65 protein-coding genes, 2 tRNA genes, 2 pseudogenes and 1 riboswitch (1 of these 70 only partly in view) are annotated in these 53,298 nt (G+C 68.8%); of the genes and pseudogenes, 32 read left to right on the top strand and 37 right to left on the bottom strand.

Features of this window, described 5'->3' with window-relative positions:
• Positions 1-1,030: the 5' portion of a histidine ammonia-lyase gene (gene hutH, locus VIM54_RS10620; RefSeq protein ID WP_331901173.1), read on the bottom strand. The gene continues 551 nt to the left of window position 1, outside the view; 1,030 of the gene's 1,581 nt are visible here — the first part of the coding sequence; it begins with the start codon at positions 1,028-1,030; its stop codon lies off the left edge, out of view.
• Between the two features lie 82 nt (positions 1,031-1,112).
• On the opposite strand from hutH, the gene VIM54_RS10615 reads away from it, so the two are divergent.
• The 3 genes and pseudogenes from VIM54_RS10615 to VIM54_RS10605 all read left to right on the top strand — a co-directional run bounded on the left by VIM54_RS10615 (position 1,113) and on the right by VIM54_RS10605 (position 4,275).
• A complete protein-coding gene (locus VIM54_RS10615; RefSeq protein ID WP_331901171.1) occupies positions 1,113-1,880 on the top strand; it encodes an IclR family transcriptional regulator in 768 nt (255 codons plus the stop codon).
• Positions 1,881-2,128: 248 nt separating this feature from the next.
• On the top strand, positions 2,129-3,778 hold the full coding sequence (locus VIM54_RS10610) for an FAD-binding dehydrogenase (RefSeq protein WP_331901169.1): 1,650 nt from the start codon (positions 2,129-2,131) through the stop codon (positions 3,776-3,778).
• A gap of 56 nt (positions 3,779-3,834) precedes the next feature.
• Positions 3,835-4,275: pseudogene (locus tag VIM54_RS10605) on the top strand (nitroreductase/quinone reductase family protein).
• Positions 4,276-4,360: 85 nt separating this feature from the next.
• Here VIM54_RS10605 and VIM54_RS10600 read toward each other — a convergent pair.
• Together VIM54_RS10600 and VIM54_RS10595 are read right to left on the bottom strand one after the other, a co-directional pair.
• Complete coding sequence (locus VIM54_RS10600; protein WP_331901168.1) at positions 4,361-5,017, bottom strand: NUDIX domain-containing protein; 657 nt, start codon at positions 5,015-5,017, stop codon at positions 4,361-4,363.
• Positions 5,017-5,694, bottom strand: coding sequence for a hypothetical protein (locus VIM54_RS10595; RefSeq protein WP_331901167.1), 678 nt, complete (start codon positions 5,692-5,694; stop codon positions 5,017-5,019). The genes VIM54_RS10600 and VIM54_RS10595 overlap by 1 nt, the downstream gene beginning before the upstream one ends.
• Before the next feature lie 65 nt (positions 5,695-5,759).
• Between VIM54_RS10595 and VIM54_RS10590 the strand changes: the two genes are divergently transcribed.
• Together VIM54_RS10590 and VIM54_RS10585 are read left to right on the top strand one after the other, a co-directional pair.
• Positions 5,760-6,629: an acyl-CoA thioesterase II gene (locus tag VIM54_RS10590; RefSeq protein ID WP_331901166.1), complete on the top strand. Its 870-nt coding sequence runs from the start codon at positions 5,760-5,762 to the stop codon at positions 6,627-6,629.
• A gap of 209 nt (positions 6,630-6,838) precedes the next feature.
• Positions 6,839-7,684 (top strand): aldo/keto reductase, encoded by an 846-nt coding sequence (locus VIM54_RS10585; protein WP_331901164.1) that lies wholly within the window; start codon positions 6,839-6,841, stop codon positions 7,682-7,684.
• Between the two features lie 36 nt (positions 7,685-7,720).
• Here VIM54_RS10585 and VIM54_RS10580 read toward each other — a convergent pair whose 3' ends face one another.
• Positions 7,721-8,422 (bottom strand): zf-HC2 domain-containing protein, encoded by a 702-nt coding sequence (locus tag VIM54_RS10580; RefSeq protein ID WP_331901162.1) that lies wholly within the window; start codon positions 8,420-8,422, stop codon positions 7,721-7,723.
• On the bottom strand, positions 8,419-8,925 hold the full coding sequence (locus VIM54_RS10575) for a sigma-70 family RNA polymerase sigma factor (RefSeq protein WP_331901161.1): 507 nt from the start codon (positions 8,923-8,925) through the stop codon (positions 8,419-8,421). The genes VIM54_RS10580 and VIM54_RS10575 overlap by 4 nt, the downstream gene beginning before the upstream one ends.
• 175 nt (positions 8,926-9,100) lie before the next feature.
• On the opposite strand from VIM54_RS10575, the gene VIM54_RS10570 reads away from it, so the two are divergent.
• Positions 9,101-9,631, top strand: coding sequence for a Rieske (2Fe-2S) protein (locus tag VIM54_RS10570; RefSeq protein WP_331901160.1), 531 nt, complete (start codon positions 9,101-9,103; stop codon positions 9,629-9,631).
• Complete coding sequence (locus VIM54_RS10565; RefSeq protein WP_331901158.1) at positions 9,631-10,137, top strand: hypothetical protein; 507 nt, start codon at positions 9,631-9,633, stop codon at positions 10,135-10,137. The genes VIM54_RS10570 and VIM54_RS10565 overlap by 1 nt, the downstream gene beginning before the upstream one ends.
• Positions 10,138-10,187: 50 nt before the next feature.
• On the opposite strand, the gene VIM54_RS10560 is transcribed toward VIM54_RS10565, so the two are convergent.
• The 6 genes from VIM54_RS10560 to msrA all read right to left on the bottom strand — a co-directional run bounded on the left by VIM54_RS10560 (position 10,188) and on the right by msrA (position 14,544).
• Positions 10,188-10,673, bottom strand: a complete 486-nt coding sequence (locus VIM54_RS10560) for a thioesterase family protein (RefSeq protein WP_331901156.1) — start codon at positions 10,671-10,673, stop codon at positions 10,188-10,190.
• 2 nt (positions 10,674-10,675) lie between these two features.
• Positions 10,676-12,358, bottom strand: coding sequence for an energy-dependent translational throttle protein EttA (gene ettA / locus VIM54_RS10555; protein WP_331901154.1), 1,683 nt, complete (start codon positions 12,356-12,358; stop codon positions 10,676-10,678).
• A gap of 57 nt (positions 12,359-12,415) precedes the next feature.
• Positions 12,416-12,940, bottom strand: coding sequence for a DUF6993 domain-containing protein (locus tag VIM54_RS10550; RefSeq protein WP_331901152.1), 525 nt, complete (start codon positions 12,938-12,940; stop codon positions 12,416-12,418).
• Between the two features lie 136 nt (positions 12,941-13,076).
• Positions 13,077-13,634, bottom strand: coding sequence for a single-stranded DNA-binding protein (locus tag VIM54_RS10545; protein ID WP_331901150.1), 558 nt, complete (start codon positions 13,632-13,634; stop codon positions 13,077-13,079).
• An 88-nt stretch (positions 13,635-13,722) separates the two neighbouring features.
• Complete coding sequence (locus VIM54_RS10540) at positions 13,723-13,968, bottom strand: methyltransferase (protein WP_331901148.1); 246 nt, start codon at positions 13,966-13,968, stop codon at positions 13,723-13,725.
• 48 nt (positions 13,969-14,016) lie between these two features.
• Complete coding sequence (gene msrA / locus VIM54_RS10535; RefSeq protein ID WP_331901146.1) at positions 14,017-14,544, bottom strand: peptide-methionine (S)-S-oxide reductase MsrA; 528 nt, start codon at positions 14,542-14,544, stop codon at positions 14,017-14,019.
• Between the two features lie 110 nt (positions 14,545-14,654).
• Here msrA and mgrA point away from each other — a divergent pair, with 110 nt between their 5' ends.
• From mgrA to VIM54_RS10520, 3 genes are all read left to right on the top strand, one after another.
• Complete coding sequence (gene mgrA, locus VIM54_RS10530) at positions 14,655-15,662, top strand: L-glyceraldehyde 3-phosphate reductase (protein ID WP_331901144.1); 1,008 nt, start codon at positions 14,655-14,657, stop codon at positions 15,660-15,662.
• 84 nt (positions 15,663-15,746) lie between these two features.
• The gene (locus VIM54_RS10525) at positions 15,747-15,995 is read left to right on the top strand and encodes a hypothetical protein (RefSeq protein ID WP_331901142.1); all 249 of its coding nucleotides are present in this window, start codon (positions 15,747-15,749) and stop codon (positions 15,993-15,995) included.
• A 92-nt stretch (positions 15,996-16,087) separates the two neighbouring features.
• Positions 16,088-17,257, top strand: a complete 1,170-nt coding sequence (locus VIM54_RS10520) for a hypothetical protein (RefSeq protein WP_331901140.1) — start codon at positions 16,088-16,090, stop codon at positions 17,255-17,257.
• Between the two features lie 21 nt (positions 17,258-17,278).
• On the opposite strand, the gene VIM54_RS10515 is transcribed toward VIM54_RS10520, so the two are convergent.
• The 4 genes from VIM54_RS10515 to VIM54_RS10500 all read right to left on the bottom strand — a co-directional run bounded on the left by VIM54_RS10515 (position 17,279) and on the right by VIM54_RS10500 (position 18,744).
• A complete protein-coding gene (locus tag VIM54_RS10515; RefSeq protein ID WP_331901138.1) occupies positions 17,279-17,944 on the bottom strand; it encodes a hypothetical protein in 666 nt (221 codons plus the stop codon).
• A 124-nt stretch (positions 17,945-18,068) separates the two neighbouring features.
• Positions 18,069-18,141, bottom strand: a tRNA-Arg gene (locus VIM54_RS10510).
• A gap of 28 nt (positions 18,142-18,169) precedes the next feature.
• The gene (locus tag VIM54_RS10505) at positions 18,170-18,430 is read right to left on the bottom strand and encodes a thioredoxin family protein (protein ID WP_331901136.1); all 261 of its coding nucleotides are present in this window, start codon (positions 18,428-18,430) and stop codon (positions 18,170-18,172) included.
• Between the two features lie 35 nt (positions 18,431-18,465).
• Positions 18,466-18,744, bottom strand: coding sequence for an oligoribonuclease (locus tag VIM54_RS10500; protein ID WP_331901134.1), 279 nt, complete (start codon positions 18,742-18,744; stop codon positions 18,466-18,468).
• 105 nt (positions 18,745-18,849) lie between these two features.
• Between VIM54_RS10500 and VIM54_RS10495 the strand changes: the two genes are divergently transcribed.
• The 7 genes from VIM54_RS10495 (at position 18,850) to VIM54_RS10465 (ending at position 22,567) form a co-directional block, all read left to right on the top strand.
• The gene (locus VIM54_RS10495) at positions 18,850-19,287 is read left to right on the top strand and encodes a MarR family winged helix-turn-helix transcriptional regulator (protein ID WP_331901133.1); all 438 of its coding nucleotides are present in this window, start codon (positions 18,850-18,852) and stop codon (positions 19,285-19,287) included.
• The gene (locus VIM54_RS10490) at positions 19,287-20,525 is read left to right on the top strand and encodes an MFS transporter (RefSeq protein ID WP_331901132.1); all 1,239 of its coding nucleotides are present in this window, start codon (positions 19,287-19,289) and stop codon (positions 20,523-20,525) included. Before VIM54_RS10495 ends, VIM54_RS10490 begins: the two co-directional genes overlap by 1 nt.
• Positions 20,526-20,582: 57 nt before the next feature.
• Positions 20,583-21,206: an oligoribonuclease gene (gene orn / locus VIM54_RS10485; protein ID WP_331901131.1), complete on the top strand. Its 624-nt coding sequence runs from the start codon at positions 20,583-20,585 to the stop codon at positions 21,204-21,206.
• Between the two features lie 67 nt (positions 21,207-21,273).
• Positions 21,274-21,346: transfer RNA gene (locus tag VIM54_RS10480), tRNA-His, on the top strand.
• A gap of 89 nt (positions 21,347-21,435) precedes the next feature.
• Entirely contained in the window at positions 21,436-21,741 is a 306-nt protein-coding gene (gene clpS / locus VIM54_RS10475) for an ATP-dependent Clp protease adapter ClpS (RefSeq protein WP_331901129.1), read from the top strand.
• Positions 21,738-22,217, top strand: a complete 480-nt coding sequence (locus tag VIM54_RS10470) for a DUF2017 domain-containing protein (protein WP_331901128.1) — start codon at positions 21,738-21,740, stop codon at positions 22,215-22,217. Before clpS ends, VIM54_RS10470 begins: the two co-directional genes overlap by 4 nt.
• Positions 22,217-22,567, top strand: a complete 351-nt coding sequence (locus VIM54_RS10465; RefSeq protein ID WP_331901126.1) for a metallopeptidase family protein — start codon at positions 22,217-22,219, stop codon at positions 22,565-22,567. Before VIM54_RS10470 ends, VIM54_RS10465 begins: the two co-directional genes overlap by 1 nt.
• A 1-nt stretch (position 22,568) precedes the next feature.
• Here VIM54_RS10465 and VIM54_RS10460 read toward each other — a convergent pair whose 3' ends face one another.
• From VIM54_RS10460 to VIM54_RS10440, 5 genes are read right to left on the bottom strand one after another with little or no spacing between them, the layout of a single operon-like run.
• On the bottom strand, positions 22,569-23,432 hold the full coding sequence (locus tag VIM54_RS10460; protein ID WP_331901125.1) for a sulfurtransferase: 864 nt from the start codon (positions 23,430-23,432) through the stop codon (positions 22,569-22,571).
• Positions 23,429-23,977: an ATP-binding protein gene (locus tag VIM54_RS10455; protein ID WP_331901123.1), complete on the bottom strand. Its 549-nt coding sequence runs from the start codon at positions 23,975-23,977 to the stop codon at positions 23,429-23,431. Before VIM54_RS10455 ends, VIM54_RS10460 begins: the two co-directional genes overlap by 4 nt.
• Entirely contained in the window at positions 23,974-24,756 is a 783-nt protein-coding gene (locus tag VIM54_RS10450) for an energy-coupling factor transporter transmembrane component T (RefSeq protein WP_331901122.1), read from the bottom strand. Before VIM54_RS10450 ends, VIM54_RS10455 begins: the two co-directional genes overlap by 4 nt.
• On the bottom strand, positions 24,753-26,252 hold the full coding sequence (locus tag VIM54_RS10445) for an ABC transporter ATP-binding protein (protein WP_331901121.1): 1,500 nt from the start codon (positions 26,250-26,252) through the stop codon (positions 24,753-24,755). The genes VIM54_RS10450 and VIM54_RS10445 overlap by 4 nt, the downstream gene beginning before the upstream one ends.
• The gene (locus tag VIM54_RS10440) at positions 26,249-26,947 is read right to left on the bottom strand and encodes an ECF transporter S component (RefSeq protein ID WP_331901120.1); all 699 of its coding nucleotides are present in this window, start codon (positions 26,945-26,947) and stop codon (positions 26,249-26,251) included. The genes VIM54_RS10445 and VIM54_RS10440 overlap by 4 nt, the downstream gene beginning before the upstream one ends.
• A gap of 56 nt (positions 26,948-27,003) precedes the next feature.
• Positions 27,004-27,114: riboswitch (TPP riboswitch) on the bottom strand.
• A 325-nt stretch (positions 27,115-27,439) separates the two neighbouring features.
• Between VIM54_RS10440 and VIM54_RS10435 the strand changes: the two genes are divergently transcribed.
• The 4 genes from VIM54_RS10435 (at position 27,440) to treZ (ending at position 34,586) form a co-directional block, all read left to right on the top strand.
• Entirely contained in the window at positions 27,440-28,222 is a 783-nt protein-coding gene (locus VIM54_RS10435) for a hypothetical protein (RefSeq protein WP_331901118.1), read from the top strand.
• Between the two features lie 93 nt (positions 28,223-28,315).
• A complete protein-coding gene (gene glgX / locus VIM54_RS10430) occupies positions 28,316-30,517 on the top strand; it encodes a glycogen debranching protein GlgX (protein WP_331901116.1) in 2,202 nt (733 codons plus the stop codon).
• On the top strand, positions 30,517-32,871 hold the full coding sequence (gene treY / locus VIM54_RS10425) for a malto-oligosyltrehalose synthase (RefSeq protein WP_331901114.1): 2,355 nt from the start codon (positions 30,517-30,519) through the stop codon (positions 32,869-32,871). The genes glgX and treY overlap by 1 nt, the downstream gene beginning before the upstream one ends.
• The gene (gene treZ / locus VIM54_RS10420) at positions 32,868-34,586 is read left to right on the top strand and encodes a malto-oligosyltrehalose trehalohydrolase (RefSeq protein WP_331901113.1); all 1,719 of its coding nucleotides are present in this window, start codon (positions 32,868-32,870) and stop codon (positions 34,584-34,586) included. The genes treY and treZ overlap by 4 nt, the downstream gene beginning before the upstream one ends.
• Positions 34,587-34,701: 115 nt before the next feature.
• On the opposite strand, the pseudogene VIM54_RS15955 reads toward treZ, so the two are convergent.
• The 6 genes and pseudogenes from VIM54_RS15955 to VIM54_RS10395 form a co-directional block, all read right to left on the bottom strand.
• Positions 34,702-34,968, bottom strand: a pseudogene (locus VIM54_RS15955) (MetQ/NlpA family ABC transporter substrate-binding protein); the annotation flags it as partial.
• A gap of 2 nt (positions 34,969-34,970) precedes the next feature.
• Positions 34,971-35,162, bottom strand: a complete 192-nt coding sequence (locus tag VIM54_RS10415; protein WP_331901185.1) for a hypothetical protein — start codon at positions 35,160-35,162, stop codon at positions 34,971-34,973.
• A 176-nt stretch (positions 35,163-35,338) separates the two neighbouring features.
• A complete protein-coding gene (gene dinB / locus VIM54_RS10410; protein ID WP_331901112.1) occupies positions 35,339-36,592 on the bottom strand; it encodes a DNA polymerase IV in 1,254 nt (417 codons plus the stop codon).
• A gap of 12 nt (positions 36,593-36,604) precedes the next feature.
• Positions 36,605-37,528, bottom strand: coding sequence for an oxygenase MpaB family protein (locus VIM54_RS10405; protein ID WP_331901111.1), 924 nt, complete (start codon positions 37,526-37,528; stop codon positions 36,605-36,607).
• A 94-nt stretch (positions 37,529-37,622) separates the two neighbouring features.
• Entirely contained in the window at positions 37,623-38,393 is a 771-nt protein-coding gene (locus VIM54_RS10400) for a M23 family metallopeptidase (protein ID WP_331901109.1), read from the bottom strand.
• A 278-nt stretch (positions 38,394-38,671) separates the two neighbouring features.
• Complete coding sequence (locus tag VIM54_RS10395; protein ID WP_331901107.1) at positions 38,672-39,202, bottom strand: DUF1697 domain-containing protein; 531 nt, start codon at positions 39,200-39,202, stop codon at positions 38,672-38,674.
• Positions 39,203-39,263: 61 nt separating this feature from the next.
• Here VIM54_RS10395 and VIM54_RS10390 point away from each other — a divergent pair, with 61 nt between their 5' ends.
• On the top strand, positions 39,264-40,268 hold the full coding sequence (locus VIM54_RS10390) for an aldo/keto reductase family protein (protein WP_331901105.1): 1,005 nt from the start codon (positions 39,264-39,266) through the stop codon (positions 40,266-40,268).
• Between the two features lie 108 nt (positions 40,269-40,376).
• On the top strand, positions 40,377-40,937 hold the full coding sequence (locus VIM54_RS10385; protein ID WP_331901104.1) for a YceI family protein: 561 nt from the start codon (positions 40,377-40,379) through the stop codon (positions 40,935-40,937).
• An 85-nt stretch (positions 40,938-41,022) separates the two neighbouring features.
• On the opposite strand, the gene VIM54_RS10380 is transcribed toward VIM54_RS10385, so the two are convergent.
• Complete coding sequence (locus tag VIM54_RS10380; protein WP_331901102.1) at positions 41,023-41,976, bottom strand: cation diffusion facilitator family transporter; 954 nt, start codon at positions 41,974-41,976, stop codon at positions 41,023-41,025.
• 112 nt (positions 41,977-42,088) lie between these two features.
• Between VIM54_RS10380 and VIM54_RS10375 the strand changes: the two genes are divergently transcribed.
• Positions 42,089-42,832, top strand: a complete 744-nt coding sequence (locus tag VIM54_RS10375) for an ABC transporter permease (protein WP_331901100.1) — start codon at positions 42,089-42,091, stop codon at positions 42,830-42,832.
• Here the strand turns inward: VIM54_RS10375 and VIM54_RS10370 are convergent.
• Positions 42,829-43,341 carry a PaaI family thioesterase gene (locus VIM54_RS10370; RefSeq protein WP_331901098.1) on the bottom strand — a complete coding sequence of 171 codons (513 nt, stop codon included), beginning with the start codon at positions 43,339-43,341 and terminating at the stop codon, positions 42,829-42,831. The genes VIM54_RS10375 and VIM54_RS10370 overlap by 4 nt on opposite strands.
• Positions 43,342-43,427: 86 nt before the next feature.
• Between VIM54_RS10370 and VIM54_RS10365 the strand changes: the two genes are divergently transcribed.
• The 3 genes from VIM54_RS10365 (at position 43,428) to VIM54_RS10355 (ending at position 45,526) form a co-directional block, all read left to right on the top strand.
• A complete protein-coding gene (locus tag VIM54_RS10365; RefSeq protein ID WP_331901097.1) occupies positions 43,428-43,970 on the top strand; it encodes a DUF3887 domain-containing protein in 543 nt (180 codons plus the stop codon).
• Positions 43,970-44,902: a type II CAAX endopeptidase family protein gene (locus VIM54_RS10360; RefSeq protein ID WP_331901096.1), complete on the top strand. Its 933-nt coding sequence runs from the start codon at positions 43,970-43,972 to the stop codon at positions 44,900-44,902. Before VIM54_RS10365 ends, VIM54_RS10360 begins: the two co-directional genes overlap by 1 nt.
• Before the next feature lie 63 nt (positions 44,903-44,965).
• Positions 44,966-45,526, top strand: coding sequence for a TIGR03086 family metal-binding protein (locus VIM54_RS10355; RefSeq protein WP_331901094.1), 561 nt, complete (start codon positions 44,966-44,968; stop codon positions 45,524-45,526).
• On the opposite strand, the gene VIM54_RS10350 is transcribed toward VIM54_RS10355, so the two are convergent.
• Positions 45,523-46,500, bottom strand: coding sequence for an aldo/keto reductase (locus VIM54_RS10350; protein WP_331901093.1), 978 nt, complete (start codon positions 46,498-46,500; stop codon positions 45,523-45,525). The genes VIM54_RS10355 and VIM54_RS10350 overlap by 4 nt on opposite strands.
• Before the next feature lie 59 nt (positions 46,501-46,559).
• On the opposite strand from VIM54_RS10350, the gene VIM54_RS10345 reads away from it, so the two are divergent.
• Positions 46,560-47,141, top strand: a complete 582-nt coding sequence (locus VIM54_RS10345) for a YdeI/OmpD-associated family protein (RefSeq protein ID WP_331901092.1) — start codon at positions 46,560-46,562, stop codon at positions 47,139-47,141.
• A 438-nt stretch (positions 47,142-47,579) separates the two neighbouring features.
• Here the strand turns inward: VIM54_RS10345 and VIM54_RS10340 are convergent, their stop codons facing one another.
• On the bottom strand, positions 47,580-48,074 hold the full coding sequence (locus VIM54_RS10340; protein ID WP_331901090.1) for a GNAT family N-acetyltransferase: 495 nt from the start codon (positions 48,072-48,074) through the stop codon (positions 47,580-47,582).
• A gap of 27 nt (positions 48,075-48,101) precedes the next feature.
• Complete coding sequence (locus VIM54_RS10335; RefSeq protein WP_331901089.1) at positions 48,102-48,284, bottom strand: PspC domain-containing protein; 183 nt, start codon at positions 48,282-48,284, stop codon at positions 48,102-48,104.
• An 82-nt stretch (positions 48,285-48,366) separates the two neighbouring features.
• Here VIM54_RS10335 and VIM54_RS10330 point away from each other — a divergent pair, with 82 nt between their 5' ends.
• On the top strand, positions 48,367-48,996 hold the full coding sequence (locus VIM54_RS10330; protein ID WP_331901088.1) for a DUF1345 domain-containing protein: 630 nt from the start codon (positions 48,367-48,369) through the stop codon (positions 48,994-48,996).
• A gap of 2 nt (positions 48,997-48,998) precedes the next feature.
• Here the strand turns inward: VIM54_RS10330 and VIM54_RS10325 are convergent, their stop codons facing one another.
• From VIM54_RS10325 to VIM54_RS10315, 3 genes are read right to left on the bottom strand one after another with little or no spacing between them, the layout of a single operon-like run.
• Positions 48,999-49,838 (bottom strand): DUF3097 domain-containing protein, encoded by an 840-nt coding sequence (locus tag VIM54_RS10325; RefSeq protein WP_331901086.1) that lies wholly within the window; start codon positions 49,836-49,838, stop codon positions 48,999-49,001.
• Positions 49,835-50,104, bottom strand: coding sequence for a hypothetical protein (locus VIM54_RS10320; protein ID WP_331901085.1), 270 nt, complete (start codon positions 50,102-50,104; stop codon positions 49,835-49,837). Before VIM54_RS10320 ends, VIM54_RS10325 begins: the two co-directional genes overlap by 4 nt.
• A gap of 14 nt (positions 50,105-50,118) precedes the next feature.
• The gene (locus tag VIM54_RS10315; RefSeq protein ID WP_331901084.1) at positions 50,119-50,292 is read right to left on the bottom strand and encodes a hypothetical protein; all 174 of its coding nucleotides are present in this window, start codon (positions 50,290-50,292) and stop codon (positions 50,119-50,121) included.
• Between the two features lie 86 nt (positions 50,293-50,378).
• Between VIM54_RS10315 and VIM54_RS10310 the strand changes: the two genes are divergently transcribed.
• Positions 50,379-50,672, top strand: coding sequence for a GNAT family N-acetyltransferase (locus tag VIM54_RS10310; protein ID WP_331901083.1), 294 nt, complete (start codon positions 50,379-50,381; stop codon positions 50,670-50,672).
• A 285-nt stretch (positions 50,673-50,957) separates the two neighbouring features.
• Here VIM54_RS10310 and VIM54_RS10305 read toward each other — a convergent pair whose 3' ends face one another.
• Both VIM54_RS10305 and VIM54_RS10300 read right to left on the bottom strand, forming a co-directional pair.
• Positions 50,958-51,347, bottom strand: a complete 390-nt coding sequence (locus tag VIM54_RS10305) for a VOC family protein (protein WP_331901081.1) — start codon at positions 51,345-51,347, stop codon at positions 50,958-50,960.
• A 23-nt stretch (positions 51,348-51,370) separates the two neighbouring features.
• Positions 51,371-51,772: a VOC family protein gene (locus VIM54_RS10300; RefSeq protein WP_331901080.1), complete on the bottom strand. Its 402-nt coding sequence runs from the start codon at positions 51,770-51,772 to the stop codon at positions 51,371-51,373.
• Between the two features lie 220 nt (positions 51,773-51,992).
• Between VIM54_RS10300 and VIM54_RS10295 the strand changes: the two genes are divergently transcribed.
• Both VIM54_RS10295 and VIM54_RS10290 read left to right on the top strand, forming a co-directional pair.
• Positions 51,993-52,352 carry a metalloregulator ArsR/SmtB family transcription factor gene (locus tag VIM54_RS10295; RefSeq protein ID WP_331901078.1) on the top strand — a complete coding sequence of 120 codons (360 nt, stop codon included), beginning with the start codon at positions 51,993-51,995 and terminating at the stop codon, positions 52,350-52,352.
• A gap of 2 nt (positions 52,353-52,354) precedes the next feature.
• Complete coding sequence (locus VIM54_RS10290) at positions 52,355-52,813, top strand: SRPBCC family protein (RefSeq protein WP_331901076.1); 459 nt, start codon at positions 52,355-52,357, stop codon at positions 52,811-52,813.
• Here the strand turns inward: VIM54_RS10290 and VIM54_RS10285 are convergent.
• On the bottom strand, positions 52,799-53,298 hold a 500-nt coding region (locus VIM54_RS10285), incomplete at its 5' end, for a TetR-like C-terminal domain-containing protein (protein ID WP_331901074.1). The two genes, VIM54_RS10290 and VIM54_RS10285, sit on opposite strands and share 15 nt — an antisense overlap.

The following is a 53,298-nucleotide window of genomic DNA, read 5'->3' as shown; positions in this document are numbered from 1 at the left end:
CCCCGTGGAAGTTGCCGTTCGACTCGACCCGGCCATCCGGTGTCACGACGGGGTTGTCGATCGCCGAGGCGAGCTCGCGATTCGCGACGGTGGCCGCGTGCTCGATCGTGTCGCGCACGGCCCCGTGCACCTGGGGGGCGCAGCGCAACGAGTACGCGTCCTGCACCCGGGTGAATCCCTGCGGCTTCGAGATCATGGGCGAGCCGGCGAGCACGGCACGCATGTTGGCGGCCGAGTCGCGCTGGCCGGGATGCGGACGCAGCGCCTGCAGGTCGGCCGCGAACACCGCGTCGGTGCCGGTGAGCCCCTCCACGCTCATGGCGGCGGCGAGGTCGGCGGTGGTGACCAGGGCGCGCAGGTCGGTGATCGCGAGCACGAGCATCCCGAGCATGCCGTCCGTGCCGTTGATGAGCGCGAGTCCCTCCTTCTCGCGCAGCACGAGCGGTTCGATGCCCGCCGCGTGCAGGGCCTCGGCCGCCGGAATCAGGACGCCCCGGGAATCCCGCACCTCGCCCTCGCCGAGCATCGCGAGCGCGCAGTGGGCGAGCGGGGCGAGGTCGCCTGAGCAGCCGAGGCTGCCGTATTCGGCTACCCAGGGGGTGATGCCGGCGTTGAGGGTCGCGGCGTAGGTCTCGGCGACGATCGGGCGGACCCCGGTTCGGCCGGTGGCGAGGGTCGACAAGCGCAGCAGCATGAGGGCGCGCACCACCTCCCGCTCGACCTCGGGGCCGGACCCGGCGGCGTGGCTGCGGATGAGCGACCGCTGCAGCTGGCCGCGCAGCTCCACCGGGATCTGCTTGTCGGCGAGCGCGCCGAAGCCCGTGGAGACGCCGTAGTGCGGCCGGGTGTCCGAGGCGAGCGCCTCGATCACGGCGCGGCTCTCGGCCATCGCCGCGAGGGCATCCTCGCCCAGCCGTACGGACGCGCCGCCGCGGGCCACCGCCACGACCTCGGCGAACGTCAGGCCGCGCACTCCGAGGGGCATCGTGGTCTGGTCGATCGTGGCCGCACTCGCGCTCGCTGTGTCCATGCACTCATTAGAGCCGCACCGGTGCCGCGCCCGCGCCTCTTTTCGCGATAATCTGTCTGGGATACCAGACATCGGAGGCAGGATGAGCGAGGTCCCCGCCGCTCGGCACACGCTGCGCATCATCCGGTATCTCGCCGGGCACAGCGGGCCGGTGCGCGCCTCGACGGTGAGCCGCGACCTCGGTCTTCCCCGCTCCACCGTGTACCACCTGCTCACGGTGATGCGCGACGAGGGTTTCCTGCTGCACTCCCCGGAGGACCAGGCCTACCTGCTGAGCCCGCTCGTCGCCGATATCGGCTCGTCGGTGCTGCGCACCAGTTCGCTCGGGCAGCTCGCCAGGCCCATCCTCGAGCGGCTGGTCGCCGAGACCGGCCTGCCGATCGTCGCCCACCTCGGGGTGCTGCAGCACGCGGATGTCGTCTACGCCTCCAAGGTCTCGGCCGCGCGCGCGCCGACTGTCGTCACCAGCATCGGGGTGCGGCTGCCCGCCCACCTCACGGCCACCGGTCGCGCGATGCTCGCGAGCATCCCGACCGCCCAGCTGCGGGCCAGCTACCCGCGCGGGCAGACGCTCGCGGTGCGCGCCGGCCCCGGGCCCACCACGAGCGAGCAGCTCGACGGGATCCTGCTCGAGACCCGCGAACGCGGCTGGGCGGTGGAAGACGGCGACATTACGCTCGAGTACGGTTCGGTCGCCGCCCCGGTGTTCGACCACAACCACTACCCCACCGCGGCCATCGGGCTCACCTTCCGCGGCTCCGCCTTCGATGACCGGCAGTGGAAGCTGCTCGGCCTCGCCACCCGCAACGCGGCGGAGGCCCTCAGCCAGCGCATCCGCGGCAAGAGCTGACCCGCGCTCTGCCTGCCCAACCCGCCCACACGCGTTTCTCCGGAGGTTCGCGAGGCGCGGGCGTCATTTCGGCCCGGTTAGCGCTTTCCTGCCCGAATCCTCCGGAGAAACGCGTGTCGGCGCGCATAACTCAGGATGTTTGGCCGAATCGTGGGCCAATTCACCCCGGATCGAGCCCTCGCGAGCATTAATCCGGAATTATGAACAGGACGGCCGGATGAGCGCCGCCAGGACGAAGGAGTCGCAGCATGCCAGAGCAGCCCGATGTGATCATTGTCGGCGGCGGCCTGGCCGGCCTCGTGGCCGCCGCGGAGCTCGTGGACGCGGGCCGGCGCGTGACCATTCTCGAGCAGGAGCCGGAGGCGAGCTTCGGCGGGCAGGCGTGGTGGTCGTTCGGCGGCCTCTTCCTCATCGACTCGGCCGAGCAACGGCGGATGGGCGTGAAGGACAGCCTCGAACTCGCCCGCCAGGACTGGTTCGCCTCGGCCGGATTCGACCGACCGGACGACGGCTGGCCGCGCAAGTGGGCAGAGGCCTACCTCGACTTCGCCGCCGGCGAGAAACGTGCGTGGCTCCACGCCCGGGGTGTGAAGTTCTTCCCGGTCGTCGGCTGGGCCGAGCGCGGTGGCTACACCGCGCTCGGGCACGGCAACTCCGTGCCTCGGTTCCACATCACCTGGGGCACCGGCCCCGGCATCCTCGCCCCGTTCGTGCAGCGCGTGCGTGCCGGCGTCGAGGCGGGCCTGGTGACGCTCGCGTTCCGGCACCGCGTGGACGAGCTCATCGTGGAGGGCGGGGCGGTGGTGGGCGCCCGCGGCGCGGTGCTCGCGCCGGACAACGCGGCGCGTGGTGCAGCAAGCAACCGGATCATCTCCGGAGACTTCGAACTGCGAGCCGGTGCCGTGATCGTCACGAGCGGCGGAATCGGCGGCAACCACGACCTCGTGCGCGCGCAGTGGCCCGTGAGGATGGGCACACCTCCGGAGAAGCTGTTGTCTGGGGTGCCGGCCCACGTGGACGGACGGATGCTCGGCATCACCGAGCGCGCCGGCGCCCGCCTCATCAACGGCGACCGCATGTGGCACTACGTGGAGGGGATCGAGAACTACGCGCCCGTGTGGGAGAGGCACGGCATCCGCATCCTTCCCGGTCCGTCGTCGATCTGGCTCGACGCGACCGGCAAACGGCTGCCCGTGCCCCTCTTCCCCGGGTTCGACACGCTCGGCACCCTCGAACACATCGTCGCGACCGGCTACGACCACAGCTGGTTCGTGCTCACCCAGAAGATCATCGAGAAGGAGTTCGCGCTGTCCGGCAGCGAGCAGAATCCCGACCTCACCAACAAGGACTACCGCTTGCTGGCCACACGGATCGGGCCCGGGGCACCGGGGCCGGTGGAGGCCTTCAAGGAGCGCGGTGCCGACTTCGTGGTCGCCGATACGCTGGGCGACCTGCTGGACGGCATGCAGCGCCTCACCCCCGAGGTCGCGATCGACGCGGAGCGCGTGCGACGCGAGATCGAGGCGCGGGATCGGGAACTCGCCAACCCGTTCGCGAAGGACGCGCAGATCAACGCCATCCGACAGGCCAGGAAGTACCTGGGCGACAGGCTCATCCGCGTGGCGAGCCCGCACCGCATCCTCGACCCGAAGGCGGGACCGCTCATCGCGGTGAGACTCCACATTCTCACCCGCAAGACCCTCGGCGGCATCGAGACGGACCTCCTCGGCCGCGCCCTCGGGGCCGACGGCAGCCCCGTGCCCGGGCTCTTTGCGGCCGGCGAGGCGAGCGGCTTCGGCGGCGGCGGGATGCACGGCTACCGTTCGCTCGAGGGGACGTTCCTCGGCGGCTGCCTCTTCTCGGGTCGGGTCGCCGGACGCGCCGCGGCGCGCGCCTGACCGGCACCGGCCGCACTCGCTCGAATTAGCATGGTCGTGGGGCACGGGAGCAGGAATTGAACGACTGGAACGACTGGAACGACCGCATCATCGCGGAATTTCGCGCAAACGAGGGCAGACTCGGTGGTCGGTGGTGCGGCGCCCATCTCCTGCTGCTGCACACCACGGGCCGCAAGACGGGCCAGGAGCGAGTGTCGCCGATGATGTACTTCCGCCGGGGCGACGTCGTCTACGTGATCGCCTCGAAGGCCGGCGAGGCGACTCATCCCGCGTAGTACCTCAATCTCGTCGCCGATCCGGGCGTGCGCGTCGAGCTCTCGACGACGGAAGGCGTGGAGACCTGGGGCGGGGCGGCCTGGGACGGGGTGGCCGAGCCGGTGACGGGGGCCGGGCGAGACCGGCTCTTCGCCGATTTCACGGCTGCCGCTCCCGGATTCGGCGCGTATCAGGAAGGAACGGATCGGGTCATCCCGATCGTTGCGGTGCGCCGCGCCTGAGTCGCCGACCATTCCCGTTTGTCGAGAGTGCGCGCGCTCGACGTGGCACAGTGTCGTCGAACTGCACGATCGCACAGGGCGCCAGTCACCCCGCGAACGGGCCCCGCAGCGCCGCCCACTGAAGCAGCATGATCGTCTTCGCGTCTGCGATGCGTCCGTCGTTGATCATCTCGAGCGCCTCACCGAACGGCAGCTCGAGGATGTCGATCTCCTCGCCCTCCTCGGCGACCCCGCCACCCTCGCTCGTGCGGGATACGTCGCTGTACTGCGCCGCGAAGAAGTGCACCTTCTCGGTGACCGACCCCGGGCTCATGTACACGTCGAACACGTGCTCGAGCTCGCCGACATCCACGCCGAGTTCCTCGCTGGCCTCCCGGCGGATCGCCGTCGCCGCGTCGTCGTCGTCGAGAAGACCGGCCGCGGCCTCGATGAGCATGCCGTCAGGATGCCCGTTGACGTAGGCGGGAAACCGGAACTGCCTCGAGAGCAGCACGGTTCGTCTCGCGGCGTCGTAGAGCAGGATCGTGGCGCCGTTGCCCCGGTCGTAGGTCTCGCGCCGCTGGGTGCTCACTGCGCCGTCCGCGGAGAGGTAGTCGAAGGTGGTTCGGCGAAGCACGTGCCAGCCCGATGCCACCAGTTCGACGGCGGTCACCCGCACGCGCGGATTGCCGGTGAGGTCGAGGCCGACCCTGTCCAGGCCGGTTCGACCGCGCTGGTCCGGTTGGTCCACTCCGATGGTCATCAGCGCTGCAGCGACCAGGAGCGGCGCTTGACGAGCACGTGGCCACGCTCGGTGGAGAGCCGGGTCCACGGCCCGGTCTCGTAGACGCGCACCGCATCCGGTCCGCCCAGGAACCCCAACGAAAGGGCCGCGAAGGCCGCCCCGGCCGGCACGTATTCGAGGCCCTCGATCGGGCGCCCCCACACCTCGGACCGCACGCGGCGCACGATCTGCTCGCCCGTCCCCGCCGGGATCGCGGTGGCGACCTCGTCGATTCCGGATGCCGCGACCCGCTCGAGGGTCGCCCCGCCCACCTGCTCGAGGGCCGCCCATCCGCCTCGAGGCGGGGAGATCGCCGCCCAGGTGACGGTGTTCACCTGCATGGGAAGGGTAACCGTGACGGCCGCGGTCGGGTCGGTGACCTCGCCCTGCAGCCGCGCGAGACGCTCGAGAAGGGAGCGCACCGGCACCACTGCGTCGAACGCGTCGCGCTCGGTGAGTGCGAAGGTGCGCAGCCCGAGAACCGTCGGACTCTCGTCGAGAAGGCCGGACGGATACAGCACCGCCACGTAGACGGCCAGCACCCCCGAGCCGGCAATCAGGCGCACGGAACCGTCCTCCACCCGACCGGCGCGACCGAGGAACACCTGCAGGTCGGCGAGGGAGAGGGAGTCAACAAGGGAAAATGTCTGGCTCATGTGCTCTCTAAACTATATGAGCGCGCACTCTCGCGCCGCCCGCACGCCCTTTCGACGGGAGACCCATGACCAACGCCCTCGACGGACTGCTCGCGGCACTCGACCTCACCGACACTCATGCGAGAACGAACGAGGACATCTTCACCGGCCCCAGCCAGTGGATGCCGCAGGGCCGCGTCTTCGGAGGGCAGGTTCTCGCGCAGTCCCTGGTGGCCGCGCAGCGCACCATTCCGGCGGACCGCTCCGCGCACTCGATGCACGGCTATTTCCTGCGGCCAGGCGACGTCACCCTGCCGATCACGTTCTCGGTGGACCGCATCCACGACGGCCGCTCCTTCTCCACCCGCCGCACCCAGGCCTACCAGGATGGCCTGCCCATCCTCTCGATGATCGCGTCGTTCCAGGTCGCCGACGAGGGTTTCGACCACCAGATCGAGATGCCGAGGGACCTACCGCGGCCGGAGGATCTGCCCTCGGCCGCCGAATCGCTCTCCGGCCTCGAGCACCCGGTTGCCAGGGTGTGGGCCAACGAGCGCCCGTTCGACATGCGGCACGTGCCGTCCCCGATCTATCTCTCGGTGGAGGGACCCCACGTGGCCCATCAGGCCGTGTGGCTCAAGGCCGTGGGCACCCTTCCCGACGACGAGAACCTGCACCGTGCGGCTCTCGCCTACGCGAGCGACTATTCGATCCTGGAGCCGATCTTCCGGCGGCACGGCATCGCCTGGACCACTCCGGGGCTCAAGGCGGCGAGCCTCGACCACGCGATGTGGTTCCACCGGTTCGGACGGGTGGACGAGTGGATGCTCTACGCCCAGGAGTCGCCGAACGCGACGGGCGGCCGAGGTCTGTCGCAGGGCCGGATCTACACGCGCGACGGCCTGCTGCTCGCGAGCGTGGCGCAAGAGGGCATGGTTCGCGTCCGCCGCGCCTGAATCGGCATAGCAGGGTCGTGGATTCAGCAGCGTGGATTCAGCGCAGTTGATTCAGCGCAGTGGATTCAGCGCAGTGGATTCAGCGCAGGCGATTCCGCGCTGGCGATTCCGCGCTGGCGATTCCGCACCGTTGATTCAGCGCCGGCGACGATGAATCTGTGCAATTTCAGTTGTTGGACCGCAGAGACGATACGTCCTACGTTTGAAGCATGACTAATACCATGACCAATTCGGTACCCCAGATTGCCCTGAACTCCGGGCGGACGATCCCCCAGGTGGGCTTCGGGGTGTTCCTCGTCGATCCGGCGGACACCCAGCGAGTGGTCGAAGACGCCCTGGCGGTGGGCTACCGCCACATCGACACCGCCACGGGCTACAACAACGAGACCGAGGTTGGCGCGGCGATCAGGGCGTCGGGCATTCCGCGCAACGAGATCTTCCTCACCACGAAGCTGCGCAATGACCACCACAAGGCGCGCGACGTCGAGGGCGCATTCGCCCGCAGCCTCGAGATGCTCGGGCTCGACTACCTCGACCTGTACCTGATCCACTGGCCGATGCCCGCCAACGGTTTCTTCGTGCAGACCTGGCGCACCTTCGAGACCTTCTTCGCGGACGGCCGCGCGAGGTCAATCGGGGTCAGCAATTTCCTCGTTCCGCACCTCGAGACGCTGCTCGCCGAGACCGACATCGTGCCGGCGGTGAACCAGGTGGAACTGCACCCGATCTTCCAGCAGCGCGAGCTCAGGGAGTTCCAGGCCACCCACGGTATCCACACCGAGGCGTGGGGTCCCCTCGGCCAGGGCAAGTACGACCTGTTCGGCATGGACCCGATCCAGGGTGCGGCGAAGGCCCACGCGGTGCAGCCCGCCCAGGTGGTGCTGCGCTGGCACCTGCAGACGGGCACCATCGTGATCCCGAAGTCGAACTCCCGCGACCGGATGGCGCAGAACCTCGACATTCTCGGTTTCGAGCTCGACGCGCACGAGATGGCAGCGATCGACGCCCTCGACGAGAACCGCCGCGTCGGCGGCGACCCGGCAGAGATCAACTAGCCCAGATCAACTAGCACAGATCAACTAGCCGGCGGCTCAGGGCCGTCCGGCCAGCAGCACGCGCCCGTCGGCCGAGCGAACGTCCACCGTGGCTATTTCGCTCGGCCGCAGGCTCGTCGTCCCCGACGGTTCGACGGTGCTGCCCGGGGTGGCGCTCCAGGTTGCGACCTGCGAGACGTTCCCGCTGGCATCCGTCACGAACATCTCGTACCGCCGGGCCAGACCGTAGCCGGACGTGGTCGTGGATGCCGGTGCCGAGTAGGTGCATTGCATCTCGATGCGGGTGCCCCAGCTCTCCTCCACGAGCAAGGCCTTCGCGCTCAGGGTGGTGGGGACCACCTGGCTCAGCGACACTCGTGCGCCGCTCACGGGAGGCGCCTGCACCGCCGGCGTGAACACGAGCGGGATGGCGAGGGCGACGGCGGCAGCCGCGGCCGCGGTCGCCACTATCGCTCCAGCCACGAGCCCGCGCGAGCGACGGCGACGACGAGCGGCCGACCGCACGAGCCTCGGCAGCAGGTTCGGCGGCACGGGCGAATCCTCGACCGGGGCGACCGTCTCGACGTCGGCCGCCGGCACCTTCGCGAGCAACCCCGGCATGCCCGCGAGTCCCGCGACACCGGCCGCGCACGCGTCGCAGGTCGTGAGGTGCCGCTCGAACTCGAGCCGCTCCAGCGGCGAGAGGGCGCCGAGCACGTAGGCGGCGTCCCACTCGGCGTACCGATCGACGGGGTTCACTGGGTCACTCCCCGCTCCTGGAGCGCGAGGCGCAGCGCCCGAAGCGCATAGTGCAGGCGAGACTTCACGGTGCCCTCCGGTATGCCGAGGGCGCGGGAGATCTCCGCCGTCGACTCCCCCTGGTAGTAGGCGTGCACCACGACCAGCCGATGGTCCGGGGTGAGCTGGGCGAGCGCGTCGGACACGAGCCAGGCGTCGAGCAGGGCATCCGTGCCGTCGTCGACCGGGCGCTCGGGCGGGTTGTCGGTCGAGTGCTCGTGCCTCGCATGGGCGCTGCGGCGATCATCGATCACGATGTTGCGCGCCACCGTGTACAACCAGGCGCGCGACGAGCTGCCGCCCCGTTCCAGAACCTCGGGATGACTCCACGCGCGCACGAGCGTCTCCTGCACGACGTCCTCCGCGAAATGCCGGTCCCCGGTCAACCACACCACGTAGCGCCAGAGGGCAGGGGCGTGCTCGTCGTGCAGCGCACGCAGCAACTCGGCCTGCTCATCCGGCAATGGACTACCTCCACTGGTTACAACGTAGCCGGAGCAGTCTCGGTTCATTCCCAGCAGAATTGAACCGGATGCGACGTTCGCTCGTTGGTACCAATGACATGCTTTTCAGGGTGCCAACCAATCAGGCACCCCTCGCCACAAACGCCCCTCGCCCCCAGACGCCCGGAGGATCCCCATGACCGATCGCGAACAGACCGCTCCAGACCGCCTCGCCCCCGCCGACCACCTCACCCCGATCCGCCGCACGACGTCCCGCCGGGCCGCGATCATCGCGGGCGGCGTGACCGTGATGGGCGCCGGTGCCCTCGTGCTCGCCGCGTGCAGCACGGGCGGTGCCTCCGGGGGCGCCGGTGGTTCGGGCAACACGGCGGGCGGATCGGGCGGCTCGGGAGACGGCGCAATCTCGATCCCCGCCGGCACCGCCGTGGCCAAGCTCGCGGACATCCCGGTCGGCGGCACCGCCGAGGCGACCGTCGACGGCCACGCCGTGGTCCTCTCCCAGCCCACCGCGGGCGAAGTGCTCTGCTTCAGCGCAATCTGCACCCACCAGGGCTGCGTGGTCAAGGCCGCCGCGAAGGAGTTCGACTGCCCGTGCCACGGCTCGAAGTTCGCCTCGGCCACCGGTGAGGTGCTCGGCGGACCGGCTCCGTCCCCGCTGCCCAAAATCACCGTGAAGATCTCCGGCGACTCGGTGGTCACCGCGTAGTGGACTGGCAATTCGCCGGACTGCCGCTCCACGTGCTGCTGGTCCATTTCGTGGTCATCGTCGTGCCCCTCGCGGCGCTGTGCGCGGTTCTCACCGCGGCCTGGCCGGCCGCGCGCCGGCGACTCGGAATCGTTACCCCGCTGATCGCCCTCGCGGCGCTCGTCTCGGTGCCGGTCACGACCGGGGCCGGCGAGTGGCTCCTCGCCCGCGTGGCGAATACGCCGCTCATCCAGGCTCACGCCGCGATCGGCAAGTCGCTGCTGCCGTGGGCGCTCGCGACCTTCGTGATGGCGGCCGCGCAATGGGTCTGGTTCCGCTACTTCTCGGGCGGTGACGGCCGGTACCGCCGTCTCGTGGCCCACCGGCGCCTGAGGCTCGCCATCACGATCACGCTCGCCGTGGCGGTGGTCTTCCTCGCCGTTGGATCGATCGTCACCGTGGTGCAGATCGGCGAATCCGGCGCCCGCGCGATCTGGACGGGGTCAATCACCCCGAACCCCCGCTAGGCCCGAACCCGTCTGGGGCCGAGTTCCCCGATCGCCGCGGGCGGCTCCGGTCAGTGGCGGTTGCCGAAGACCACGGGCGGTTCGAGGTACGGCTCCCACGCCGCGCGCTGCTCATCGTCGAGGCGCAACGGCTTGCCGGTCGCCACCTCCACCATCACGAGGGTCGTCGCGGCACGCACATAGAGCACCCGCGGGGTCACCCCGGTCGGAGAGTAGATCTCGTAGCAGAGCTCGAGGCTCGCGCCGCCGATCCGTCCGATCCACAGCTCTACGTCGAGCGGCTGCCGCATGTACGGGATCGGCAGGAGATACTCGATTTCCTGCCGGGCGATGAGCGCGATGGCCTTCGCCCCTGGCCGCGCATCGAGAATGGCCGTGCCGAGGGGCTCGTCTTCGCTCTCGTGGCCGTGATCGGGTCGCCAGAAGGCCTGGATGCGCGCCTCCTCGAGCAGGCGGAACATCTCGGCGTTGTTGACGTGCGCGTATGCGTCGAAGTCCGACCAGCGCAGGCCGATCGGCACGTGCAGCCGCGTCACGGTCAGCCCCTGGTCAGCTTGCGGTACGCCGACCGGTGCGGCTTGGCCGCGTCCGGGCCGAGTCGCTCGATCTTGTTCTCCTCGTAGGCCTCGAAGTTCCCCTCGAACCAGTGCCAGTATCCGGGGTTCTCCTCGGTTCCCTCGTAGGAGAGGATGTGGGTGGCGATGCGGTCGAGGAACCACCGATCGTGGGTGATGACCACCGCGCAACCGGGGAACTCGAGCAGCGCGTTCTCGAGGCTTCCGAGCGTCTCGACGTCCAGGTCGTTCGTCGGTTCGTCGAGGAGCAGGAGGTTGCCGCCCTGTTTGAGTGTGAGCGCGAGGTTCAGGCGGTTGCGCTCACCACCGGAGAGGATGCCGGCCTTCTTCTGCTGGTCCGGCCCCTTGAAGCCGAACTGCGACACGTAGCCGCGGGATGGGATCTCGGTCTTGCCGACCTGAATGTAGTCCTGGCCGTCCGACACCACCTCCCACAGGGTCTTGGTCGGGTCGATGCCTCCGCGGTCCTGGTCGACGTAGGAGATGTCGACCGTGTCGCCGATCCGGAGTTCGCCACCGTCGAGCGGCTCGATGCCGGTGATGGTCTTGAACAGCGTGGTCTTACCGACGCCGTTCGGGCCGATGACCCCGACAATGCCGTTGCGCGGCAGGGTGAAGCTCAGACCGTTGATCAGCACCCGGCCGTCGAAGCCCTTCTCGAGGCCCTTCGCGTCGATCACCTGGGCACCGAGTCGAGGGCCGACCGGAATCACGAGCTCCTCGAAATCGAGCTTGCGCGTCTTCTCGGCCTCGGTCACCATCTCCTCGTACCGCGCGAGTCTGGCCTTCGACTTGACCTGGCGCCCCTTGGCGTTGCTGCGCACCCAGTCAAGTTCGCTGGACAGCCGCTTCGCCAGCTTGGCGTCCTTCTTGCCCTGAACCTCGAGCCGTGCGCCCTTCTTCTCGAGGTAGGTGGAGTAGTTGCCCTCGTATGGGTACAGGTGGCCGCGGTCCACCTCGGCGATCCACTCGGCCACGTGGTCGAGGAAGTACCGATCGTGGGTGACGGCGAGTACGGCGCCGTGGTACTGGGCCAGATGCTGCTCGAGCCACAGCACGCTCTCGGCGTCGAGGTGGTTGGTGGGTTCGTCGAGAAGCAGCAGGTCCGGCTTCTGGAGCAGGAGCTTCGTGAGCGCCACCCGGCGCTTCTCACCACCGGACAGGTTGGCGACGGTGGCGTCCCCCGGCGGCGTGCGCAGGGCATCCATCGCCTGTTCGAGCTGGGAGTCGAGATCCCACGCGTCGGCGGCGTCGATCGCCTCCTGCAGCGTGCCCATCTCGGTCATGAGGGCGTCGAAGTCCGCATCGGGATCGGCCATGGCGAGGGAGACCTCGTTGAACCGGTCGACCTTGGCCTTGATCGGGCCGACGCCTTCCTGCACGTTTTCGAGCACGGTCTTGGTCTCGTCGAGTTCGGGCTCCTGCATGAGGATGCCGACGCTGTAGCCGGGGCTCAGCCTGGCTTCGCCGTTGCTCGGGGTGTCGAGGCCGGCCATGATCTTGAGGATTGTGGACTTGCCCGCACCGTTCGGCCCGACGACGCCGATCTTGGCGCCGGGGAAGAACGACATCGTGACGTCGTCGAGAATGAGCTTGTCGCCGACCGCTTTGCGGGCGCGGACCATCGAGTAAATGAATTCGGCCATGGCGACAAGTTTAGTTGCGCTCGCCCGAGCGACCTGACCGACCGTGGAATCCGGCGGTCACCAGTCGATGGGCCTGGTCTTGCCGACCAGGCAGCTGCCGTTCGCGAGCGCCGGCTGCACCGCGCTGCTGAAGCCGCCGGGTCCGCGCTGGCCGAGCAGACACTGGCCGCCCAGCTTCACCGAGAACAGGATCGAGTCGACGCTCCCCCCGTCGGAGGTCGTGTCCGGTGTGACCTGCATCGATGCCTTGTCGAAGCCTGCCGCCGCGAGGCTGTCGATGATCGTCCTGCCGTTCGCGGAGGCGGCCGACGCGAACAGGGTCGTGCCGACGTGGTCGAAGTATGCCCTGTTTTCGGCCGCCGAGCCACCCGCCACCATCGCCGGCGTGGACGTCGGGGCGGGGGCACTTCCGGAGGCGGGTTCGCTGGCGCCCGCGCTTGGCCCCGCGCTCGTTCCCGCGCTCGGCTCCGCACTGGGACCCGCACTGGGACCCGCAGCGGCGGAGCATCCGGCGAGCGCTGCGGCCAGCAGGAGCGCGGAGACCGCCGCTGCCGCGCTGCTGATTCGCCGAGAAGTCCCCATCGCGTGCGACCCTTTCGTCCGGCGTCGGTGTTCGTCCGGCGTCGGTGTTCGTCCGGCGTGGGTGCGGCCGGTCGGATCGAGTCTAGGGCGACGCGACCCGCGACCCGGCGGGGCGAGGCCACGGGACGCGGAGCGACTAGAACGGGACGGCCGCGCTTTCGAGCGACTCGCCGTCCGGGTCGAGGAACTGCACCGCGCCCCCCTGGTCGTCCGAATCGTCTGGGTCCGCGGCGCCGTTGATGTGCGCAGCGTTGTTCGAGTCCGCCGCGCCGTTCGAGTCAACTGCGCCGTTCGAGCCCATTGGGGGGAAGGCATCCGCCTTCTCGACCATCGTGGAGCTGATGCTCCGGCTGAAGGTGGTCGTGCCCCAGGTGAGGTCGTGGCCCACCGCATCGGCGTCGACCTCGATGTTCGTGCCCGCCTTCTCTCCGCTCGACCAGTCGCGGATGCGCAGGCGTCCCGTCACCACGACCCGGTCCCCCTTGAGCACAGACCCCGAGACGTTGATGGCGAGCTGCCTGAAGCAGGTGATCGTGTACCAGTTGGTGTCCCCGTCGACCCAACGGTCGCGGGAGCGATCGAACCGACGCTGGGTGGAGGCGAGCCGGAAGCTCGTGATCGAAAGCCCCTCGGAGGTGACGAGGTGCCGGGGAGTCGTGGCCACAAGGCCGGTGAGAGTGATCGTGTCTGTCATGCGAGCCAGTGTGCCGATTCCCGCGCAGACGAACGGCCGGCCGCCTCCCGATTGGGGAGACGGCCGACTTGGTTCCGAAGGTTACGGACTAGTGCTCGCGAAACTCCGGCCACTCGGCACCGGGGAGCAGGCTCGCGTGGAGCGCGCTCTTCGCCACCTCGAGGGTCGGGTACACGCCGCGGAAGTCCGCATCCGCAATCAGCTTGAAGGTGTAGCCACCCTCAGTGCCGTGGATCGAACCGACGGCCCCGGCAGGCCCGAAGGCCACCCAGGTCTTGCCGGTCAGCGTCCTGTCGGCGCGTGTGGTTGTCTCGTTCGTTGTTCCAGTGCTCACCGTTGAGCTCCCTTCCTTACGCTGGCAGTTGCCAGAGACTGCCCGGCCCTAGGAGGCCAGGACGTATTCCGCAAAACTCTTGCGGATCTTGTTCACCTTAGGCACGGCCACCGCCATGCAGTACCCCTGTCCGGGATTCTTCGCGAAAAAGTCCTGATGGTAGGACTCCGCCTCGTACCAGATGCCGAGCGGTTCGATCGTGGTGACGAGGCCGCCGTCCCAGTATTCGCCGGCCCGGTCGCGGGCCGTCTCGAAGGCCGTCTTCTGCTCCTCGTGCTTGTAGAACATGGCCGACCGATACTGGGTTCCCACGTCGTGGCCCTGCCGGTTGAGCTGCCGTGGGTCGTGCAACGAGAAGAACACGTCGAGAATCACGTGCGCCGGGATCACCTCGGGGTCGAAGGTCACGGCGACCGCTTCCGCGTGGCCGGTCAGGCCGGTGCACACGTCGTCGTAGCTCGGGTTCACGGTGCTGCCTCCCGTGTATCCGGAGACGACGTCGCTCACACCGCGAAGGGTGCGGTACACCGCATCGAGACACCAGAAACAGCCGCCGGCGAGAACGAATGTTTGCATGCTGAAAGCCTACTTTCTTAGGGCTGAGGGAGGCGGGTCAACCGCCAATATTCACAACCACCGTTTGGGGCCCGTCATTCCCCGTAGCGGGGCCGCCCTAGGCTTGTCTGATGACTTACGTTGCTGCGACCGACCGCTACGAATCCATCGAGTACAAGAGGGTGGGGCGGAGCGGACTCAAACTCCCCGCCGTGTCGCTCGGGCTGTGGAACAACTTCGGATTCGACCGCCCGATCGAGACGCAGCGCGCGATCCTGCGTCGCGCCTTCGACCTCGGCGTCACGCACTTCGACCTCGCGAACAACTACGGGCCGCCCGCGGGAAGCGCCGAGACGAACTTCGGCCGCATCTTCGCAGACGACTTCCGCCAGCACCGCGACGAGCTCATCATCTCTACTAAGGCCGGCTACGACATGTGGGACGGCCCATACGGCGAGTGGGGATCGCGCAAGTACATGCTCGCCTCCCTCGATCAGAGCCTCGAGCGGATGGGTCTCGACTACGTCGACATCTTCTATTCGCACCGACCGGATCCCGAGACCCCGATCGAGGAGACCATGGGCGCTCTCGCGACCGCCGTCACCTCCGGCAGGGCCCTTTACGCGGGCATCTCGAACTACAACACCGAGCAGACCATCGCCGCGCACAGGGCACTCGCCGAGCACAAGATCCCGCTGCTCATCCACCAGCCGCGATTCAACATGTTCGACCGTCACATCGAGACCGAGGGACTGCTGCCTGCACTGGACGACCTCGGCATGGGCAGTATCGCCTTCTCCCCGCTCGCCCAGGGCATGCTCACCGACCGCTACCTCACGGGGATCCCGGCCGACTCGCGTGCCGCCGAGGGGCGCTGGATCAACTCGGAGAACATCAACGAGACGTACCTCGACCGCGCCCGTGCCCTCAATGAGATCGCCGCCGGCCGCGGGCAGAGCCTCGCCCAGCTCGCCCTCTCCTGGGTGCTCCGTCACCCGCAGGTCACCTCGGCGCTGATCGGCGCGTCGAGTGTGGCCCAGCTCGAGAACAACATTTCCGCGCTCGAGAGCGCGCCGCTCAGCCAGGAGGAGATCGCCGCGATCGAACCGTTCGCGGTGCACGGCACCGGCATCCGGTAGTGGCGACACCGGCGGATGTCGGTGGCGGCCCGTAGCCTGATCCCACATTGACAGCCGGGGCCGGCCACTATTCGAGGATCGCACATGACCACTCTCGCCTTTGTGGGGGATCTTCCCCTCGTCCGCCCGGGAATCACCCTCGTGCAACTGCACGACGAGCTGTGGCGCGTCACCCGCCCGCAGGGTGACGTGCTCGGGTACATCGAACAGTTCCGCGTTCGAGACGGGCTGCGCTTTCGGGCGAAGCGGTTCATGCCCCACCAGCGACGCTTCATGGTGATGGGCGAATTCTGGAGCATGGACGACGCGATCGAGTGCTTTCGGACGAGTTGACGCCATCTCGGAGGCCGGGTGAGTCTGACTTGGTTTCAGACTCGCCCTCACCGCATTCCCGCGCGTCGCACGCGTCGGGTTAGTGTGCGGGCATGCAGTGGTGGAATGACTTCCTAGGGTGGCTCTCTTCTGACGACGGGGCGCGCATCATTTCGAGCGCCGTCATCCCGTTCCTCGCGATTCTCATCGCGGGCATCGTGGCGGCGGCGATCGGGCGAGGCTCGGCAAAGCGCGTCATCGCGCTGAGCGACCGTGAGGTGAAGGCCTCCGCGGTGACCGCGCTCATCAGCGCCGCGCGCAAGGCGGCGGTGTGGAACACTCTGCCCGCGCCGGAGCAGCAGCACATCGACCACCTCATTGGCGACGCCGACATCCGACTGCGGCTGCTGCCGGTGCCTGGCACCGCCCTGGCCGCCGACTGGGCGAGTCACGAGATCATCAGCATGAAGCGAAACGCCGTGTCGTTCAGCTTCCAGGCGGAGCAGTCCCTGCTCGTCTTTCGCGATCGCCTGATCGAGTGGCAGGCCCGGCCGAGCCGCGCGAAGAGGCTGTTTAAGAACGACCTCGACTCCTGGGCCTACGATTCGTCGCTGAGCGAACAGGAGCTGGTGCACAACCAGCAGGCCTGGGCGGCCGCGCAGGTCGCGAAGACAGGCCCCGTGGACACCGTGACTTCCGCCGCCATTGCCGCTCCTACCGTCGCAGCAGCCGCCGCTCCTCCGGCCTCCAAGCCCTTCGCTCAGTCGCGTTTCTCGCGCCCGGCCACCGTGCCCGTCGAGGCGACGGAACCCGCCCACAAACCGGCCAGCACCGAACTGGCCAGCACCGAACCTGCCGCCAGCGAGCCGGTGCCCATCGCTTCGACAAGCGCTGCTTCGACAAGCGCCGCTTCGACAAGCACATGGCCGACCAGCACCGCGCCGCCCAGCACCGCTTCGACCAGCACCGGGCCGGCGGTCGCGCGGACCCCGGAGCCGTCGCCGCCCGCCGCGGCGGAGCCTGACGCACCGGAGTCGGAGACCGTCGAACACGAGATCGTCGAACCGGAATCACCGCAGCCGGCGAAGACCGAGCACCTCGAGGAGATCGTCGTGGACGACGACGGGCAGGACGAGTATCTCCCCGACCTTGTGGAGCCCGCGACGGAGGAACCCCGTGACGTGAGCCAGGCCTCGGTGTTCGCCCCGGACGACGAGAACGGTCACGACCACGATCGCGAGAGTCGCGACCGCCAGGACCACGAGCACAACGAGCACAACTAGCCGGGCGACCGCCTCGGCGGCTCAGTCGGCGCTCGGCGCCTCGGCGGTGGCGAAGAGCCTTCTGGCCAGCGGCGCCGTGAGGGCGGCCACCGTCGTCGCCATGAACAACCCGGCGAGCGCGTAGGCCGCGATCAGTCCCTGCATGGGCGTCGTCTCGTCGATGAACGGGGACGGCAGCATCGTCCAACCGATGCCCACCGCCCACGCGCCGGCGTTCGCCGGGATCCAGACTGCCGCCCGGGGTATCGTGCGCCTGATGGTCAGGTATTGCAGCGTGGGCATGGCCACGAGCCCGGCCAGGCCGAGCACAACAACCGCGACGATCACCGCGGCGACCGGGAGCGCGCTGGACTGGGCGATCGCCGAGATGCCGAGGCCGCACGACCAGGCGATCGCCGCCCCGAGCGCGGTGGCTCCGATCCAACCCCACAGTGGCGGCGGACGACGGAATCGCCTCGCCGCGAGTGCCTGGGCCGTGCCGAGGAGCGCGCCCTCGGCGATGCCGGCCAGGATGAGCAGCGGCACCTGCCATCGCTCCAGCGAAGGGCTCGCGGTGAGTGCCCCCGTCGCCGCCGGAACGAGGAAGCCGATGGCCTCCCCGACGGTGACGAAGAGGATCCAGCGACGCTTGAACCGGAGGGGCTGCTGGCTGGTGCCGGCGGCGTGGTCCACCTGCGCGATCGACATGCTGCCGCCTCCCTCCGTGCCCGGTCTGCGCCGAGAGTGTCAGGATGCGCCGAAACCGGGCCGCGCGCCAGGGTCGAAGGTCACAGGGACGAAGGTCACACGGCATTGAGGCCCGGCGAATAGGTGCCCCCGGCAGGATTCGAACCTGCGACCAAGAGATTAGAAGGCTCCTGCTCTATCCCCTGAGCTACGGAGGCGGGCGAGTCCAACTTTAGCGCAGGCGCGTCACACGGCCTTGGCGAGCGCTACGAGCACCTGGTTGAGAGTCGGCACGCCTTCCGCGCGGAACACCTCGGCGTCATCCCCGTCGAGCACGATCACTGTGGGAGTGGAGCGCACGCCCGCCTTCTCGGCCTCTGTGGTGTCTCTCGCGACATCCAACTCGGCGATCTTCAGCGCCGGCACGAGCTTCGACGCCTGGTCGAGCACGGCTCGTGTCTGCATGCACGGTTCACAAAACGACGACGCGAAGAAGATGAGTTGCACGCTCTATCCAACCCGAGAGGCGGCCGGCTGATTCCCTACTGGCGTCCGCCGCGGTCCTCGGGAGCCTCGACGGGCTCGCTGTCTGCGAGGTCGAAGTCGTAGACGACGTGGTACTGGCCGCCGACCTCGGTCCAGCTGGAGCGGGTGTAGTCGAGCAGCGTCTCCTTGCCGTCCACCGCCGTGAGCACGGTGATCTCGTCGTCGACGCTCCCGTCGGTGCTGATTCGCCGGTCGACCTGCCCGTCGTTGGGGCCGCCCTTGTAGAGAACGATGTATTCGTCGCCGTGGGCGAGCGTGGGGAGTGCGTCAGTCATGCTGCATTACTACCACGCTCCGATGGGTGATGCGATCGGCGCGCAGAATCCCGGCGATTCTGGTTTACATGGCTTAGCTATATAGTTTTGCTATATACTTGCCAGATGCCTACCGAACGTTCGCGCCTTCTCGAAGACCTCATCGTCTCCGCCCACCGCCTCACCCGGGTCGCCGCCCAGCTGACCGGCAGCACGACCCCCGCCGCGGTGTGGCGCACCCTCTCGATCCTCACCACCGACGGGTCGCTCCGGGTGGGCGACCTCGCCAGGGCGAGCCGGGTGACCCAGCCGACAATGACCAAGCTCGTGCAGCACCTCGCCGAGGAAGAGCTGGTGTACCGCATCGCCGACGTCGACGACTCCCGGGCCTGGCTCATTGCGATCACCCCGAAGGGCACGACGGCGCTGGAGAACTGGCGCCGGGAACTGGCCGAGGCCCTCTCCCCCGTCTTCTCCGACCTCACGGACGACGAAGCGACGATCCTCGAGAAGGCGGTCGCCATCCTCCAGGTGCACACGAGCACGACACGGAAGGTGGCCTGATGGCCGGGCACGACACGACACGCGGTACGAGCATCCTCAGGCAGCCCAAGGAGGTGTGGGCGGTCGGCCTTGCGAGCGTCGTCGCGTTCATGGGCATCGGCCTGGTCGACCCGATCCTGCCGGCCATCGCCAAGGAACTCTCGGCCACCCCGACCCAGACCGAGCTGCTCTTCACGAGCTACCTGCTGATCACCGGTGTCGCGATGTTCTTCACGAGCTGGTTGTCCAGCCGAATCGGCGCGAAGCGCACCCTGATGATCGGGCTCGCGCTTATCGTGCTCTTCGCGCTCGCCGCCGCCCTGAGCGGGAGCGTCGAAGACGTCATCGCCTTCCGGGCGGGCTGGGGGCTCGGAAACGCGCTCTTCATCTCGACCGCCCTCGCGACCATCGTCGGCGCGGCGAGCGGCGGCACGTCATCGGCGATCATCCTCTACGAGGCCGCCCTCGGGCTCGGCATCGCGATCGGGCCGCTGCTCGGCGGCCTGCTCGGCACGGTTAGCTGGCGCGGACCGTTCTTCGGCACTGCGGTGCTCATGGCCATCGCCTTCATCGCGATCTCGGTGCTCCTCGGCGAGGAGGACCGCGCGGCGCGGGTTCCGACGCGCCTGTCTGCCCCGTTCCGCGCCCTCGCCAACCCGGCGATCGCGATCCTGGCCGCCGCCGCGCTCTTCTACAACATCGGATTCTTCGTGCTGCTCGCCTACACGCCGTTTCCCCTGCACATGGAGGCGATCGGACTCGGCCTCGTCTTCTTCGGCTGGGGGCTCTCGGTGGCGGTGACCTCGGTCTGGATCGCGCCGCTTCTCACCGCACGACTGCGGCGCACCACCGTGCTCGTTACGGTTCTCCCGCTGCTCACCCTCGACCTCGTGGGCGCTGGAGTCTTCATCGACTCGCAGCCGGGCCTCATCCTGTGCGTGATCATCGGTGGAATGCTGCTCGGTGTGCTCAACACCGTGCTCACCGAGTCGGTCATGGAGGCGACGGACCTGCCGCGCTCCGTGGCGTCGTCGGCGTACTCGGGAGTGAGGTTCCTCGGCGGGGCGGCCGCTCCCCCGCTCGCGACCCTGCTCGCCGCGGCCTTCTTCCCCGCGATGCCGTACTACGTGGCCGGCGGATCCGTGCTCATCGCGGCGATCATCGTGCTCTGCGGGGTGAGGCAGCTGGCGAGGGTGAACTCGGGCGCCGAACCGCTCCTCGTCGAGGCTGAGGCGATCACCGCGGGCGAGCTGGCGTAGAGCGCCGCCCACGGGCTCCCGCGACCGGACGCCGCTGCGCAACGATAGAATTCAGGGATGTCTGCCTCCTCCGACCGCCTCGTCTGGATCGATTGCGAAATGACGGGACTCGACGTCGAAATCGACGAGCTCGTCGAGGTGGCGGTGGTCATCACCGATTTCGACCTCAACCTCATCGACCCGGGGTTCGACATCGTGATCAGGCCCGACCATGCGGCCATCGACAACATGAACGACTTCGTGCGCAACATGCACACGGAATCGGGCCTCATCGAGTTGATTCCGGATGGCGTGAGCCTCGCCGACGCCGAGTACGCCGTGCTCGAGTACATTCTCAAGTTCGTGCCGGCCGAGCAGCACGCTCCCCTCGCCGGCAACACGATCGGCACCGACCGAACCTTCCTCGCCAAGTACATGCCGCGAGTGGACCGCCACCTGCACTATCGCAACGTCGACGTGTCGTCGATCAAGGAGCTCTCCCGCCGGTGGTTCCCGCGCATCTACTTCAACTCCCCGGCCAAGAACGGCGGACATCGCGCCCTCGCGGACATCCTCGAGTCGATTCGCGAGCTCGACTACTACCGCAAGGCCGCCTTCGTGACCGATCCGGGGCCGACGACGGAGGAAGTGCAGACCATTTCCACCTCCGTGGTGGAGAAATTCCTCCCGCATCTGCACTAACCGCTCGCAAGCTGTAATAAGCTAGTGGAGTTGTGTCGGTCATGAATCATCGTGGTCGGCGCGCATGGTGGTCGTAGCTCAGTTGGTAGAGCGCTGGCTTGTGGAGCCGGATGTCGCGGGTTCGAGCCCCGTCGGTCACCCCGATGCTGCAGTGAGCAGCGACGAAGGGCCTCGCGAAAGCGGGGCCTTTCGTCATCTCCGGTGTCGCCGGGTGTGTGAGGGTTGAATCATGACCGAGGTGCTCGAACGGCCAGATCTCGTGGACCTGCCCGAGATCGTCGAGTCGACCGCGCTCGACACGCCCTGGGTGACGATCGTCTGGAATGACCCGGTCAACCTCATGAGCTACGTCAGCTACGTGTTCCGCAGCTACTTCGGGTTCAGCAAGGCCGAAGCCGAGCGGCGGATGCTGCAGGTGCACAACGATGGGCGCGCGGTGGTGGCGACGGGCAGTCGCGAGGAGATGGAGCGGCACGTGGAGGCGATGCACGACTTCGGACTGTGGGCGACGCTCGCGAAGGCGGATGACGCATGAGAGCCTTCAGGCGGGTGGGCGACCTGGTCTCCGCGAAGTTCGAGCCGGCCGAGGCCGATGCGCTCGCCACTATGGCCGGCCAGGTCGCGGCGCTCGTGGCGGATCGCTCGGACTATGAGAGCGATCCGGCCGTTCTGCGTCTGCTGCCCGATGCCTATCCGGACGACGAGGAGGCGTCGGCCGAGTTCCGGCGCTTCACCGCCGACGATCTCGCGGCCCGAAAGGTCGCCAACGCGACCACCCTCGCCCGCTCCCTCGAGGGCGCGGTCCACGCCCGCTCCGCGACGACGGTGACCCTCGACCAGCAGGCGGCGCAGGCCTGGCTGCGGGCGCTCACGGACATCCGTCTCACGATCGCCGCCCGACTCGGCATCGACGACGAGGAGGCGGGCCCCGCGGGCGATCCGCTGCTCCTCGATGTCTACGACTGGCTCGGATTCGTGCAGGAATCGCTCGTCGCGGCGGTCAGCGACTGATGGATGCCCTCACTTCCGACGAGTTCGAACGGCTCGTGATCGCCGAGCTCGACCTCCTGCCGGACGACATGGTGGACGGCCTGGAGAACCTCGTGTTCGTGACCGAGTCGCGGCCGGAAGACGGCTCCCTCGACCTGCTCGGGCTCTATGAGGGCGTGGCGCTGACGGAACGCGGCAACTACGGATTCGGCGAGCTGCCCGACCGGATCGTGCTGTTCCGCGAGCCGCTGCTTTCCGTCTCCGGAGACCTCGACGAGCTGAAGGACCAGATCCACGTGACCCTCGTGCACGAGATCGCGCACTTCTACGGGATCGACGACGACGAACTGCACGAGCTCGGCTGGGGCTAGGTCACCCCACCTCGAGCGGCAGCGTCGGGTCTGCCGACCATTCCTCGAGCGAACCGTCGTAGATCCGTACCGCGGTCACGCCGAGTTCGGCGAGGGTGAGCGCGTTCGCGGCGACGGAGATTCCGCCGCCGCAGTAAAGCAGCACCTCGTCGTCGCCCGTGACACCCTGCGAGGCGTATGCCCCGCGCAGCTCGTCGGCGGCCTTGACGGTGCCGTCCGCAGCGAACAGGTCACGCGCCGACACGTTGACGCTTGCCGGGATGTGCCCTCGGCGCGAGTACCGGGTGGGGTCCGCGCCGGTGAAGCTCCCGGCGGGCAGGCCGCAGACCAGCGGACGCGAGTCGTCCTTCGCGCGGCTCGCGAGCTCCTCCTTGGTGATCCAGGCGTCGCGCACCGCCGTCGCCGTCCACGGTTCGGCCGCGGCCGGGCCATCCGATTCCCCGGAGTCGATCGGGAGGCCGGCAGCCTGCCAGGCCGCGAGTCCGCCGTCGAGCACCCGCGCATCCACGCCGATCCAGGTGAGGAGGTACCACAGGCGCGCGGCGAAGAGCCCGCCGGTCTGGTCGTAGACGACGACCGCGTCGCCGGCGCCGACGCCCAGCCTGGCGAGTTCGTCGGCGATCGCCTGCGGATCGGGATGCGCGTAGTGCACGGCCGCCGAGGCGTCGGAGAATTGCGTCGCGACATCGACGTGCCGGGAGCCGGGGATGTGGGCCGCCAGCCAGCGCGCCCGGCCGGACTCTGTGCGGTAGTCGCCGTCGAATTTCGCCGGGAGCAACACGAAGCTCGCGTCGAGCACGGCGGGAGGCGCGGTCCCGTCCAGGGCGGCGGCGAGTTCGGGGGCAGTGATGAACGGAGTAGTCATGACAACGACGCTAGTCCGTTCACGATCGCCGCGACATCGTCATCGTCGAGCACGAGGTCGGCGCAGTCGCGCGGCCTTTCGCGCGCGGCGAACGCCCCTTCCTGGGCCGCCCAGCGGTCCCAGTATGGGGCGTACAGCTCGCCGTCGCGCTCGAGCGCCCTGGCCTTGCGCGTCGGCTCGTCGAGCTCCACCCAGATGCCGTAGTTCGCGAGCGCCCGGTTCGGCCGGCTGAGGCTGCCTGAGCCCTCGATGACGAGGGGGCGGGAGGGGTCCAGGTCGTGCCACTCCGCCGCGGCCCCCGCCTCCCAGTCCCAGCGCCGCCAGCGCGGCTCGGCAGACAAGACGTACTCGCGCACGTGCTCGCTCGCCGCCTCGAGGCCGTCCCAACCCGGGTAGATGTCGTCGAGCCGCACGAGCTGGGCGCCGAGCGCCGGGGCGAGGGCGGTCGCCAGAGTGGTCTTGCCGGAGCCGGAGCCGCCGTCGATGAGCACCACCGGGCGGTCGGCCCGGCGGATCGAAACCAGGAGCGCCCGGGCGTCGGTCACGAGAGCACGAACTTCCAGGTGCCCAGCGAGACAGCGACCGTCACCGCGAGCACGGCTATCACGACGGCAATCGCCACGAGCATCCACTCGCGCCGGCCGAAGGTCGACTCCCTCGCCCAGGTGCGTTCGCGCCGCGACCCGAAGCCCTTCGCCTCCATCGCGGTGGCGAGCTTGCTCCCCCGCCGTACCGAAAGCACCAGGAGCGAGAATCCCTGGCCGGCGATGCGGGCCACCACGTTGGCGTCGCCGACGCCGCGCGCCCGCCGCGCGAGGGCGAGGAATCTCCAGTCCTCGATGAACAGCCCGACGAGCCTCAGGCCGGCGAGACCGCCGATCACGAAGCGCGACGGGAGGCGAAGCACCTGGCCGAGCCCGTCGGCGAGGTCGGTCGGGTCGGTCGTGGCGAACAGCACGATGCCCGGCAGGCCGATCGCCAGGATGCGCACCCCGATGGCGACACCGAGCGAGACGGAGCCCTCGGTGACGGAGACGAAGCCCCACTGCCAGAGGAGCGCACCCGAGTCCCGGCCGTAGAGCACGGTCGTGAGGCAGGCGAGCGGTGCGGCGAACCACAGGGGTGCGGTGCGCAGCCAGAATTGGCGGGCCGCAAGCCCGGCGAACGGGAGGAGGAGAGCCTCGAGCACCAGCGCGACGAGGGCCGACGCCCAGTCGATCGACAGCAGAAGAACGAGGGCGAGCAGGATGGCGGCAATGAGCTTGGCCACCGGGTTGATGGCGGCGATCGCGCTCGGCCGGATCTCCGGGGTGATGAGGCTCACACGATCGCCCCCATGGCCAGGGTGTCGAGCCGAAGCACCCGCTCCGCGAGCGCGTCGATGAAGTCGGTGTCGTGGGTCACGGCGAGCACCGCACACCCGGCGTCGAGGAGCTCGGCGAGGAGGGCCACGAGCTGGCCCCAGGTGCGGGAATCCTGGCCGAAGGTCGGCTCGTCGAGAAGCAGGATCCGGGGCCTCGTGGCGAGCGCGGTCGCGACGGACAGGCGCCGCTTCTCCCCGCCGGAGAGGGTGAACGGGTTCGCGGCGGCGAGATGTTCGAGGTGCAGCGCGGCGAGCAGCTCGTCAACCCTGGCCGTGACGGCACCCGCGTCGAGCCCCGCGGCGCGCGGCCCGATCGCCAGTTCCGCACGAACGTGCGGGGCCAGGAACTGGTGCTCCGGGTCCTGGAAGACCATGCCGATTCGCGGGAGCAGCTGCTTGGAACGCCACCGATGCGGGGCGGTCGACGCCTCGCTCGCGAGCGCCTGCTCGGCGACGAGCCCGCCACCGACCGGCGGCACGAGCCCGGCGAGGGTGAGGGCGAGGGTCGACTTGCCCGACCCATTGCGCCCGGTGATCGCCACGGCATCCCCCGACGCCACGGCGAGGTTGATTCCCGCGTTGACAACGGTGGGCGCGCGCCGCCCGAAGCCGGTGCGACCGACGGAGAGTCCGGATGCAGTGAGCAGCGGAATCCGCGCGCCCGGGGGCAGAGGTGCCCTGGTCGGCCGTCGCGGCGGGTGGCCGGGCACCCACACGCCGGCCGCTGCCAGGCGCTCGCCCTCCCGCTCGAGCACGACTCCGGGCGCTCCGTCGGCCGCGAGGCCGCCGTCGGCGCCGAGCACCACCACCCGGTCAACCACTCCCTGCCACACCGCGACGCGATGCTCGATCACCACGAGGGTCGCCCCGGTCGCGTCGAGCACCCTGGCCACGGCATCCCGCACCTCCCGTACTCCCTCGGGGTCGAGGTTCGCCGTCGGCTCGTCGAGCAGCAGCAGTCGCGGGCGCATCGCGACGACCCCCGCGAGGGCGAGGCGCTGCTTCTGCCCGCCCGAGAGACTGGACGTGGGGTGGTCGAGCGGCAGGTCGAGCCCGACGGCGGCGAGCGCCTCAGGCACCCTCCGCCAGATCTCGTCCCGAGGCACACCGAGGTTCTCGCAGGCGAAGGCGACGTCGTCGCCGACGCGCGCCAGCACCACCTGGGAGTCCGGGTCCTGCAGCACCAGACCCGCCTCGCCGCGGGCGCTGACCGGGCGATGCCCGTCGATGAGGAGTTCGCCGCGCTGGTCGCCCTCCTCGTCTCCCCCGAGCACCCCGGCGAGGGCCTGGATCAACGTCGACTTGCCGGCGCCGGATGGGCCGAGCAGCAGCACGCGCTCGCCGGGCGCCACCGAGAGGTCGAGGTCGCGAACGGCGAACGCGCGACGGGAGGCGTGGCGCCACCCCCACCCGGAGGCGGTGATCCGCACGCCGCCCGCAGCCGGGCCGGGACTCATGGCGCCGGGGTGGCCTCGGTGCCCGAACCCGAACGGCCAGACTCGGACCGGCCAGACTCGGACCGCTCCGACTCCGACTGCACGGCCGCGAGCCGGCCAGAAGCGAACCTGCTGAGCGCCCCCGACCTCGCCAGACCCCTGGCGGCCAGCCAGGAGAGCAGGCCGGCGATGACGATCCCGGACACGACGGCGGAGACGAAGTAGACGGCCTTGAAGCCGAAGTCGAGCGCCGCGTAGTCGGTGAAGTTCGTGTCGAGCAGGCCGACGGCGACTCCGGCTCCCGCCCCGGAGAGCAGCACGACGCCGAGGCGCCAGTTCGAGTAGAGGAACGCGACGAGCACGAGCTCGGCCCCGAGTCCCTCGACGACGCCCCAGATCAGGGTGGAGAAGCCCCACTGCGTGCCGACGAGCATCGACACGACGGCCGCGACGACCTCGGTGTAGAGCGCCGCTCCCGGCTTTCTGATCACGATTCCACCGAGCACTCCCGCAAAGAGCCAGCCTCCCGCGAGGAGGCCGGCCAGCCCGGGGGCGAACGCGAGGGCCGCGCTGAGCGGCGTCCACGCGAGTCCCCAGGCCCAGAAAATGACGCCGCTCGCGACGCCGATGACGCTCGCCACCACGATGTCGACCACCCGCCACCGGGCGCTGAATGCTCGGGGCTGTCTGGTGATGGATGCTGTTGCCGTGTTCATTGTCGTGCCCTTTCGGTTAAGAGGGCACGGGTGTGGGTTGCCACAGGGTGTGGCAACCCGGAGAGAAACTGCCTCCCTGCGCTGGCATGATCCAGATCAGGTTCGACGGTCGAAGCTTGGAGAAGCTTCCTCTCAGCCCGGCTCACCGGACTCCCGTGTTCGCTCTCAATCCTAGCCGCCGGCATCCGCTCCCGCACCCCCGGCCCCAACCTCCGCGCGTTCCTCCCCCGCGCGGCCCTCCCCGCGTTTCTCCGGAGGTTTAGGCCGAACCGGCTCGAAAGTACCACGCACCCCCGAGCACTTCTCCGGAGGTTTCGGCCAAACCGGCTCGAAATGCCGCCCATTCCGCCCCAATCGGCCCAGGAACGCCAATACCTCCGGAGAAACGCGTGGGGCGGCGGAGATGCGCGTGAGGAACCTCCGGAGAAACGCGTGGTGCGGATCCGGAGGCGGGACTGGGCCGCCGGGCGGATGCCGTTCTAGGCTCTGCGCATGACGAGTAACTTCGCGATCGCCGCGTTCGACCGTTTCACCGCGGAGCTTCTGGCGAGTGTGTCGTCCCTGTCGGGGGTCGTCGGCCTCGTCGTGACCGGGAGCGCCGCCGACCGGTCCCGCCTCGACGAGTGGTCCGACCACGACTTCATCGTCGTGACCTCCCCGACGGCGACCGAGGCCGTGCGCTCCCGGCTCGACTGGCTCCCCCGGTTCGAGAGTCTGGTCTTCGCCTCCCCGGTGCCCGGCGAGGGCTACCGGGCCGTCTACGACGACGGCCACGTGCTTGAGTTCGATGTCGCGCCCCTCGATGAGATCCGAAGCTGGCAGGCCAACGACTATTCCGTGGTGCTCGACCGGGGCGGTGTCGAGGAGGTCATGGCAGCGATGGCGGCGAAGCACAAGCCGCACGTGAGCATCGACGCCGAGCGGGAGATCGGCCAGTTCCTCCTGCTCATCCTCATCGGCGTTGGTCGCGCTCGCCGCGGCGAGACGCTCATCGCCGGGGCCGCGGTGCGCAACGCCGCCGTCGCGCACCTCGTGAACGTGTGGCAGGAACGGATGCCCGCCGCCGCGCCGCAGCACTCGGACAACCTCGACAACTGGCGTCGATTCGAGCTCGTCTACCCGGAATCCGGGCCCGAGATCGCGCGCGCCGTGGCCCAGGAGGTGGAGCCCGCGGCGCAAGCCTTGCTCGACATCGCGGAGCGGACGATCGCGCCCGGCTGGGCGGGCTGGCCGGACGACGCGGTCGCCGCGGTGCGGCGCCGGCTGGGCTGGTAAGAACCGATTTGGCCGCCCTGTCAAGGGTCCAACCCGGTTCGTGCGGCACGTCCGATTCGGGTTACGGTGACAACAGCATAATCAGGGAGAATCATGGAAACCTGGCCCGGATCGGCCTACCCGCTCGGCGCAACGTTCGACGGAAGCGGCACGAACTTCGCCCTCTTCAGCGAGGTCGCAGAGAAGATCGAACTGTGCCTCTTCGACGCGGACGGCGTGGAGACGCGAGTCGAGCTCGTCGAGGTGGACGCGTACGTGTGGCACGCCTACCTGCCGTCAGTGCAGCCTGGGCAGCGCTACGGCTATCGGGTGCACGGCGAGTACGATCCGAAGTCCGGCAAGCGCTGCAACCCCAACAAGCTCCTGCTCGACCCGTACGCCAAGGCAACCTGCGGCGACATCGACTGGGAACCGGCCCTCTTCTCCTACAACTTCGGCGACCCCCTCTCGGTTAACAACGAGGACTCTGCGAAGCACATGATGATGGGCATCGTCATCAACCCGTTCTTCGACTGGGCCGGGGATCGGCATCCGCGGGTTCCGTACAACGACACGGTGATCTACGAGGCGCACGTCAAGGGGCTCACCGAACTGCACCCGGACGTGCCGAGGGAGCAGCGCGGCACCTTCGCCGGGGTCGCCCACCCCGCGGTCGTCGAGCACCTGCAGAAGCTCGGTGTCACCGCCATCGAGCTCATGCCGGTGCACCAGTTCGTGCAGGACTCGACCCTGCTCGAGAGGGGCCTGAGAAACTACTGGGGCTACAACACCATCGGGTTCTTCGCCCCCCAGAACAGCTACTCGTCCACCGGCGACGAGGGCCAGCAGGTGCAGGAGTTCAAGGGCATGGTGCGATCGATGCACGATGCCGGCATCGAGGTGATCCTCGACGTGGTCTACAACCACACCGCGGAGGGCAACCACCTCGGCCCGACGCTCTCGTTCAAGGGAATCGACAACGAGGCATATTACCGGCTCGTCGAGGACGACCAGCAGTTCTACATGGACTACACCGGCACCGGCAACTCGTTCAACGTGCGACACCCGCACTCGCTGCAGCTCATCATGGACAGCCTGCGCTACTGGGTGATCGAGATGCACGTCGACGGCTTCCGGTTCGATCTCGCGTCGACACTCGCGCGCGAGTTCTACGACGTCGACAAGCTCTCCACCTTCTTCGAGCTCGTGCAGCAGGATCCGATCGTCTCGCAGGTCAAGCTCATCGCCGAGCCGTGGGATGTCGGCCCGGGCGGCTACCAGGTGGGCAACTTCCCGCCGCAGTGGACGGAGTGGAACGGCAAGTACCGCGACACCGTTCGCGACTTCTGGCGGGGTGAACCCTCCACCCTCGGCGAGTTCGCGTCCCGGCTCACCGGGTCTGCAGACCTGTACGAGGGTGATGGCCGACGGCCGGTCGCCTCGATCAACTTCGTGACGGCGCACGACGGTTTCACGATCGCCGACCTCGTCTCGTATAACGACAAGCACAACGAAGCGAACGGCGAAGAAAACAACGACGGCGAATCGCACAACCGCTCCTGGAACAGCGGTGTCGAGGGGCCGACGGATGACCCGGCCATTCTCACCCTGCGCTCTCGCCAGCAACGCAACTTCCTCGCCACCCTGCTGCTCTCCCAGGGGGTGCCGATGATCCTGCACGGCGACGAGCTCGGCCGCACCCAGCAGGGCAATAACAACACCTACGCGCAGGACTCCGATATCTCCTGGGTGCACTGGGACACGGCGGACCAGCCGCTCATCGAGTTCGTCGCCGCGGTGGCCAGGCTGCGCAAGGACCACCCGACGTTCCGCCGCAAGAGCTTCTTCGATGGCCGCCCGGTCAAGCGGGGCGAGGGCGAACCGCTGTCCGACATCGTCTGGCTCACGCCCGCTGGCGAGGAGATGGAACCGGAGAACTGGGACGCCGGGTTCGGTCGCTCGATCGGTGTATTCCTGAACGGGAATGGAATCCAGGGTCGGGATGCGCGAGGCCAGACGATCACCGACCTCAACTTCGCGATCTTCTTCAACGCGCACGATGAGGCCGTGGGCTTCACCCTCCCCTCGGCCGAATTCTCCGGCGCGTGGGAGATCGTGATCGACACCTCCGGCAAGCTCGCCGACTCCGCGCCCCGCAAGGCGGGAGACGTCATCTCCGTCGAGCTGAAGTCGCTGGTCGTGCTGCGCGCCTGGCTCGCCCCCGAGGTGGAGGTCGACCACTCGGTGGCCGCGTCGCTGATCTCCCTCGCCGGAAATCCGAGCTCGACGGCCGCGGTGAAGCCGGAGGTGAGCTGATGCGCATCCCCCGTTCCACCTACCGCCTGCAGATCCGCGAATCCTTCGACCTGAACGCGGCGGCGAACATCGCCGAGTACGTGCGCGATCTGGGCGCCGATTGGCTCTACTTCTCTCCCCTGCTCACCGCCGAGGCGGGCTCGGACCACGGGTACGACGTGACCGACCACTCAAGAGTCGACCCGGCCAGGGGAGGCGAGGCCGGACTGGATGCCGCGTCCGCCGCCGCCCGGTCGCTCGGGCTCGGCGTGCTCGTCGACATCGTGCCGAACCACGTCGGCGTGCAGACGCCGCACCAGAACGCGTGGTGGTGGGACGTGCTCACCCACGGCCAGGCCTCCCGCTACGCCGAGGCGTTCGACATCGACTGGGAGTTCGGCAACGGCAGGCTGCGCATCCCCGTGCTCGGCGACGACTCCCTCGACGACCTCGAGATCGTCGACGGCGAACTCCGCTACTTCGACAACCGGTTCCCGATCGCCCCCGGCACGGCCGACGATGGTGCCTCCCCGCGAGAGGTGCACTCGCGACAGCACTTCGAGCTCATCGACTGGCGTCGTGCCGACGCCGAACTGAACTACCGCCGGTTCTTCGCGGTGAACTCGCTCGCCGGCATCCGGGTCGAGATCCCGTGGGTGTTCGAGGAGTCCCACGCGGAGATCGCCCGCTGGTTCCGGGACGGCCTCGTGGACGGTCTGCGCGTCGACCATCCGGACGGCCTGGCCGATCCGGCCGGGTATCTCGACGACCTCGCCAAGGCCACCGGCGACAGCTACGTGCTCGTGGAGAAGATCCTCGAGGGCGACGAGCAGCTCCCCACCTCGTGGGCGACGGCCGGAACGACGGGCTACGACGCCCTCGCCGATGTCGACCGAGTGCTCGTCGACCCGGCCGGTCGCTCCGCGCTCGACGAACTCGACCGGCGCCTGCGCGGCACCGACTCGACGGTGTCGTGGTCGGGTCTGATCCACGACACGAAACGCGCGATCGCGGACGGCATCCTGCGCTCCGAGGTTCTGCGCCTCGAGCGCGACCTCGGACGGTCGGTCGAGGCGGTGGAGGCGGACGAGGGTTCGGCGATCTCATCGACGGCGGACGCCCTCGCCGAGTTGCTCGCCTGCTTTGCCGTCTACCGCTCATACCTGCCGCTCGGCCTCGAGCACCTGCACGATGCCGCCAGGCTCGCGATCTCACACCGTGCAGACCTCACAGATGCGATCGGCGATCTCGTCCCGATCCTGAGCGACCCAGACCACCCGGCCGCGATCCGCTTCCAGCAGACCTCCGGCATGGTCATGGCCAAGGGTGTGGAAGACACCGCCTTCTACCGCTACACGCGGCTCGGCTCGCTCACCGAGGTGGGCGCCGACCCCTCGGAGTTCTCGATCGGCACGGCCGAATTCCATCGGCGCCAGCAGTTGCGGCAGGCGAGCTTTCCCGCCTCGCTCACCACCCTCTCCACCCACGACACCAAGCGTGGGGAGGACGTGCGCGCCAGGATCAGCGTGCTCGCCGAGATCCCGGGCGAGTGGGAGTCCGCGCTCGACCGCCTTCGCGAGGCCGCGCCGCTCGGCGACGGGCCGCTCGAGGCCCTGCTCTGGGAGGCCATTGTCGGCGCCTGGCCGGCGAGCCGGGAGAGGCTGCACGCCTACGCGGAGAAGGCGGCCCGCGAGGCCGGCAACTCCACGGCCTGGGACGCGCCGCGGGAGGCCTTCGAACAGCGGATGCACGACCTGGTCGACTCCGCCTTCGATGACCCGGCCGTCACGGCGGTCATCGAGGAGGTGCTCGATCGAGTGCGGGCGGCCGGATGGAGCAACTCGCTCTCCGCCAAGCTCATCCAGTTGACGGCTCCCGGCGTGCCGGACGTGTACCAAGGCAGCGAGCTCTGGGAGACCTCCCTGGTCGACCCGGACAACCGTCGACCGGTCGACTTCGACGAACGCCGCCTCTATCTCGCCGCGATCGACGCCGGCGCGCACCCGCCGGTCGACGAGTCCGGCGCGGCGAAGCTGCTCGTCACGTCGAGGGCGCTGCGCCTGCGCCGCGACCACCCGGAGCTGTTCAGCCGCTACGCCCCACTTCCCGCGTTCGGGCCCGCGGCGCGCCACGTGCTCGCCTTCGACCGGGGCGACGTGGTCACCGTCTCCACTCGGCTGCCGCTCGGACTCGAACTCGCGGGCGGCTGGGGCGCGACCTCGATCATCCTCGCCGGCAGGCCCGTAGTCGACGTGCTCACCGGCACGGAGTTCCCGGGCGGCGAACTGCGTCTGGTCGAGGTCTTCGCCCGCTATCCGGTGGCCTTGTTCGTGCCCTCGGAGCTCCTCGCGACCGGCAGCACGGTGGGTTCGTGAGCTTCGAGGTGTGGGCCCCGGCCGCCGGAAGCGTGACGCTGCTTCTCGACGGCTCGCGGCATCCGATGAACCACGGGTCCGACGGATGGTGGAGCGCCCCGGCGGGGCTCGACGGCACCGACTTCGGGTTCCTGCTCGACGACGACGAGACGCCGCTGCCCGATCCCCGCTCGAGACGGCAGCCCGAGTCCGTGCACGGCCTCTCCCGCACCTTCGACCCGGCCGCCTTCGCCTGGACGGACGACGCCTGGACCGGGCGACAGCTCGCCGGCGGGGTGATCTACGAGCTGCACCTCGGCACCTTCACGCCGGGCGGCACCCTCGACTCGGCCATCGAGAGGCTCGATCATCTCGTGTCGATCGGCGTCGACTTCGTCGAACTGCTCCCAGTGAACGGGTTCAACGGAACCCACAACTGGGGCTACGACGGGGTGCTCTGGTACGCCGTCGCCGAGGTGTACGGCGGCCCCGCCGCGTACCAGCGCTTCGTGGACGAGTGCCATGCCCGCGGCCTCGGCGTGATCCAGGATGTCGTGTACAACCACCTTGGGCCGAGCGGCAACTATCTGCCTCGCTTCGGCCCATACCTGCGCGAGGAGGGCGCGAACACCTGGGGCGACTCGGTGAACCTCGACTCTCCGGAGGTGCGGCGCTACGTGATCGACAACGCGCTCATGTGGCTGCGCGACTACCACGTGGACGGGCTGCGGCTCGATGCGGTGCACGCCCTCGTCGACGGGTCTCCGACGCACATCCTCAAGGAACTCGCCATCGAGACGAGCGCGCTGTCGGCATTCCTCGGCCGGCCGCTCACCCTGATCGCCGAGTCCGATCTCAACGACCCGCTGCTCATCCGCCCCCGCGAGGCGCGCGGCTACGGGCTCGACGCCCAGTGGAGCGACGACTTCCACCACGCCGTGCACGTCGCCCTCACCGGCGAGATCACCGGCTATTACGCGGACTTCGAACACCTCGACTCGCTTGCGAAGGTGCTCACCCGGGGGTTCTTCCACGACGGCACGTACTCGTCGTTCAGGGAGCGCGTGCACGGCAGCCCGATCGACACCGAGAACATGCCCAACTGGCGGCTCGTCGTCGCCAACCAGAATCACGACCAGATCGGCAATCGCGCCACCGGCGACCGACTGAGCGCGACCCTCGACTACGGGCAGCTCGCGATCGCCGCCGTCCTGACCCTGGCCGGGCCGTTCACGCCGATGCTCTTCATGGGCGAGGAGTGGGGGGCGTCCACACCGTGGCAGTTTTTCACGTCGCATCCGGAGCCGGAGCTCGGAACGGCGACGGCCGAGGGCCGCATCCGCGAGTTCGAGCGGATGGGCTGGGACCCGGCCGTCGTGCCCGACCCGCAGAACCCGCAGACCTTCGAGCGGTCGAAGCTCGACTGGGCGGAATCCGCGGATGGCGACCATGCCCGGCTGCTCGCGGTCTACCGCCGGCTCGCCGAATTGCGGCGCACCGTGCCGGATCTCACCGACCCGCGCTTCGACCGTACGCGCGTCGAGTTCGAGGACACGGCGACCGGCCGCTGGTTCGTGCTGCACCGCGGTTCGACCTCGATCATCGTGAACCTCGCGGACTTCCCGGTCGCCCTGCCGTTCGGCGGCTCGGTGCTGCTCGCGAGTCACCACACGGTCGGCGCCTCAGCCAGCGGTGTGGTGCTGCCGGGCCACTCGGCGGCGATCCTCGCTCGCTGAGCGGCCCAGCGGCGTTTGCCGCCGGACCGGGGCCACTGCGCGCAATCGGGGCCGACGTGTTGGCCCTTTTCGCACGCTGTGGCCCCGGAGGGGTTCGGGCCGGGGCGAAGATCTTCTTCTCGATCGGGATGTTGGCCGCGAGGTAGTACTCGGTGTAGCCGACCGCAGCGTCGAGGTCCGGCAGCGCGAGGGACTGGGCGCCGAAGTCGAGCAGCTTCAGCGTGATGTGCTTCGGGTTGCTCGCGATGTCATCCTGCGTCGCCCGAGCCTTGTCGATGCCGGGCTTGAGGGTGATGAGTCCGGCGCGCTCCAGGATCCACAGGCCCTGCGCCTCGTTGGCCGGGTCGGCGTAGAGGGAGATTGTTGCGCCATCCGGAATGTCCTTTACGGACTTTTACTTGTCCGACCGGAGCCCAAAGCCCCAGCGGAAGACCGGCGTCGCGGCCGTCTGGGTGAAGTCGGGGTTCGCCTCGAGCACCTGGCCGAGCCAGAGCTTGTGATCGGGGCGAACGGACGCAGCTGCGCGGGCCGCGACGGCTGCTCGAACCGGTCCCAGGCCTCCGACCCGATTCCCACGGTGCAGGAGAGGTGGCCGCTGACGTCGCGGAAACCGACGGCGCGCACGAGGCCGCCGAACTCCGGCGCAGGTCGCGCTACCGCCTGCACGAGTGGGCGAATTTGGCGCTAGGACGGCGGTTGAAGCGCCGAATTCGCCCACTCGCGGGTTCGGTGGAAGCGTTGGCGCGGATCCGCTAGTGCTCCTGGCGGGGCAGGTTGCGAGGATCTCCCGGCGGGGCCGTCGATCGGAGCAGGGAGGCCGGCCGGAGCGCTCCCCGGCCGAACCGGGCGCTCACGGCGTCGATCGTGTCCTCGGCCTCGCGCCAGCCCTCGTCCTCGTCCCAGAGGCCCGGTTGCTGGCCGTCCCCCGGGGTGAGCTGTTCCATGCGCACTCCGATCAGGCGAACCGGCGCATGCTGGCCGATCGCCTCGTAGATCGACCGCACCTCCTCGTAGATGCGCCTGCCCACATCCGTCGACTCGGCGAGCGTGCGCGATCGTGTGATGGTGCTGAAGTCGGAGTAGCGCAGCTTGAGCACGACGGTGCGCCCCACCCAGCCGGCCGTGCGCAGCCGCACCGCCACGGCGTTCGCCTGGCGCAGCAGTTCGCGACGCAGCTCGTCGGAGTTGAGGGTGTCCACCTCGAACGTCACCTCGTGCCCGACGCTCTTCTCGTCGGCACGCGGGTTGACCGCGCGGGGGTCCAGGCCGTTCGCCAGGTCGTGCAGTTTGCGCCCGGATGCCTCCCCCACTGCCCGCTTCAGCGCCTCGACCGAGGTCGCGGCGATGTCACCGATGGTGCGCAGCCCGCGGCGGGTGAGCGCCTCCTCGGTCGCCGCCCCGACGCCCCACAGGGCCCCGACGGGCAGCGGATGCAGGAACGCGAGCGTCTGGTCGGCCGGGATCACGAGCATCCCGTCCGGTTTCGCTCGACCGGAGGCGAGCTTGGCCACGAACTTGGTGGATGCGGCACCCACGGAGCAGTGGAGCGCGGTCTCCTCGTGCACTCGGCGGCGGATCAGCTCGCCCACCTCCGCCGGCGAGCCCAGCAGTCCCCGCGCGCCGGCCACGTCGAGAAACGCCTCGTCGATTCCCAGCCGTTCGACGAGCGGGGTGACGTCGTCGAAGATCGCCATGACCGTGTCGGAGTAGTAGCGGTACTTCTCGAAGTGCGGCTCGAGCACGATCGCCTTCGGGCACAGCCGAAGAGCCTGGGAGAGCGGTATGGCCGATCTCACGCCGTACTTGCGGGCCGGGTAGTTCGCCGCCGTCACGACGGAGCGCGCGGAGCGTCCAGCCACCACCACCGGCAGGTGCGCTATCTCGGGCCGGTCGAGCAACTCGACCGAGGCGAAGAAGGCGTCGAGGTCCACGTGCAGGATCGTGGCGGTGCTGCTGTCGACCGAGGCCGAGCTCACCTGCCGAGTGCTGCCGTCCTGTTTGCTCATCCCACAGGCAATCTAGCCGAGGCTTCGGACATCCTCGGCCACCGGCAACAGGCCGAGCCTGGCGAGTCGTTTGCGCGCCGCGACTTCGCTCGTGGAGCTGCGTCCCAGGATCGACCCGACGAGGGCGAGCACCGCCCGCGTGAGGGTGATCGCCGGCCACCACGGCCGCCTGAGGCCGAGGAGCCGGCGGTACTCGCGCGGGATCGACGCGACGGCGCCGCCGAACAGGATGCGGTAGGCCGGCCGCATGCCGCGCGAGATACCCGGGTTGCGGATGAACCTCACCGCCTCGGCCACGCGCTCGTCGCTCGTGAGAGTCCCGGACGCGCGAAACGCCTCCAGTTGCGCCCGCAGCTCCGCCTCGGTGGTCGGCGGGGATGGCACGCCGATGAGTTCCCCCGCCTTCGTCCATTCGCCGACATAGCGGTCGGCGCCGCCGGGGATCGGTCCGCCCCAGAGGTCGTGGCTGCCGAGGAACGCGTCGGTGAAGACCACGTGCACCCAGGAGAGCAGCTCGGGGTCTCCCGCCCAGTACGGCCGCTCGACGCCGTTCGCGTCGAGGTAGGTTCCCCGCACTCGGTCATGGAATCGTTCGACCCGGTTCGACTCGCGCACGGCCATCGCCGTGTCGGAGAACGTCACGCCGATCAGCCACTGGATGGTGCCGGAGAGCCGACCGAGAGGGTCTTCCCGATAGCGCGACCAGTCGTGCACGCCGGCCATCGCCCCGGGGTGGAGGGTCTGCATCAGCAGGGCGCGGATGCCGGCGACAAGCGTGGGCATGCCACCGTGCACCGCCCAGGCGGCCGATCCGACCCCGAAGAACCCCGCGTCGTCGCCCTGCTCGATCTGGTCGACCCAGTCCGGGCGCCCCTGTCGGTCGCCGGTGAATGCGGACAGCACTCGGGATCGCCAGACGGCGGCAAACGTGTTCACGAGAGGACGCTATCCCGCAATGCTGGGAGCCGAATCAACACCCCGGCCCCTGTACCCGGCCGCCCCGCTGGGCCACTTTGGGCCGCGCGGGCGATCAGCCCAGGTGCGCGTGCATCCAGGCGCGCGGGTCGACCGGTGTCGTTCCGCCCTGGCGGATCTCGAAGTGCAGGTGCGCGCCCGTGCTCGCGCCGGTGCTGCCGACGAGGCCGATGGGCTCGCCGACGTGCACGATGTCGCCGACCTTGAGGTGCATCGAGCCGGTCTGCATGTGGCCGTAGGCGCTCACGATGGTCTGCCCATCGATGACGTGCTCGATGGCGACGTGGACGCCGAGGGCGGCGTACCCCGGGTTGTTGGTCTCCACGACCACCCCGGCGGCGATCGCGTGCACGGTGGCCCCGTATCCCGGGTCGAAGTCGACCCCCTCGTGCTGGCTCGAACAGCCCGCACAGGGCGAGACGCGGGGACCGAAGCCGTCGCTGATCGGGGTACCGGCGCCGACCGGCCACTGGAGCGGCGGCGGAACGGTCACCGAATAGCTGTCGTTCCGCTCGACGACCGGCGACGGGAGCGACTCGGACGCCGCGAACTGCTGGAGCACGGGTGCCACGTAGGCGGGCGGTGCCGTCGCCTGCGCGTAGGCAGGCATGGCTACCGCACCGACGAGAAGCGCGGCGAATCCGACGGCCACGACTGCCACGTTTCGACGGAGGAGCCGAACGGTGCGCACGTGGCGGAGGTTGCGTACCGAACGTCCGTTGAGGGCCGGAAGCGACGGGGTCGCCGGCGCCACGGGCTGGGTGACGTACGGACGAACGCGGGCCGCGATCGGCTCGGTTATCGGGTGCGGGGCACGCGCGGACACACGGGAGGAATGTTTGGGCAAGCGGGGTTCTTCCGGATCGCTGCGGCACGCGGGAATCGGGCGCACACTCGGGCACACGCACGACTTCGAGCGCAGATGGAGGCTTCCCGACTCGGGCGGGAGCCTGACCGACGTGGTCCCATCGCTGGCGGAATATTCGCACCAGACGGGGTTCGTTCGTGTCGGCCTTGTTGCTCCAGCCTCAAGGACGAACCTCCGTAAACCCTGTGAAGGAGGAGAGGCTTCTTCGCATCGGCCCGGAAATGACTATTCTGTGGTCACTCGCCGAGCAGGTCGAGCAGCTTGGTGACGGTGTTCCAGTTTCGGGCGGTCACCGGGGCATCGAACTGCTTCCAGAACGACCTCGGCACCCGGGTCTGCTGACTGCCTTTCGGCATCCACTGGTAGATCGCCCGCTCCCCCACGGCCAGCAATTCCGGGGCGATGGCCGCCGCATCCGGCGCTTCGAGCCGGTCGGGCATCGAGCTCGCGAACGTCACGAACGACTTCGATCCGTCGGTCGCGACGGCGAGCAGCGGGTTGGCCTCGGCGATCTCGGCGAAGTCCTCGCCGGCGAGGAGCAGCACACTCGACTGCACGCCGGTGGAGGACAGCACGGCGGCCTCGACGGATCGCGCCGCGTCCACCGCGAGCGGCCCGGACGACGAGAAAACGACGTTGCCGCTGCGCAGAACGGTCCTGACGGCGGAGAATCCGAGACCGCCGAACACCTCGGCGAGGTCGGCCATCGAGATCGCCTTCGCCGTGCCCACGTTAATGCCGCGAAGGAGTGCCACGTAACGAGCCATTCACCGAATGCTACCCGCGACCACACCCGGGGGTCCGGCCGTTCGGCGTAACGTTGGGGGCATGGATTTCAGATATCTCGGCAACAGCGGCCTCAAGGTCTCGGAGCTCACCTACGGCAACTGGCTCACCCACGGTTCACAGGTGGAGAACGACACGGCCATCGAGTGCGTGAAGGCCGCCATCGAGGTGGGCATCACGAGCTTCGACACGGCGGACGTCTACGCCAACACCGTCGCCGAGAAGGTGCTCGGCAAGGCCCTCAAGGGCGAGCGGCGCGAGTCGCTCGAGATCTTCACCAAGGTGTACTGGCCCACCGGGTTGAAGGGTCCGAACGACAGCGGACTGTCGCGCAAGCACATCCTCGAGTCGATCGACGGCTCGCTGCAGCGGCTCAAGACCGACTACGTCGACCTCTACCAGGCCCACCGCTACGACGTGGAGACCCCGCTCGAAGAGACGATGCAGGCCTTCGCCGACGTCGTGCGGCAGGGCAAGGCGCTCTACATCGGGGTTTCGGAGTGGAACGCCGACCAGCTGCGAGCCGGCCACGCCCTCGCGAGGGACCTCGGCATCCAGCTCATCTCCAACCAGCCGCAGTACTCCATGCTGTGGCGAGTGATCGAGGCGGATGTCGTTCCGGCATCTCAGGAACTCGGCATCTCCCAGATCGTGTGGTCGCCGGTGGCCCAGGGGGCACTCACCGGAAAGTACCTGCCGGGAGCGCCACTGCCGAAGGGGACGCGCGCGACGGACAAGAAGGGCGGCGCCGAGACCATCAGGCGCTTCCTTGCGGATGACGTGCTCACCGCCGTGCAGGACCTTCGACCGATCGCCGAGGAGGCCGGCCTCGACCTCGCGCAGCTGGCGATCGCCTGGGTGCTGCAGAATCCGAACGTGGCCTCGGCCATCATCGGAGCCTCGAGGCCGCAGCAGGTGGTGTCCAACGTCAAGGCGGCGGGGGTCACGCTCTCCCCGGACGCGCTCGGCCGCATCGAGTCGGTGATCGGCCATCTCGCCGAGCGTGACCCGTCGCGCACGGTGTCCCCGGACACCCGCCCGTCCTGAGCCGTTCCGACGGCGTGACGCGGTTCGATCGGGGGACAATTCGCACGAAATCATGACGCGTCACCAAAATTCGGAATAATCCCAGGGTCGATGCGCTTGCATGAGACTATGACCAATCTCATTGACACTCATCCCTCGTACGTCGTCGGCACCTGGGCAATCGACCCGACCCACTCCACCCTCAATTTCAGCGTCAAGCACCTCGCGATCAGCAAGGTTCGCGGCTCCTTCGAGAAGTTCGACGTGACTGTCGTCACCGCCGAGGACCCCACCGCCACCACGGTCGAGGCCGTCATCGACATCGCCTCGGTGAACACCAACCAGAAGGACCGCGACGCGCACCTGCGCACGAGCGACTTCTTCCAGGTCGACGAGTTCCCCACGGCCACCTTCACCTCCTCGAGCATCGCCATCACCGGCGACGACTTCACGATCGACGGCAGCCTGACGCTGCGCGGCGTCACCAAGCCGATCACCCTCACCGGCGAATTCGGCGGCATCGTCACCGACGGCTACGGCCAGACCAAGGCGGGCATCGCGGCATCCACCAAGATCAACCGCCAGGACTTCGGCGTGAGCTGGAACGCGGCCCTCGAGGCCGGCGGACTCACCCTCGGCGACGAGATCAGCCTCACCCTCGAGCTCCAGCTCGTGCTGCAGGCCGCCTAACCCACACCCGATTCAGGGGCCCTCGCGAGAGATCGCGGGGGCCCATCATCGTTAACACCGGCCATATACTCCGACAGGCATGCGGCTAACGGTGCTGCTCCACCTCGTGCTCGGCGTGCTCGGCCGGCTCGAGCTGGAAGGTCGAATGGGCAACGTCGAAGTGCTCCTTGAGGCACTCGCTCAGCGCGTCGAGGAGCCGGTCGGTGCGGTTCTCGCTGAAGATGTACGGCTCGACCACCACGTGGGCGGAGAACACGTTCGCCCCGGGAGTGATCGACCACACGTGCACGTCGTGCACCGAGACGACGCCCTCCTTGGAGAGCACGTGCTCGCGGATGAGGTCCACATCGGTGCCGCGTGGCGTGCCCTGGCTGAGCACCCGCAGCGTGTCCCTCATGAGCGTGACGGCCCTGGGCAGGATGAGGGCCGCGATGGCGAGCGAGGCGATCGCGTCGGCGAGTTCGAACCCGGTGAAGAGGATGACCACGGCCGCCACGACCACCGCGATCGACCCGATGAGGTCGCCGAGCACCTCGAGGTACGCCGCGCGCATGTTGATCGAATGCGCCGCCCCGCCGCGAAGCACGAGCAGGGCCGCGGTGTTCGCGATCGCGCCCACCACGGCGACGACGAGCATGAGTGGAGCCTGTACCGCGCCGGCGGAGGTGCCGGCGAGTCGGCCGATCGCCTCGATGAGGACGAATGCCACGACGACGATGAGGATCGCGGCATTGAGGAACGCGGCGAACACCTCCGCCCGGCGGTGCCCGAAGGTGCGCTTGTCCGTGGCCGGGCGCGCGGCCATGAGGGTGGCGATGAGCGCCACGACCAGCCCGGTGAGGTCGGAGAGCATGTGGCCGGCGTCGGCGAACAGCGCGAGCGACCCTGACACGAGCGCGCCGATCAGCTCGACGACGAGCACGACCGCGACGATGCCGATCGCGATGCCGAGCCGACGCCGATTGCCGAGCCCGGTCACCGGATCGACGCCGTGGGAATGCGCGTGCCCGCTCGTATCGTGACCGCCCGCAGCATCCATGGTTCCCACTCTAGGAAGGCCGGCGCAGGTATTCCACCAATCCCGCTAGTCGGGAATGACCACCGTTCTCAGTAGCGATCCGCCCGGTCGGGCGAGAGAGGACAATGGCACAGTGAACTTCGTACCCACCGCGATCGCCGTCGGCGTGCTCATCGCCATCGCGACCGGCCTTCTTCTGGCGCGAGGCATCCCGCGACCCTGGGGGCCGCTTTGGGCGATCGCGCGCGCCGCCCTGCAGCTCGGCCTGCTCACCCTGATCCTGGGCGGCATTATCTCCGATGAACGCTGGGTGGCTGTGGCCCTCGTCGTGATGTTCGGCGCCGCCGTCTACACCGTGTCCCGCCGCGTCGCCCGGTCGCGCGTCGAGGTCGCGATCGTCGCCGGATCGCTCGCGGTGGGCCTCGCCGTGCCGCTGATCACCGTGTTCGTGTCGGGCGCGATCGAGTTCTCGGGCCGCTACCTGCTCGCGGTCGGAGGGATCATCATCGGCGGCACGATGAGCGTCGCGACCCTCGCCGGGCGGCACTTTCGCGAGGCGCTCGTGAGCCGACAGGACGAGGTCGAGGGTTGGTTGGCCCTCGGCGCGACACCACGGCAGTCGGTGCGGGATCTCGCGACCCGCGCGGTGTTCGGCGCGCTCATCCCCACCACCGACCAGACCCGCACGACCGGCCTCGTCGCGTTACCCGGATCGTTCGTCGGCGCGATCTTCGGTGGAGCATCCGTGCTGCAGGCCGGCGTCTTCCAGCTCGTGGTGCTCACGAGCATCCTCGCGGCGGGGGTCATCACGTCGATGCTCCTCACCACGGGGTTCAGCGGCGCCGTCGGGCTGCTCGGCGTGCGGCTCAGCGACTAGACCGGAAAGACCAGCAGCGTGCTCGACGCAGTGGCGATGAGCTTGCCGTTCGCGTCGTGCACCGTGCCCTCGGCGAAGGCCGCCCGCGTGCCCGGCTTGGTGACGATTCCCACCGCCGTGAGTTGCCCGGTGTCGGCCAGCACCGGCCGCAGGTAGCTCACCTTGATCTCGAGGGACGTGTACCCCTGGCCGCGGGGCAGGGTCGTCTGCACCGCGCACCCGAGCACCGAGTCGAGCAGCGTGCACACGAGCCCGCCGTGCACCGTGCCGATCGGGTTGTAGTGGGATTCGTCCGGATCGCAGGTGAAGGTCACCTTGCCGACCTCGGCGGCGACGGGACGCATCCTCATCAGGTGGACGATCGGTGGCGCCGGAATCACCTCGTCGATGAGGGCCCGGATGTACTCGAGGCCCGACATCGTCTTCGCGAGTTCCGCGCCGATCAGCGGGTCCTCCCAGGTGACGGTCCTCGATCGATCGGTGATCTCGTTCTGGTCCTCGGTGTGCACGGCGTTCCTTCCCGCGCTCCAGCCTAGGTCCGCCCCGTGTAAAGCGAACCTTGACAGCCGATCGAGCGTCAAGGCAAACTTGACAGGTGACCGAGCGAGTGCACGTCGACAGCATCCGAGCCGCCCTGCTGCAGCGTGCGGAGGCCGACGCCGTGCTGGCCGCCGCCGTCGACGAGGCGCGGGAATCCGGGCTCACCTGGCAGGCCATCGGCGACGCCCTCGGCACCTCACGACAGGCCGCGTTCCAGAGATTCGGCCGCCCCATCGATCCCCGAACTGGAGCAACCATGAACACGATCCCCCAGCCCCGCGCCGCCGAACGGGCGGCCGAGGCGTTCGCGCACCTCGCAGCCAACCGTCCACAGGCGGTGGTCGACGAGTTCGACGACACGATGAGGTCGCAGCTCGACGCCGCCAAACTCGCCGCCGCCTGGGCCCAAGTCGCGGCGCTCGTCGGGGCGTTCGAGCGGCAGGGCGAGCCGTTCTCCCGCGCCGCCGACACCCTGACGATCGTGGATGTGCCGCTCGCGTTCGAGGCGGGCGACATGGTGGGGCGCATCGCGTTCGACGCGAGCGGGGCGATCGCTGGGCTCTTCCTGCTCGCGCCGTCCGCCGCCGGGGAGCTGTGATGAAGACGAAACCGGTGCTCGCCTATCTCGCAATCGCCTTCGGCCTGTCCTGGCTGTTCGCGCTCCCGCTCTGGCTCTCCGGCGGCCTGGGGAACCTCTGGTTCCTGGTGATCGCGCTCCTCATCATGGCGACCCCGGCGGCCGCCGCCCTCCTGGTGAGCAGGTTCATCGACCGCCCGACCTCGATCCCCCGCGACCTCGGACTGTGGCCGATCCGGCCGGTGCGCCGCACGCTCGGCTATGCGGGCCTCGGGGTGCTCCTCTCGGTCGCGATCATCCTGGTGGCGCTGCCCATCGGCGCGCTCCTCGGCGTGTACCCGGCCGACTTCGTGCACCTCTCCGGGTTCCAGCAGACGATCGACACCACGCTCGCGTCGGTCGGGGCCCCTCCCCTGCCGGTGCCGATCCAGCTGCTCGCGGCCGCCCAGTTGCTCAACGTTCTCATCGGCACCCTCATCAACACCATCCCGGCTCTCGGCGAGGAGCTGGGCTGGCGCGGCTTCCTCTTTCCGCGCCTGCTCGCGCTCGGTCCGGTGCCGGCCATCCTGCTCTCCGGCGTGATCTGGGGCGCCTGGCATGCCCCGCTCATCCTGCTCGGCTACAACTACCCGACGGCCACGGGCTGGCTCGGCGTGCTCGCGATGATCGGCATGTGCACCGTGGTCGGGGCGATCTTCGGCTGGCTGCGGATCCGGTCCCGGTCGGTGTGGCCGGCGGCCCTCGCGCACGGCGCATTCAATGCGGCGGCGGGATTCGGTCTCGTATTCGCGCAGGCCGGCCGGCGGATCGACACGCTGCAGGCCACCATCCTCGGCTGGTCCGGGTGGATCGTGCCGCTCGTGATCGTCATCGTCCTGGTGGCCACCGGGCGGTTCCGTGCCCGGCCGGCCGCACCGGCTCGCACCGAGGATGCGGTGGGCGCAGCACAGTAGGCGGAATGCGCGGCCCCCCGCCGAACGTTGGAGGAGGCAGGACAACACGATCGGAGCCAGACCATGACGGACCACAGCGACTGGCTGGACCTGCAGAAGCAGGCGCACCGGGAGTTCGCCACGCGACTCGATGGGATCACCGATTGGGACGCCCCCACTCCGGATTCCGAGTGGAACGTGCGGGATCTCGTGCGTCATGTCGTCGAGGAACAACAGTGGGTGCCGCACCTGCTCGCGGGCCGCACGGTCGAGCAGACGATGCGCGACCTGCAGCCTCTCGGCGACGACCTGAGGGCCGAGTGGCGCCTCTACTCCCTCGCGGCCACCGCGGCGTGGGACGAGGCATCACCCTCGACGCTGGTGTGCCTGTCGCGCGACAAGGTTCCGGTGACCGACTACCTGCGCGAGCAGGTGGGCGACGTGACCATCCACTCGTGGGATCTCGCCCGAGCGGTTGGCGCGTCCGAACAGTTGGATGCCGCGCTCATCGAGGCGGTGTGGACCCTCTTCGAGCCGCAGCGCGACACCCTGGCCGCGAGCGGACTCTACGCTCCGCCGGTGCCGCTGCCCGACGACGCCCCACTGCAGTCCCGGCTGCTCGCGCTCACCGGTCGCACCCCCTAGAAACCGGCGACGGCGTGCGGGACGTACGCCGCCTCGAGCTCCGCCACCTCCTCGGAATCGAGGTGGAGTTCGAGCGCGGCCACGGCATCCTCGAGGTGGGAGAGTTTCGTCGCGCCGACGATCGGCGACGTCACCGCCTCCCGCCCGGCCACCCACGCGAGCGCCACCTGAGCCCTCGGAACCCCGCGACGCTGGGCAACTGACGCCACGGCATCCGCCACCCGGCGGTCGGATTCCTCGGCCTGGCGGTAGAGAGTCGCGCCGAACTCGTCGGTCTGCGAGCGTGCGGTCGAGGCGTCCCAGTCGCGCGTGAGCCTGCCGCGTGCGAGCGGGCTCCACGGCAGCACTCCGACGCCCTGATCGAGGCAGAACGGGTGCATCTCGCGCTCCTCCTCGCGGTTGATGAGGTTGTAGTGGTCCTGCATCGACACGAAGCGCGTCCAGCCGTTGAGGTCCGCCGTGTACTGCGCCTGCGCGAACTGCCACGCGAACATGGAGGACGCCCCGATGTACCGGGCCTTGCCCGCCTTCACGACGTCGTGCAGCGCCTCCATCGTCTCCTCGATTGGCACCGTCGGGTCCCAACGGTGGATCTGGTACAGGTCGACGTAGTCGGTGCCGAGACGGCGCAGACTCGCGTCGATCTGCTCCATGATGTGCACCCGGGAGAGGCCGTGGCCGTTGGGGCCGGGGCGCATGCTGCCGTGCACCTTGGTGGCGATCACCACCTCCTCCCGCCGCGAGAATTCGCCGAGCGCACGGCCGAGGATCTCCTCGCTCGAGCCGAGCGAATAGACATTGGCCGTGTCGAAGGTGGTGATGCCGAGCTCGAGGGCGCGCCGGATGAACGGTCGGCTCTGCTCCTCGGTGAGGGTCCAGTCGTGGCTTCCGCGCTGCGGATCCCCGTAGCTCATGCACCCGAGGGTGATCGCCGATACTTCGAGTCCGCTGCAACCCAGTTTCTTGTAGTCCATGCCTCCAGTCTGCTCCCCCGTCGGTGAGCTTTGTCCGAGGCTGCTCGTACGATGGGGCCATGGTCGCCAACGACGACAAGCCGGTGCTGCACTTCGCCTCGGTCGGCGAATGGCGCGACTGGCTTGCGGTGCACCACGCCGAGACCGGCGGAGTGCGGCTGAAGCTGCGCAAGAAGGGGTCCCCACTCCCCGGAATCGGCGTCGAGCTGGCCCTCGACGAGGCACTCTGTTTCGGCTGGATCGACGGTCAGAGGGCCGCATTCGACGAGCACTTCTTCCTTCAGGCGTACAGTCCGCGCCGCGCGCGAAGCGTCTGGTCGCAGATCAACCGCGACCATGTTGCGCGGTTGGCCGCCGATGGCCGGATGCTGCCATCCGGTCTCGCGGAGGTGGAACGGGCCAAGGCCGACGGTCGCTGGGATGCCGCCTACCGCCAGAAGGACGCGGAGGTTCCCCCAGACTTGCGGGCTTCCCTCGACGGAAACCCGGCCGCGGCCGTCTTCTTCGCCACGCTCTCGAGCCAGAACCGGTTCGCCATCCTGTTCAGGGTCGCCTCGGTCACCCGAGCGTCCACACGGGCCGCGAAGATCGACACGTTCGTGGCGATGCTCGCCCGCGGCGAGACCATCTACCCGCAGTAGCGCACCTCGCACCCCGTCGAGACCCTTTGCGCGCACCCCGCGGCCTCGCGCACCGCGCGGCCCTCGCGCACCGCGCGGCCCTCACGCACCGCGCGGCCCTCGCGCACCGCGCGGCCCTCGCGCACCCCCGCGGCCTTCGCGCACCGCGCGGCCTTCGCGCACCCGGTCCCGTCGACTGGGCAATAGTGGCCGAAAGGCGCGCCGTTTAGGTGCGCTATTGCCCACTCGCGCGGCGGAAGCGCGGTGGAAGCGCGGTGGAAGCGGGATGGAAGCGCGGTGGAAGGCGGGGTGGAAGGCGGGGCAGGACGGCGAAAACTAGCCGTGGGCAAGAACTTGCGCGACACTCACCTTCGGCTCGACGAGATCACCGACACCGACACCGACACCGTGGCAGCGGCGACGGCTGGCAGTTTACAGAGACATCCCGATTAACGGACTTCAGAGCTCCGCGGCCAGCAGCGCCACCCGAACGGACCCGTTCTTGGTGTCCTGCTCGCCCACGCGCTCGAACCCCAGCCGCCCGTGGAAGGCGAGCGACGCGGGGTTGGGTGGCAGCACGTTCACCTCGCAGGTGACCTCCGCGCGGCCCTCGGTGCGGGCGAGGGTGAAGACGGCGTCGTAGAGCATCCGCCCGATGCCGGATCCGCGTGCGGCCTCGCTCACGACGATGCGATCGACGTAGAGGAAGTCGGTTCCCCGGCCCTCGAAGAAGCGGAAGTTCTCACTCGGGTAGTCGGCGCCGGGCCGCATTCCGATCACGAACCCCAGCACGGTCGACTCGTCGGCCCGGTCGACCGCGACGCTCGCGAACCCGGCGACCCGCAGCAGCTCGGCCATCTCGTCGATCGTCGTGATCGGAACTGCCGGATGGGCGGCGTCGTTGAGGAGCACGACCTGGGCAAGGTCCTGGGCGGCGAGGTCGCGAAGAAGCATGCACCAAGTCTGCCCGTTCCGAGAGGGCTAGTCGCCCTCGGGAACCAGGATCCAGAGCGCGATGTAGATGAGGAACTGGGGCCCCGGGAGGAGGCAGGAGAGCACGAATACCCAGCGCACGAGGGTGGGACTCCAGCCGTAGCGCCTCGCGATGCCGGCGCACACCCCCGCGATGATTCGTCCCTGTCGTGGTCTCTTCAGTTCAGCCATGCTGCAAGCATTCCACGGGGAGCGTCGGCGCGTTATCGGGTTATCCCCCGAAATCGTCTCCGGTGCGTGGTCTAATCGGCTCATGCGACAGCGTCACACCACCCTTCGTCTCATGGTCATGCTCCTCGTCGCGGTGATCGCGGCGATCATCACCGGTGCCTTCGGGGAGTGGGCCTATGCGCCGACCGTCGGTTGGGCGGCCGCCGCCCTTGTCTACTCCACCTGGGTCTGGATCTCGATCGCCCGCCAGGATGCGACCCAGACCGCGACGCACGCAAGCCTCGAGGAGCCCAATCGGGCGATCGCCGATCTGCTCGTGCTCATCCTGAGCATCGCGAGCCTGTTCGCGGTAGTGGTCGTGCTCGCGAACGCGGCGAACGTGGCCGGCGCCGCCAAGGCGCTGCTTGCGACCCTCGCTCTCGTGAGCGTCGCGCTGTCCTGGATCTTGCTGCACACGCTCTACACGCTGCGCTACGCCCGCCTGTATTACACCTCGGGAAAGGGCATCGACTTCAACCAGGCGGATCCGCCGCAGTACACCGACTTCGCCTACCTGTCGTTCACGGTCGGCATGACCTACCAGGTGTCTGACACCAACATCACCACCCATTCGATCCGCGCCACGGCGCTGCGGCACTCGCTGCTCTCGTTCGTGTTCGGCTCGGTGATTCTCGCCTCGACGATCAACCTGGTGATCAACCTGACGCGCTGACGTCAGGCCGGGGCCGTCACGAAGTCGATGAGCTGCTCCACCCGCCCGAGCACGACCGGCTCCAGGTCGGCGTAGGTGCGCACCCGCCCGAGAATCCGCTGCCAGGCCCGCGCGATGTCCTCCTGGTCGTCGTGCGGCCAGCCGAGCGACTCGCAAATGCCGTGCTTCCACTCGATGCTCCTCGGCACCTCCGGCCAGAGGTCCATGCCGAGTCGTTGCGGTTTCACCGACTGCCAGATGTCGACGAATGGATGCCCGACCACGAGCACGTTCCCGCCGTGCGGGCCGCGCGCCACCGCATCCGCGATGCGCGACTCCTTGGACCCCGGCACGAGGTGGTCGACGAGCACCCCCACCCGGCGCCCGGGCCCCGGCGCGAAGTCGTTCACGATCGCGGCCAGGTCGTCAACACCCTCGAGGTACTCCACCACCACTCCCTCGACCCTCAGGTCGGCGCCCCAGACCTTCTCCACGAGTTCGGCGTCGTGGCGCCCTTCCACGAAGATGCGACTGGGCAGTGCCACCCTCGCCCGCGCTCCGTTGACCGCGAAGGATCCGGAGGCAGTGCGCGCGGTGGCCTTCGGTGCGGTGGCCGGCGGGGTCAGCACGACCGGCTCTCCCTCGAGAAGGAATCCTCCGCCGAGCGGAAAGAGACGCACTCCGCCGCGATAGTCCTCGAGGTGCACCAGCTTGCCTTCGACGCGCAGAACGGCGCCGCAGAACCCGGTGTCAGCCCACTCGATCACGAGGTCGCGTTCGGCCGGAATCTCACGGATGACCTTGCGTTTCGCCCCGCGCCAGTCGCCGGTGAGAACGTCGTCTCCGTACTGTTCGAACGTCACGCGCCGTCCACCGTCGGGGCGAGTTCGAGGTACTTCTCATGCACCTGGGCCGTCGCGAAAGGACCGTCACCCTGCGCATTCGACTGCGGCTCGTCGAACTGCACCCACCACATCCGTCCGCCCGCGGCTCGACCCCAGACACCGGCGAGCGCAGAGCCGCCGGAGCGCACGATGATGCCGCTCGGCTCGTACGGCCAGGGCGACGGGTCACTCGGCGACGCATCCCGGAGGTGCACCTGGGCGCCGATCCCGAAATCACCAGCCACGGCGTAACTCGCGCTCAGCCGTCGATGCGCTTGAGCAGGTGGAACGGGATCGCCAGCGACAGCGCGACCGCGACGACGCCGCCGAAGAAGACGAGGCCGTTGTCCACGCCCGGCTCGAAGGCGTAGCCGAAGAGCAGTATTCCGCCGACGAACAGCGCGAGGGCGATGACAAAGGCGACGATCTTCACGGGGGTCCTCCAACGGTCCGGCTGCTGTGCTCCCATCCTAGGGAATGGATCGCCGACCTCCCGCAGGGACGCTGCATGATGGAAGCATGAAAACGATTGACGATGTCGGCGGGCGCTACGAGCTGACCATCGACGGCGCGCGAGTCGGAGTCAGCACCTATCGCGACGTCGGCGAACGCCGAGTGTTCCTGCACACCGAGGTCGACCCCGACTATGCCGGCCAGGGGCTCGCGACGGAGCTCATCGAATGGGCTCTCGGTGACGTGCGCGAGAAGGGACTGCGCATCGTCGCCACGTGCCCGATGGTGGCCGGGTATCTCACCAGGCACCATCAGTTCGACGACATCGTCGACACTCCCAAGGGCGTCGACGGGCCATAGCGGAGCGGGTCGGCTTCGCGCGGTCCGGGCGCGGCGCAGCACCGCACTGGGTCGACCGGCCGGTTCTGCGCGGGCCTCGCGTGGCGCTCCCCTCGTCGACTCGCGGCGGGGAAAACGCGTCGCGGAGGGAGTCCCGCCTCCCGCCCCGACGCAGCTTCCCCGCCGCTGCGCGCGTCAACTCTCTCCGCGAGCATTCGCGATTGACGGCGAGCGGGGTGACCGCGAGCGGCGTGACGACGAGCGGCGTGACGGCGAGCGGGATGGCGCCGGCCGGGCATCCGCCCCTCAGGACTCCGAGAGCACCGAGAGCACCGAGAGCACGTTGCCGGCCGGGTCCAGGAACCAGGCGATGTCCGGGCCGTTGCCGCGCATGATCCCCTTCGAGTCGACGGGCAGCGTGTCGCTCGGATAGATGTCCGTCTTCACACCGCGCGCGTTGAGGTCGTCGACGGCCGCTTCCACGTCGTCGACGGTGAAATTGAGGATCGTGAAGCTCGCCGGCTCGTGGTTCGGCTTGGAGTACACGAGCACCGTCGCGCCGCTCTCGAGGTGGAGGTTGAGGAAGCCCATGTCGTTGATCGACACGCGCATCCCGAGCGTCTCGCCGTAGAACCGTCGTGCGGCCTCGATGTCGTCGACCGAGAAACCGCTGAATGCACCGCTGCTGGTGAACATGGTCGTGCTCCTTCGTTTGTGGCCTATTGAACGTGCTCGTGGTCCATCCAAATGAACTCCCAGGTGTGTCCGTCGAGGTCGTCGAAGGTGCGGGAGTACATGAAGCCGTAGTCCTGGGCCTCCCTCGAGACGATCGCACCCGCGGCGATCGCCTTGTCGACCACGTCGTCCACCTCCTGGCGGCTGTCGGCGCTCACCCCGATGAGCGCCTCCGACTGTGTCGTCGCGTCGACGATCTGCTTCGCGGTGAACGTCTGGTAGAACGGCTCGACGAGCAACATTGCGAAGATGCTCTCGGAGATCACCATGCACGTCGCGTTCTCGTCGGTGAATTGCGGGTTGAAGGTGCAGCCGAGGGCCGAGAAGAATGCGGTGGACCGCTCGAGGTCCTTGATCGGCAGGTTGAGAAAGATGCTGGTGGGCATTGGCGCGCTCCCGGATGTCGCGGCGCCGCATCCGTCCACGACGCTCGCTCCCAGCTTCGCAACAATCGGTGCCCGGCGCAAAGGTTCCCCTCGTCGCGTGATGACACAGGCAGCCCCGTCACACGGGCCGCCGCTTGACACGAGCCGCCCCTCGACACCGGCCGCCGCGTGACACAGACAGCCACTTGACACAGAAAGCTCAGCGGCGATACTTAACCACATGCTTAACCAATTGGGCGACCTCGACCGGGCGTTCGCGGCGCTCGCCGACCCGACCCGCCGGTCCATGGTGACCCGATTGAGCCGCGGGCCGGCGAGTGTCGGAGAACTCGCGGAGCCCCTCGCCATGTCGCTCCCCGCCGTTCTCCAGCACCTCCGGGTTCTCGAGACGAGCGGACTCGTGCGCTCGAGAAAGGTCGGCCGGGTGCGCACCTGCCGCCTTGAGCCGGCGGCGATCGACGCGACCGAGGCATGGATCTCGAACCTGCGCTCCGCGTGGGAGCAACGCCTCGACCGCCTGGGCGACTATCTCGCCGCGGAACCAGACTCACCCCAACCCCAACCAGCATCCGAGGAGTAGCCATGTCAGACCGTTCAGTCATCCACTCGACCTTCGTCGTCGACCGCGTATTCGCCGCAACGCAGGAGCGGGTCTTCGCCGCCTTCGCCGACCCGAAGGCCAAGGCGCTCTGGTTCACCGGACCCCGCGAGTGGCGCACGCCGGTGCAGACCTTCGACTTTCGGGTCGGCGGCCACGAGACGAATGTCGGAGGCCCGATCGAGGGCCCTCGATCGTCATTCGACGCGCTCTACCTCGACATCGTGCCGGGCGAACGCATCATCTACACCTACGAGATGCACCTCGACGAGCGCACGATCAGCGAGTCGCTCGCGACGATCGAACTGACACCGGTCGACGGCGGCACCCGGCTCGTGCTCACCGAACAGGGTGCGTACCTCGACGGGTTCGACAAACCGGAGTGGCGCGAACGGGGCACGATCGACCTGATGGATGCCCTCGGGGCGTCACTGGCGGGCTGACCCCTGCAGGCTGAGCCGTTCGATGCCGACCGTCACCGTGTCGACGAGGAACTCGAAGCTGCGGTCCAGGTCCCGGGGAAGCCCGAAGCCTCCGCCGATCTCGAGGACCACGAAGCCGTGGACGGCCGACCGGAGCACTCGGATGACGTCGATCGTCGCCTCGGGGGGAAGATCGAACCCGCGCAGGACCGAGGCGATGACGGCTAGCGTCTCGGCGCTGCTGGCAGCAAGCCCCACATCCAGCGGGTCGTGCGGCCGCGCGGCGACCTGCGTCGCCGCATAGCGACCCGGGTGCCTGTGCGCGAACTCGCGCAGGGCATCCGCCATCGCCCGCACGGCGTCTCGCCCGGCCCTGCCCGTCGTTGCGGTGGAGATCGCCTTGGTGAGGTCGTTGACCGACGCGATGGCGACCTCCCGCCGCAGGTCGGCGAGCGACGACACGTGCTTGTAGAGGCTCGGCACGGCGATCCCGACCTGGCCGGCGA

It is taken from the genome of Lacisediminihabitans sp. (assembly GCF_036569425.1).
Lineage (GTDB): Bacteria > Actinomycetota > Actinomycetes > Actinomycetales > Microbacteriaceae > Lacisediminihabitans.
The sequence above is the reverse complement of the archived record's forward strand: the minus strand, read 5'-3'. Positions and strand labels throughout refer to the sequence as shown.

What these genes read in the sequence shown, in the direction of transcription:
- VIM54_RS10615 (WP_331901171.1), top strand. Translation starts at nt 1,113, where the DNA reads ATGAGCGAGGTCCCCGCCGCTCGGCACACGCTGCGCATCATCCGGTAT.
- VIM54_RS10610 (WP_331901169.1), top strand. Translation starts at nt 2,129, where the DNA reads ATGCCAGAGCAGCCCGATGTGATCATTGTCGGCGGCGGCCTGGCCGGC.
- VIM54_RS10600 (WP_331901168.1), bottom strand. Translation starts at nt 5,017, where the DNA reads ATGACCATCGGAGTGGACCAACCGGACCAGCGCGGTCGAACCGGCCTG.
- VIM54_RS10595 (WP_331901167.1), bottom strand. Translation starts at nt 5,694, where the DNA reads ATGAGCCAGACATTTTCCCTTGTTGACTCCCTCTCCCTCGCCGACCTG.
- VIM54_RS10590 (WP_331901166.1), top strand. Translation starts at nt 5,760, where the DNA reads ATGACCAACGCCCTCGACGGACTGCTCGCGGCACTCGACCTCACCGAC.
- VIM54_RS10585 (WP_331901164.1), top strand. Translation starts at nt 6,839, where the DNA reads ATGACTAATACCATGACCAATTCGGTACCCCAGATTGCCCTGAACTCC.
- VIM54_RS10570 (WP_331901160.1), top strand. Translation starts at nt 9,101, where the DNA reads ATGACCGATCGCGAACAGACCGCTCCAGACCGCCTCGCCCCCGCCGAC.
- ettA (WP_331901154.1), bottom strand. Translation starts at nt 12,358, where the DNA reads ATGGCCGAATTCATTTACTCGATGGTCCGCGCCCGCAAAGCGGTCGGC.
- VIM54_RS10550 (WP_331901152.1), bottom strand. Translation starts at nt 12,940, where the DNA reads ATGGGGACTTCTCGGCGAATCAGCAGCGCGGCAGCGGCGGTCTCCGCG.
- VIM54_RS10545 (WP_331901150.1), bottom strand. Translation starts at nt 13,634, where the DNA reads ATGACAGACACGATCACTCTCACCGGCCTTGTGGCCACGACTCCCCGG.
- msrA (WP_331901146.1), bottom strand. Translation starts at nt 14,544, where the DNA reads ATGCAAACATTCGTTCTCGCCGGCGGCTGTTTCTGGTGTCTCGATGCG.
- mgrA (WP_331901144.1), top strand. Translation starts at nt 14,655, where the DNA reads ATGACTTACGTTGCTGCGACCGACCGCTACGAATCCATCGAGTACAAG.
- VIM54_RS10525 (WP_331901142.1), top strand. Translation starts at nt 15,747, where the DNA reads ATGACCACTCTCGCCTTTGTGGGGGATCTTCCCCTCGTCCGCCCGGGA.
- VIM54_RS10520 (WP_331901140.1), top strand. Translation starts at nt 16,088, where the DNA reads ATGCAGTGGTGGAATGACTTCCTAGGGTGGCTCTCTTCTGACGACGGG.
- VIM54_RS10515 (WP_331901138.1), bottom strand. Translation starts at nt 17,944, where the DNA reads ATGTCGATCGCGCAGGTGGACCACGCCGCCGGCACCAGCCAGCAGCCC.
- VIM54_RS10500 (WP_331901134.1), bottom strand. Translation starts at nt 18,744, where the DNA reads ATGACTGACGCACTCCCCACGCTCGCCCACGGCGACGAATACATCGTT.
- VIM54_RS10495 (WP_331901133.1), top strand. Translation starts at nt 18,850, where the DNA reads ATGCCTACCGAACGTTCGCGCCTTCTCGAAGACCTCATCGTCTCCGCC.
- VIM54_RS10490 (WP_331901132.1), top strand. Translation starts at nt 19,287, where the DNA reads ATGGCCGGGCACGACACGACACGCGGTACGAGCATCCTCAGGCAGCCC.
- orn (WP_331901131.1), top strand. Translation starts at nt 20,583, where the DNA reads ATGTCTGCCTCCTCCGACCGCCTCGTCTGGATCGATTGCGAAATGACG.
- clpS (WP_331901129.1), top strand. Translation starts at nt 21,436, where the DNA reads ATGACCGAGGTGCTCGAACGGCCAGATCTCGTGGACCTGCCCGAGATC.
- VIM54_RS10470 (WP_331901128.1), top strand. Translation starts at nt 21,738, where the DNA reads ATGAGAGCCTTCAGGCGGGTGGGCGACCTGGTCTCCGCGAAGTTCGAG.
- VIM54_RS10465 (WP_331901126.1), top strand. Translation starts at nt 22,217, where the DNA reads ATGGATGCCCTCACTTCCGACGAGTTCGAACGGCTCGTGATCGCCGAG.
- VIM54_RS10460 (WP_331901125.1), bottom strand. Translation starts at nt 23,432, where the DNA reads ATGACTACTCCGTTCATCACTGCCCCCGAACTCGCCGCCGCCCTGGAC.
- VIM54_RS10445 (WP_331901121.1), bottom strand. Translation starts at nt 26,252, where the DNA reads ATGAGTCCCGGCCCGGCTGCGGGCGGCGTGCGGATCACCGCCTCCGGG.
- VIM54_RS10440 (WP_331901120.1), bottom strand. Translation starts at nt 26,947, where the DNA reads ATGAACACGGCAACAGCATCCATCACCAGACAGCCCCGAGCATTCAGC.
- VIM54_RS10435 (WP_331901118.1), top strand. Translation starts at nt 27,440, where the DNA reads ATGACGAGTAACTTCGCGATCGCCGCGTTCGACCGTTTCACCGCGGAG.
- glgX (WP_331901116.1), top strand. Translation starts at nt 28,316, where the DNA reads ATGGAAACCTGGCCCGGATCGGCCTACCCGCTCGGCGCAACGTTCGAC.
- treY (WP_331901114.1), top strand. Translation starts at nt 30,517, where the DNA reads ATGCGCATCCCCCGTTCCACCTACCGCCTGCAGATCCGCGAATCCTTC.
- dinB (WP_331901112.1), bottom strand. Translation starts at nt 36,592, where the DNA reads ATGAGCAAACAGGACGGCAGCACTCGGCAGGTGAGCTCGGCCTCGGTC.
- VIM54_RS10395 (WP_331901107.1), bottom strand. Translation starts at nt 39,202, where the DNA reads ATGGCTCGTTACGTGGCACTCCTTCGCGGCATTAACGTGGGCACGGCG.
- VIM54_RS10390 (WP_331901105.1), top strand. Translation starts at nt 39,264, where the DNA reads ATGGATTTCAGATATCTCGGCAACAGCGGCCTCAAGGTCTCGGAGCTC.
- VIM54_RS10385 (WP_331901104.1), top strand. Translation starts at nt 40,377, where the DNA reads ATGACCAATCTCATTGACACTCATCCCTCGTACGTCGTCGGCACCTGG.
- VIM54_RS10380 (WP_331901102.1), bottom strand. Translation starts at nt 41,976, where the DNA reads ATGGATGCTGCGGGCGGTCACGATACGAGCGGGCACGCGCATTCCCAC.
- VIM54_RS10360 (WP_331901096.1), top strand. Translation starts at nt 43,970, where the DNA reads ATGAAGACGAAACCGGTGCTCGCCTATCTCGCAATCGCCTTCGGCCTG.
- VIM54_RS10355 (WP_331901094.1), top strand. Translation starts at nt 44,966, where the DNA reads ATGACGGACCACAGCGACTGGCTGGACCTGCAGAAGCAGGCGCACCGG.
- VIM54_RS10350 (WP_331901093.1), bottom strand. Translation starts at nt 46,500, where the DNA reads ATGGACTACAAGAAACTGGGTTGCAGCGGACTCGAAGTATCGGCGATC.
- VIM54_RS10345 (WP_331901092.1), top strand. Translation starts at nt 46,560, where the DNA reads ATGGTCGCCAACGACGACAAGCCGGTGCTGCACTTCGCCTCGGTCGGC.
- VIM54_RS10340 (WP_331901090.1), bottom strand. Translation starts at nt 48,074, where the DNA reads ATGCTTCTTCGCGACCTCGCCGCCCAGGACCTTGCCCAGGTCGTGCTC.
- VIM54_RS10335 (WP_331901089.1), bottom strand. Translation starts at nt 48,284, where the DNA reads ATGGCTGAACTGAAGAGACCACGACAGGGACGAATCATCGCGGGGGTG.
- VIM54_RS10330 (WP_331901088.1), top strand. Translation starts at nt 48,367, where the DNA reads ATGCGACAGCGTCACACCACCCTTCGTCTCATGGTCATGCTCCTCGTC.
- VIM54_RS10310 (WP_331901083.1), top strand. Translation starts at nt 50,379, where the DNA reads ATGAAAACGATTGACGATGTCGGCGGGCGCTACGAGCTGACCATCGAC.
- VIM54_RS10305 (WP_331901081.1), bottom strand. Translation starts at nt 51,347, where the DNA reads ATGTTCACCAGCAGCGGTGCATTCAGCGGTTTCTCGGTCGACGACATC.
- VIM54_RS10300 (WP_331901080.1), bottom strand. Translation starts at nt 51,772, where the DNA reads ATGCCCACCAGCATCTTTCTCAACCTGCCGATCAAGGACCTCGAGCGG.
- VIM54_RS10295 (WP_331901078.1), top strand. Translation starts at nt 51,993, where the DNA reads ATGCTTAACCAATTGGGCGACCTCGACCGGGCGTTCGCGGCGCTCGCC.
- VIM54_RS10290 (WP_331901076.1), top strand. Translation starts at nt 52,355, where the DNA reads ATGTCAGACCGTTCAGTCATCCACTCGACCTTCGTCGTCGACCGCGTA.